General features: G+C 68.0%; 52 protein-coding genes, 2 pseudogenes and 2 riboswitches (1 of these 56 cut by a window edge). Of the genes and pseudogenes, 26 read left to right on the plus strand and 28 right to left on the minus strand.

The genetic code is table 11. The annotated features are described in order from the left end of the window. The 3 genes from ON04_RS15945 to ccsB form a co-directional block, all read left to right on the plus strand. Positions 1-504, plus strand: a 504-nt coding sequence (locus ON04_RS15945; RefSeq protein ID WP_010540954.1) for a hypothetical protein, incomplete at its 5' end; no start/stop codon positions are given. 143 nt (positions 505-647) lie between these two features. After that, entirely contained in the window at positions 648-2,309 is a 1,662-nt protein-coding gene (resB, locus tag ON04_RS07340) for a cytochrome c biogenesis protein ResB (protein WP_010540955.1), read from the plus strand. Next, positions 2,306-3,310: a c-type cytochrome biogenesis protein CcsB gene (gene ccsB, locus ON04_RS07345; protein WP_010540956.1), complete on the plus strand. Its 1,005-nt coding sequence runs from the start codon at positions 2,306-2,308 to the stop codon at positions 3,308-3,310. The genes resB and ccsB overlap by 4 nt, the downstream gene beginning before the upstream one ends. 242 nt (positions 3,311-3,552) lie before the next feature. Here ccsB and ON04_RS07350 read toward each other — a convergent pair whose 3' ends face one another. From ON04_RS07350 to ON04_RS07375, 6 genes are all read right to left on the minus strand, one after another. After that, positions 3,553-4,254, minus strand: coding sequence for a type 1 glutamine amidotransferase domain-containing protein (locus ON04_RS07350; RefSeq protein ID WP_010540957.1), 702 nt, complete (start codon positions 4,252-4,254; stop codon positions 3,553-3,555). A 21-nt stretch (positions 4,255-4,275) separates the two neighbouring features. Then, on the minus strand, positions 4,276-4,821 hold the full coding sequence (locus tag ON04_RS07355) for a hypothetical protein (protein ID WP_010540958.1): 546 nt from the start codon (positions 4,819-4,821) through the stop codon (positions 4,276-4,278). Between the two features lie 123 nt (positions 4,822-4,944). Further along, positions 4,945-5,934 (minus strand): DUF4352 domain-containing protein, encoded by a 990-nt coding sequence (locus tag ON04_RS07360; protein WP_010540959.1) that lies wholly within the window; start codon positions 5,932-5,934, stop codon positions 4,945-4,947. Between the two features lie 98 nt (positions 5,935-6,032). Next, positions 6,033-7,754: a class I adenylate-forming enzyme family protein gene (locus ON04_RS07365; protein ID WP_050815293.1), complete on the minus strand. Its 1,722-nt coding sequence runs from the start codon at positions 7,752-7,754 to the stop codon at positions 6,033-6,035. Positions 7,755-7,856: 102 nt separating this feature from the next. Then, on the minus strand, positions 7,857-8,375 hold the full coding sequence (locus ON04_RS07370) for an ElyC/SanA/YdcF family protein (RefSeq protein ID WP_010540961.1): 519 nt from the start codon (positions 8,373-8,375) through the stop codon (positions 7,857-7,859). Between the two features lie 419 nt (positions 8,376-8,794). Next, on the minus strand, positions 8,795-11,500 hold the full coding sequence (locus ON04_RS07375) for an ATP-dependent DNA ligase (protein ID WP_010540962.1): 2,706 nt from the start codon (positions 11,498-11,500) through the stop codon (positions 8,795-8,797). Between the two features lie 258 nt (positions 11,501-11,758). Between ON04_RS07375 and ON04_RS07380 the strand changes: the two genes are divergently transcribed. The 4 genes from ON04_RS07380 to ON04_RS07395 all read left to right on the plus strand — a co-directional run bounded on the left by ON04_RS07380 (position 11,759) and on the right by ON04_RS07395 (position 15,081). Then, the gene (locus ON04_RS07380) at positions 11,759-12,109 is read left to right on the plus strand and encodes a hypothetical protein (RefSeq protein WP_010540963.1); all 351 of its coding nucleotides are present in this window, start codon (positions 11,759-11,761) and stop codon (positions 12,107-12,109) included. Positions 12,110-12,146: 37 nt separating this feature from the next. Next, complete coding sequence (locus tag ON04_RS07385) at positions 12,147-12,653, plus strand: hypothetical protein (RefSeq protein WP_010540964.1); 507 nt, start codon at positions 12,147-12,149, stop codon at positions 12,651-12,653. A 132-nt stretch (positions 12,654-12,785) separates the two neighbouring features. Next, a riboswitch (TPP riboswitch) is annotated at positions 12,786-12,883 on the plus strand. Positions 12,884-12,995: 112 nt separating this feature from the next. Then, entirely contained in the window at positions 12,996-13,760 is a 765-nt protein-coding gene (locus ON04_RS07390; protein ID WP_010540965.1) for a 3-oxoacyl-ACP reductase, read from the plus strand. Between the two features lie 4 nt (positions 13,761-13,764). Further along, positions 13,765-15,081 (plus strand): LLM class flavin-dependent oxidoreductase, encoded by a 1,317-nt coding sequence (locus ON04_RS07395; RefSeq protein ID WP_010540966.1) that lies wholly within the window; start codon positions 13,765-13,767, stop codon positions 15,079-15,081. A 52-nt stretch (positions 15,082-15,133) separates the two neighbouring features. On the opposite strand, the gene ON04_RS07400 is transcribed toward ON04_RS07395, so the two are convergent. The 4 genes from ON04_RS07400 to ON04_RS07415 form a co-directional block, all read right to left on the minus strand. Next, complete coding sequence (locus ON04_RS07400) at positions 15,134-16,912, minus strand: lipase family protein (protein WP_238529260.1); 1,779 nt, start codon at positions 16,910-16,912, stop codon at positions 15,134-15,136. A gap of 768 nt (positions 16,913-17,680) precedes the next feature. Continuing rightward, entirely contained in the window at positions 17,681-19,348 is a 1,668-nt protein-coding gene (locus tag ON04_RS07405) for a DHA2 family efflux MFS transporter permease subunit (RefSeq protein WP_010540968.1), read from the minus strand. A gap of 68 nt (positions 19,349-19,416) precedes the next feature. Beyond that, on the minus strand, positions 19,417-20,382 hold the full coding sequence (locus ON04_RS07410; protein ID WP_010540969.1) for an NADP-dependent oxidoreductase: 966 nt from the start codon (positions 20,380-20,382) through the stop codon (positions 19,417-19,419). Positions 20,383-20,484: 102 nt separating this feature from the next. After that, positions 20,485-21,252: a sulfite exporter TauE/SafE family protein gene (locus tag ON04_RS07415; protein WP_238529261.1), complete on the minus strand. Its 768-nt coding sequence runs from the start codon at positions 21,250-21,252 to the stop codon at positions 20,485-20,487. A gap of 138 nt (positions 21,253-21,390) precedes the next feature. Between ON04_RS07415 and ON04_RS07420 the strand changes: the two genes are divergently transcribed. Next, positions 21,391-23,004, plus strand: a complete 1,614-nt coding sequence (locus ON04_RS07420; protein ID WP_010540971.1) for an ABC transporter substrate-binding protein — start codon at positions 21,391-21,393, stop codon at positions 23,002-23,004. Positions 23,005-23,101: 97 nt separating this feature from the next. Continuing rightward, on the plus strand, positions 23,102-24,139 hold the full coding sequence (ku, locus tag ON04_RS07425) for a non-homologous end joining protein Ku (protein WP_010540972.1): 1,038 nt from the start codon (positions 23,102-23,104) through the stop codon (positions 24,137-24,139). A 643-nt stretch (positions 24,140-24,782) separates the two neighbouring features. Here ku and ON04_RS07430 read toward each other — a convergent pair. Beyond that, entirely contained in the window at positions 24,783-25,724 is a 942-nt protein-coding gene (locus tag ON04_RS07430) for a GlxA family transcriptional regulator (RefSeq protein WP_010540974.1), read from the minus strand. A gap of 107 nt (positions 25,725-25,831) precedes the next feature. Here ON04_RS07430 and ON04_RS07435 point away from each other — a divergent pair, with 107 nt between their 5' ends. The 4 genes and pseudogenes from ON04_RS07435 to ON04_RS16180 form a co-directional block, all read left to right on the plus strand. Next, a complete protein-coding gene (locus tag ON04_RS07435) occupies positions 25,832-26,143 on the plus strand; it encodes a putative quinol monooxygenase (protein WP_010540975.1) in 312 nt (103 codons plus the stop codon). Positions 26,144-26,774: 631 nt separating this feature from the next. Continuing rightward, positions 26,775-28,100 carry an ISL3-like element ISPfr2 family transposase gene (locus ON04_RS07440; protein WP_010540976.1) on the plus strand — a complete coding sequence of 442 codons (1,326 nt, stop codon included), beginning with the start codon at positions 26,775-26,777 and terminating at the stop codon, positions 28,098-28,100. A 119-nt stretch (positions 28,101-28,219) separates the two neighbouring features. Next, complete coding sequence (locus ON04_RS07445; protein WP_010540977.1) at positions 28,220-28,963, plus strand: DUF981 domain-containing protein; 744 nt, start codon at positions 28,220-28,222, stop codon at positions 28,961-28,963. Positions 28,964-29,019: 56 nt separating this feature from the next. Further along, positions 29,020-29,211: pseudogene (locus ON04_RS16180) on the plus strand (FAD-binding protein); the annotation flags it as partial. A gap of 168 nt (positions 29,212-29,379) precedes the next feature. Here the strand turns inward: ON04_RS16180 and ON04_RS16455 are convergent. Further along, positions 29,380-29,943, minus strand: coding sequence for a hypothetical protein (locus tag ON04_RS16455; protein WP_010540978.1), 564 nt, complete (start codon positions 29,941-29,943; stop codon positions 29,380-29,382). Then, entirely contained in the window at positions 29,940-31,748 is a 1,809-nt protein-coding gene (locus ON04_RS07455; RefSeq protein ID WP_010540979.1) for an alpha/beta hydrolase, read from the minus strand. The genes ON04_RS16455 and ON04_RS07455 overlap by 4 nt, the downstream gene beginning before the upstream one ends. Before the next feature lie 102 nt (positions 31,749-31,850). Here ON04_RS07455 and ON04_RS07460 point away from each other — a divergent pair, with 102 nt between their 5' ends. Next, on the plus strand, positions 31,851-32,162 hold the full coding sequence (locus tag ON04_RS07460) for a hypothetical protein (protein WP_010540980.1): 312 nt from the start codon (positions 31,851-31,853) through the stop codon (positions 32,160-32,162). Positions 32,163-32,203: 41 nt separating this feature from the next. Here ON04_RS07460 and ON04_RS07465 read toward each other — a convergent pair whose 3' ends face one another. Together ON04_RS07465 and ON04_RS07470 are read right to left on the minus strand one after the other, a co-directional pair. Further along, positions 32,204-32,842 carry a potassium channel family protein gene (locus ON04_RS07465; RefSeq protein WP_029458001.1) on the minus strand — a complete coding sequence of 213 codons (639 nt, stop codon included), beginning with the start codon at positions 32,840-32,842 and terminating at the stop codon, positions 32,204-32,206. Between the two features lie 34 nt (positions 32,843-32,876). Next, entirely contained in the window at positions 32,877-34,265 is a 1,389-nt protein-coding gene (locus ON04_RS07470) for a TrkH family potassium uptake protein (protein ID WP_010540982.1), read from the minus strand. A 937-nt stretch (positions 34,266-35,202) separates the two neighbouring features. On the opposite strand from ON04_RS07470, the gene ON04_RS07475 reads away from it, so the two are divergent. Further along, positions 35,203-36,024 carry an ATP-binding cassette domain-containing protein gene (locus tag ON04_RS07475; RefSeq protein WP_010540983.1) on the plus strand — a complete coding sequence of 274 codons (822 nt, stop codon included), beginning with the start codon at positions 35,203-35,205 and terminating at the stop codon, positions 36,022-36,024. After that, on the plus strand, positions 36,021-38,174 hold the full coding sequence (locus ON04_RS07480) for a YhgE/Pip domain-containing protein (protein WP_010540984.1): 2,154 nt from the start codon (positions 36,021-36,023) through the stop codon (positions 38,172-38,174). The genes ON04_RS07475 and ON04_RS07480 overlap by 4 nt, the downstream gene beginning before the upstream one ends. 245 nt (positions 38,175-38,419) lie before the next feature. Here ON04_RS07480 and ON04_RS16460 read toward each other — a convergent pair whose 3' ends face one another. Then, positions 38,420-38,677 carry a hypothetical protein gene (locus tag ON04_RS16460; RefSeq protein WP_141564687.1) on the minus strand — a complete coding sequence of 86 codons (258 nt, stop codon included), beginning with the start codon at positions 38,675-38,677 and terminating at the stop codon, positions 38,420-38,422. Between the two features lie 34 nt (positions 38,678-38,711). Between ON04_RS16460 and ON04_RS07485 the strand changes: the two genes are divergently transcribed. Next, positions 38,712-39,002: a hypothetical protein gene (locus ON04_RS07485; protein WP_010540985.1), complete on the plus strand. Its 291-nt coding sequence runs from the start codon at positions 38,712-38,714 to the stop codon at positions 39,000-39,002. 94 nt (positions 39,003-39,096) lie between these two features. On the opposite strand, the gene ON04_RS07490 is transcribed toward ON04_RS07485, so the two are convergent. Beyond that, on the minus strand, positions 39,097-39,714 hold the full coding sequence (locus tag ON04_RS07490; protein ID WP_010540986.1) for a response regulator transcription factor: 618 nt from the start codon (positions 39,712-39,714) through the stop codon (positions 39,097-39,099). A 132-nt stretch (positions 39,715-39,846) separates the two neighbouring features. Between ON04_RS07490 and ON04_RS07495 the strand changes: the two genes are divergently transcribed. Further along, entirely contained in the window at positions 39,847-40,125 is a 279-nt protein-coding gene (locus ON04_RS07495) for a WhiB family transcriptional regulator (protein ID WP_010540987.1), read from the plus strand. Positions 40,126-40,188: 63 nt separating this feature from the next. On the opposite strand, the gene ON04_RS07500 is transcribed toward ON04_RS07495, so the two are convergent. Continuing rightward, positions 40,189-40,731: a Dps family protein gene (locus tag ON04_RS07500; RefSeq protein ID WP_010540988.1), complete on the minus strand. Its 543-nt coding sequence runs from the start codon at positions 40,729-40,731 to the stop codon at positions 40,189-40,191. A 158-nt stretch (positions 40,732-40,889) separates the two neighbouring features. Between ON04_RS07500 and ON04_RS07505 the strand changes: the two genes are divergently transcribed. Next, on the plus strand, positions 40,890-41,660 hold the full coding sequence (locus ON04_RS07505) for an SDR family NAD(P)-dependent oxidoreductase (RefSeq protein ID WP_010540989.1): 771 nt from the start codon (positions 40,890-40,892) through the stop codon (positions 41,658-41,660). Between the two features lie 42 nt (positions 41,661-41,702). On the opposite strand, the gene ON04_RS17275 is transcribed toward ON04_RS07505, so the two are convergent. The 4 genes and pseudogenes from ON04_RS17275 to ON04_RS07520 form a co-directional block, all read right to left on the minus strand. Then, positions 41,703-42,260, minus strand: coding sequence for a cysteine hydrolase family protein (locus ON04_RS17275; RefSeq protein WP_337998987.1), 558 nt, complete (start codon positions 42,258-42,260; stop codon positions 41,703-41,705). Positions 42,261-42,281: 21 nt separating this feature from the next. Next, positions 42,282-43,100: pseudogene (gene nadE / locus ON04_RS17280) on the minus strand (ammonia-dependent NAD(+) synthetase); the annotation flags it as partial. 49 nt (positions 43,101-43,149) lie between these two features. Beyond that, positions 43,150-43,548 (minus strand): MOSC domain-containing protein, encoded by a 399-nt coding sequence (locus ON04_RS16715; protein WP_050815294.1) that lies wholly within the window; start codon positions 43,546-43,548, stop codon positions 43,150-43,152. Between the two features lie 67 nt (positions 43,549-43,615). Continuing rightward, positions 43,616-44,122 (minus strand): MOSC N-terminal beta barrel domain-containing protein, encoded by a 507-nt coding sequence (locus ON04_RS07520; RefSeq protein WP_081477150.1) that lies wholly within the window; start codon positions 44,120-44,122, stop codon positions 43,616-43,618. A gap of 286 nt (positions 44,123-44,408) precedes the next feature. Between ON04_RS07520 and ON04_RS07525 the strand changes: the two genes are divergently transcribed. The 4 genes from ON04_RS07525 (at position 44,409) to ON04_RS07540 (ending at position 47,367) form a co-directional block, all read left to right on the plus strand. Next, complete coding sequence (locus tag ON04_RS07525; protein ID WP_010540991.1) at positions 44,409-45,437, plus strand: MsnO8 family LLM class oxidoreductase; 1,029 nt, start codon at positions 44,409-44,411, stop codon at positions 45,435-45,437. 110 nt (positions 45,438-45,547) lie between these two features. Continuing rightward, positions 45,548-45,757, plus strand: a complete 210-nt coding sequence (locus tag ON04_RS07530) for a helix-turn-helix transcriptional regulator (RefSeq protein ID WP_010540992.1) — start codon at positions 45,548-45,550, stop codon at positions 45,755-45,757. A gap of 16 nt (positions 45,758-45,773) precedes the next feature. Beyond that, the gene (locus ON04_RS07535; RefSeq protein WP_010540993.1) at positions 45,774-46,313 is read left to right on the plus strand and encodes a hypothetical protein; all 540 of its coding nucleotides are present in this window, start codon (positions 45,774-45,776) and stop codon (positions 46,311-46,313) included. Between the two features lie 67 nt (positions 46,314-46,380). Further along, positions 46,381-47,367 carry an esterase/lipase family protein gene (locus tag ON04_RS07540; RefSeq protein WP_010540994.1) on the plus strand — a complete coding sequence of 329 codons (987 nt, stop codon included), beginning with the start codon at positions 46,381-46,383 and terminating at the stop codon, positions 47,365-47,367. Positions 47,368-47,562: 195 nt separating this feature from the next. On the opposite strand, the gene ON04_RS07545 is transcribed toward ON04_RS07540, so the two are convergent. Continuing rightward, positions 47,563-48,060, minus strand: a complete 498-nt coding sequence (locus tag ON04_RS07545) for a beta-class carbonic anhydrase (protein ID WP_010540995.1) — start codon at positions 48,058-48,060, stop codon at positions 47,563-47,565. A gap of 113 nt (positions 48,061-48,173) precedes the next feature. After that, positions 48,174-48,268: riboswitch (SAM riboswitch) on the plus strand. Between the two features lie 339 nt (positions 48,269-48,607). Between ON04_RS07545 and ON04_RS07550 the strand changes: the two genes are divergently transcribed. Continuing rightward, entirely contained in the window at positions 48,608-49,108 is a 501-nt protein-coding gene (locus tag ON04_RS07550) for an OsmC family protein (RefSeq protein ID WP_010540996.1), read from the plus strand. A gap of 181 nt (positions 49,109-49,289) precedes the next feature. Continuing rightward, positions 49,290-50,681, plus strand: coding sequence for an aldehyde dehydrogenase family protein (locus ON04_RS07555; RefSeq protein ID WP_029458009.1), 1,392 nt, complete (start codon positions 49,290-49,292; stop codon positions 50,679-50,681). Between the two features lie 21 nt (positions 50,682-50,702). Here the strand turns inward: ON04_RS07555 and ON04_RS07560 are convergent, their stop codons facing one another. Beyond that, complete coding sequence (locus ON04_RS07560; protein WP_010540998.1) at positions 50,703-50,900, minus strand: hypothetical protein; 198 nt, start codon at positions 50,898-50,900, stop codon at positions 50,703-50,705. Between the two features lie 226 nt (positions 50,901-51,126). On the opposite strand from ON04_RS07560, the gene ON04_RS07565 reads away from it, so the two are divergent. Next, on the plus strand, positions 51,127-51,588 hold the full coding sequence (locus ON04_RS07565) for a hypothetical protein (RefSeq protein ID WP_010540999.1): 462 nt from the start codon (positions 51,127-51,129) through the stop codon (positions 51,586-51,588). A gap of 433 nt (positions 51,589-52,021) precedes the next feature. Here ON04_RS07565 and ON04_RS07570 read toward each other — a convergent pair whose 3' ends face one another. The 4 genes in view from ON04_RS07570 to kdpB are tightly spaced (at most 9 nt apart) and all read right to left on the minus strand, a layout consistent with a single transcriptional unit that may run on beyond the window. Further along, complete coding sequence (locus ON04_RS07570; RefSeq protein WP_010541000.1) at positions 52,022-52,750, minus strand: response regulator; 729 nt, start codon at positions 52,748-52,750, stop codon at positions 52,022-52,024. Next, positions 52,747-55,263 carry a sensor histidine kinase gene (locus ON04_RS07575; protein ID WP_010541001.1) on the minus strand — a complete coding sequence of 839 codons (2,517 nt, stop codon included), beginning with the start codon at positions 55,261-55,263 and terminating at the stop codon, positions 52,747-52,749. Before ON04_RS07575 ends, ON04_RS07570 begins: the two co-directional genes overlap by 4 nt. A 9-nt stretch (positions 55,264-55,272) precedes the next feature. Then, positions 55,273-55,926, minus strand: coding sequence for a potassium-transporting ATPase subunit C (locus ON04_RS07580; RefSeq protein ID WP_010541002.1), 654 nt, complete (start codon positions 55,924-55,926; stop codon positions 55,273-55,275). 3 nt (positions 55,927-55,929) lie between these two features. Further along, a protein-coding gene (gene kdpB, locus ON04_RS07585; protein ID WP_010541003.1) for a potassium-transporting ATPase subunit KdpB crosses the window boundary here: on the minus strand, positions 55,930-56,431 show its 3' end. It continues 1,628 nt past the right edge of the window; 502 of the gene's 2,130 nt are visible here — the last part of the coding sequence; its start codon lies beyond the right edge, outside the window; its stop codon occupies positions 55,930-55,932.

Raw genomic sequence — 56,431 nt, forward strand, 5'->3', positions numbered from 1 at the left:
GGGACGACCACCTCGATCGTTAACACCAGCACCACCTCTGTAACACCGGCCTCGGATACGTCGGCTGAGACGACCAGCTCGGACTCGCCGACACCACAGCCTCCGGCTCAGACCAGACCGGCGGCTGCGATCGTCGGCGAGGGCGCGGCGTGTGGTCCGCGGGGAGCCGTCGCGGTGTTCGTAGACGGGGCGACCGCGTACTGCGCCCGTCTCCAATACACCGACGGCGCAGCGTGGTCCCGCGATCCGGCACTGGCACCGAATCCCGCAGCCGAGGAGGCGTTCCGCCGGGCAGGCCCCCAGATCGGGGACCAGTGCATCGGCGCCGACATCGGGCGCACCAGTGTTGACACCAACGGCACCGCGATCGTCTGCGACAACTACATGTGGCGGCAGGACGTGGGCCAGGAACCGTCCCATCCCTGGGTCGACGAACAGGTGAGATGGACAGAGTGCCTGGAATCGTTCACGGCGGACGAATGCCGCGAACAACTCGGCAACTGAGCCACGCGTAATACTCCAGGGAGAGCCCCGCCACACCCCGGCCGAACCCCCACACCCTGCCAGGTTCCGCTCAGGATCATCCGACTAACCTGGATGCGACCGGCGCCGAGCAGTCGGCGCGCAGCGACCGCCAGATGGACCCCATGCCCACAATCGCCGCCGTCACCGCCTTTTTCCGCAATGCGTGGCGCACCCTCACCGCCATGCGCACGGCACTGATCCTGCTGTTCCTGCTCGCCGTGGCCGCCATCCCGGGCGCCCTGCTGCCCCAGCGCAGCCTCAACGAGGGCAACGTCAACGCGTACATCGAGGAAAACGGCTGGCTCGGCGAGGTCTACGACAAGCTCCAGCTGTTCGACGTTTTCTCCAGCTGGTGGTTTACGGCCATCTACGTGCTGCTGTTCGTCTCGCTCGTCGGCTGCCTCACGCCGCGCACGTTCGACCTGGTCAAGCAACTGCGCACGCCCCCGCCGCTCACGCCGCGCAACCTCAGCCGACTGCCGCACCACGCCGCGTACCGGACCACTGCCACTCCGGAGCAAGCCGCGGAGCAGGTGCGTCGCGAGCTCAAGGGCCGCGTCCGGCGCAACGACGGCGACGGCCGCGTCGCCGACACCATCGAATTCTCCACCGAACGCGGCTACTCCCGCGAGGTGGGCAACATCGTCTTCCACTTCGGCCTGCTGGCGCTGCTCATCATGTTTGCCGCCGGCAAATTCGTGTACGCCGAGGGCATGCGCGTGATCATCGCCAACGAGGACTCACCGGCGTTCTGCAACACCACCCCCAGCGCCTACGACTCGTTCCGTGCCGGACTGCTGGTCGACGGCACCGATCTTGAGCAGTTCTGCATCAAGGTCGAGGACTTCCGCGCCGACTACCTGCCCAACGGCCAGGCCGAGATGTTCACCTCCAACGTGCGCTACACCGACGAGGTCACGACCACTGACCCCGACACATGGCAGCAGTACAAGATGCAGGTCAATCACCCGCTGCGCGTCGGCTCCACCCGCGTGTACCTGCAGGGGCACGGCTTCGCGCCCACGTTCACGGTCACGTTCCCGAACGGCGAGACCCGCACAGACACCCAGCATTGGCAGCCCACTGAACTGCAGACATTCCTCTCGTCGGGCATCATGCGTTTCGACCCGCCGGCCGGTCTCTACCCGGACCTGGTCGAGCGGCGTACGCAGCAGATCGCCATTCAGGGGCTGTTCGCGCCGACCGCCCAGTTCGACGGCACGCTGCTCAGCTCCAGGTTTCCGCGGATGGACGACCCGGCCGTGGCCATTGACGTCCACCGCGGCGACGCCGGCCTCGACACCGGCCGCCCACAGTCGATCTTCTCGCTGGAGCCCGACCTCATCGAATCCGGTGCGCTCAAGCGTGAGGCCCGCGTCAACCTTCGGCCGGGCGAATCCACCACCCTCGCCGACGGCACATCGATCCGGTTTGACGGCGCCGAGGAATTCGTCAACCTCCAGGTGTCCGAGGATCCCACGCAGATCTGGGTGGGCGTGTCGGCGGCCGTGATGATGGCCGGGCTGGTGTTGAGCCTGATGGTGCGGCGCCGACGCATCTGGGCGCGAGTGGGTGTCGACGACGACGGCGTCACCCGCGTCGACCTGGGCGGCCTGGCAAAGACGGACCGATCAGGCTGGGGGAGCGAGTTCGACGACCTACGAAACCGGCTGGTCAAGACGTCGGCCGTCACACCCGTCTTGCCCGAACCCGCCAGCACGGACGACACTTCATCTAGTCGCGGCACCGACCCCGATGCCTCGCGGAAGGACGACACCCGGTGAACACCTTGATTCTCGCGCAGGGACTCCCTGTCAACGAGACGCTCTCCAACCTCAGTGACCTCACGTTCCGTACGGCTTTCGGACTGTACGCACTGGCCCTGCTGGCGTCGATGATCTACTACGCCGGATTCCGGGTGGCCAAGGTGGCCGAGCCGAACCGCGAGCTGGCCGGCGCGGGCGGTCCCGGGCTGACGGAGTCCACCTCGATCACCGACACCGGTGATGAGGACCGCGCCTCCGCCGGCAGTACGCGGTGGGCGCGGATCGCGCAGATGTTCATCATGCTCGCCTGGCTGTTCCAGGCGGCCGCACTGGTGCTGCGCGGAGTGGCGACGAGCCGCTTCCCGTGGGGCAACATGTACGAGTTCATCCTGGCTTCCACCCTGTTGGGAGTGGGGGCCGGACTGATCTTCCTGCGCAAGCCTGCACTGGCCGTGGCCTGGCCGTACGTCCTGGTTCCGGTGCTGGCGCTGCTGTTCTTCGGCGGGACGCACCTGTACTCCGAGGCCGCTCCCGTGGTGCCGGCGCTGCGGTCGTACTGGCTGCCGATTCACGTCTCGATCATCTCGCTGGCCTCGGGCATTCTTCTGATCGGCGGCGTCTCGTCGATCATGTATCTGATCCGTGTGTGGCAGCCGCAGGGCGCCGAGCACGGCTGGGGCGCCGCGATTGCCCGTCCGCTGCCCGCCGCCGACACCCTCGACCGGCTGGCCTACCGCACCACGGTCATCGGCTTCCCCATCTTCGGCGTGGGCATCCTGCTGGGCGCGGTCTGGGCCGAGAGTGCGTGGGGCCGCTTCTGGGGCTGGGACCCCAAGGAGACCGCCTCGTTCGTGTCCTGGGTCCTCTACGCCGGCTACCTGCACGCTCGTGCGACCTCGGGCTGGGGCGCCAAGAAGGCGGCGTGGATCAACATCGCCGGATTCTCGGTGTTGATCTTCAACCTGTTCTTCATCAACATCGTGGTCTCGGGCCTGCACTCCTACGCGGGTCTGAACTAGCCGCCGAGCCCGGCCCGTCCCGCCGGCTCGCACCGCACCAGCCCCAGCGCCGCAACAGCCGCGCCCTCCAGAGTCATCCGGACGCGATATGTCCGGGCAGGATGACTCTGGAGGGCGCGGCTGCGGTTGGCGGGGTGCGGGGCTGCGGTTGGCGGGGTGCTGGGCTGCGGTTGGCGGGGTGCGGCGGATCGCGGGTAGTGAGACGCGGCCCGCTGACTCGGACCGCGACTGACGGAGGTGCGCTACTTGGAGAAGTCGGCGACAAGTCGCTGAGCGAGATCCGTCGAGGACTGCGGGTTCTGGCCTGTGTACAGGTTGCGGTCCACAACAACGTGGGAGCCCCACGGCTCAGCGGCCGAGGAGTACTTCGCGCCCAGCTCAACCAGCTTGTCCTCGAGGAGCCAGGGTGCCTTGTCCGCCAACCCGGCCTGCTCTTCCTCGCGGTTGGAGAACGCGGTCATCTGGTAACCCGCGAACGGCGAGGACGCAGGATCCGCCGAGGCGGCCAGTACCGCGGCCGGGGCGTGGCACAGCATGGCCAGGGTTTTGCCGGAGGTCATCCGGTCGCTGAGAATCGCGCCGGAGGCCTGGTCGGTCGCCAGATCCTGGAGCGGCCCGTGCCCGCCCGGGTAGAAGACGAGGTCAAAATCTGCGTGATCGACGGTGGTCAGATCAGCGGGGGAATTCAGAACCGGCTGCAGTCGTTCGAGCGAGGCCTTGACCCTCTGGAGGGTGTCCGGGTCGCCGGCGCCTTCGGCCAGACTCGCCTGGTCAACAGTGGGCGTGCGCCCGCCGGGGGTTGCCACGGTGACGGACCAGCCGGCATCGGTGAACACCTCGTAGGGGGCCACGAACTCCTCCGCCCAGAAACCGGTCGGATGCTCGGTCCCGTCCTTGAGGGTCCAGTGGTCGGCTGCGGAAAGAATCATCAGAACGTTTGTCATTTCCGCAAGCGTACGCCTCTGTCAGAGTTGCGCGAGCAAGTCTTTCCAGACGGGCCGCCAGTAGTCGATGGCCTCGGCTGAGTCGAGTTTGGTGTGCGTCAGCCCGACTGACGACCTGCTACCGGGCTTGTCACTGATGTGCACCGCCACGCGAGTGCCGTCCGCCAGCGGGACCCGCCAATAGCGCCACTTCTCCGTGCTCGACGTGGTGCCGGGTGCGGCGATGGCCACCCCACCGAACTCCTCACGGTCCGCGACGAGATCCGACCATGCCTGCAGGGCAGCATCCTTGTCGGCCGAGATGGTCCGCGAAGTGGACAGCTGAAAGTCGCCGGTGCAGGACTGGCCCGGAACCCGTAGTCCGGTGTGCTGCCCGTACGCGATAGCCGTGCCCTGGGCCCACCACTCGCGACGCTCGACCGACTCCGGCATCTGGGCGAGCGCGAGAACGGCGATCGCGGAATGGGGCATCTCCCGCGCCCCTGCTGCGTCGAGCATCTCGACCCACTCGTCCCACGAGCGCCCGGTGGCGGAGGCGATGCCGGCGGTGTTGGAGGGCTTGACCATGCCCTCATGCTGCCGCAGAAGCGAGCGGGTGGACGCGCATTCGGGGCGTTGCGTCCGTACCCCGCCACCGTTGCGCCCGCCCGGCCACATTCGCGCCCGCGCGCCACAGGTGTCGGCGTGGAGTTACTCGACGGCGACAAACACCTCGCCGCCACCGAACGTGCCGAGATCGAGCCGCAGGAGCCCTGACTCGCCCTCGGGGACCGCCAGGTCGATGTTGCCGGTCGCGGAGGCGCCGGTGTAGAGCTCGCCCTCCAGCGGTTCGGGTGTGACGGCAGAGTGGTCGTACGAGCGGATGACGTTGCCGCCGTCGGTGACGAACGCCGCGCTGATGAAGTCAGCAAGCCCCGACTCGTCGCCGATGTAGGTAGCGGTGAGGTTCACCAGCGCGTACTGACTTCCCGCTGGCGGCGGGTCGTTGAACATGTTCGCGGCCATGACCTGATCGGTGGCATTGCGGGTGAAGCTGTTCACGACGACCTCCCATTCCTCGGTCCTGAGGGTGTCGCCGATGGCCGAAGGGTTGGCCCGGGTGCCGACGGCCCCTCCGCTCTCGCCAGCCGCGGCCTCGCTGCCGGAGCTGCTCGAGTCGCCGGAGTCCGACCTCGCGACGGTCACATTCTCATCAAATGCATTGTCGAAGGCGTCGCCCACCACGGTGACGAAGAAGGCCATTGCCATGATCGTCCCGATAATGGACACGATGACCGCGGCGATCGCAGTCCCCTTGGGCTTGCCGCTCATGAAAAGGCCGACGACGCCCAGGATGAAGCCGAAGGGCAGGAGGATCCATCCGACGATCGCGGCGCCCGGTACAACGGACATGATTGCGCCCAGGATGGCGACGACCAGGGCGACGATCCCGATGGTGTTCCGCGTCTTGACGGGCTCCTCGCCCGGGTAGGGCGCGTTTCCGTAGCCGGGAGGGCCGAACGGAGGAGGGGGTCCGCCGTACTGCGGTTGCGGGTTGGTTGGCCCACCGTACGGCGGGTGGGGGCCCGGCGCCCCGGCGAATTCGTACCGAGGTTGAGAGCCGGTTTCGTTCCCCTGTTGGTTACCTGGGTTGGACGGTTCGGAGGGTCGTGCCGTCCAGGGACCTTTAGATTCTGACATGTGTCTAAGGATCACATAATGACACGCTGATCGCATGCTTCCTGGCGGACGAGGTGGTCGCTGCATTGCTGAGCACACGTCCAGGTTTAAAGGTCCCGCTATGACCGGCCACCAGTGGAGCTGCTGGTCGTCGCCAGCGCCCGCACCTCACCCTTGGCCACCTTGCCGCCAGGCGCGGTCGGGAGCTCGTCCACCACCAGGAGCTTCTCCGGCAGGTACTCGCGGGTGACGCCTTCGGCGCGCAGCCAGTCGGTGAGCTCGGGCAGGGTGAGAGCGTCAGCGCCGGGCTCGAGCGTGACGACCACGCACAGGCGTTCACCGAACACCTCGTCCGGGACGCCGACTGCCGCGACCATCGCTACGGATGGGTGCTCCCGGACGTGGTCCTCGACCTCCACGGCGGAGATGTTCTTGCCGCCCCGGATGATGAGGTCGGCCAGCCGCCCGACCACGCGGAGGCGATCCGACTCGTCGATCTCCACCACGTCGCCCAGTAGGACCCACCCGTCGTCGGTGAACAACTCGGCATTGGCCGCGGGGTCGTTCCAGTATCCGGGAGAGGTCAGGACTCCTTTTACCGCTGGCTGACCCCGCCGGATGCCCGGGCCCGTGACCTCGCGGGGCCCGTCGAAGACGCGCACGCGCATCTCCGGGATGATGCGGCCGCCGGTCGTGAGCCGGGTCTCGTCGTCGTCGTGGATCGAGGTGGCGCTGGCAGCGCCCGTCTCGTTGGATCCGTAGAACTGCAACGACTTGGCCCCGGTGACGTCTTCGAAGCGTTTCGCCTCGGCAAACGGGACCGCCTCACCACCAGTGAACATCACTCGCAGGTCCTCGAGTCGGTCCAGTGGCGGCTGCGAGCAGTGCAGCATCATCCGGAACTGCGTGCTCACACACGCCAGGACGGTCGCGCGGTGCTCGCGCATCATGGTGATGGCGGTGGGGGCGTCGAACCGCTCCATCACCAGGGCTGGCCGGCCCAGCAGCGCGGGCAGGAAGTGGGACGTCCACAGACCGAAGCCGAACGGTGCCGGCACGAACGCTGCGACGGTCTCGTTGGGGGTCAACTCGGCGTTGCGACAGGCTAGTGCGGCGAATGCGGTCCACCGGAGTTGTGTCTGCGTGACCAGCTTGGGTCGACCGGTGGTGCCGGAGGTGCTGTTGAGCATGGAGACCTCATCGACGCCGAACGCGTGCCGGGGGTCGACGGGCACAGCGCGGGCGAGATCGATCCCGTCCGTGCCGCCAGCCTGGTCGTCCTCCCCAACGCGTCCCTTCGCGATTGTTATTCCGTCGACCAGCAGGACACTGTCGACGGCGACGCCACGGTCCCGCAGGTCGGCGAGCAGGTCTGCCACAGGTACGCCACGCATGTGCGGCGCGGTGACCAGGACCCGTGCGCCGGCCGAGGCCATGATGTGGGCGACCTCGGCGGGTCCGGAGCGCGCGCCCATCGCGGCGACCCGGACCCCGGCGCGGTAGGCGCCCACCAGTGCGACGTGGAAACCGGCCGTGTCCGGCAGGTACACCGCCACCGACTCCGGGCGCTGCTCTGAGGAAAGCTCCGGGCCGGCGCCGTTGTCGGACCGCAGCGCGCTGTACACCCGATCGGCGGCGAGGTCGTACTCGGCCCACGTGGTGGTGCCATCGGGGCTGATGTAGGCGGGCTCGTCGCCGCGGGTGCGGGCCCAGTGGCGGACCATCTCGCTCACGGAGACGCCCGTGAACGCATCGGGGGCGGTGGTGAAGTCGTCGAGGGTTACGGGCCCGGGCCCGGGATGTGCTGCGTGCCGGTTCTTCACTAGCTCATACTTACCCATGCCGCGTCGTGATGTCGATGCGGCACCATCGGCGCAGCGCGGTTTGTGCGGCGCCGTCGACGCGGCGCGGTGGGGCCATCCGCGCAATGGCGTGCTCGGATCTCAGCAGGCGGGCTTGAGGAACGCCTTGAGGTAGCCGCCGGTCTCGTGGAGGAGCGCGTGTTTTCGCGACCGGGACAGGGGTTTGGGCGTGTCGGTGACGTAGACCGGTCCGTCAAAGCACTGCTCGAAGTACATCCGGACCCTCGATACGTGCCCCCAGTAGGTCACCGCCAGAAGCGATTCGTATCCGCGGTCGCGGGCGATGCGGGTGGCGGCGGTCGTCTCGCCTTCCGTGGTACCGATGTCCGGCTCAAAGCACTCGATCTGGATGCGGCGCCCGTCGCGTGCGGTGACGGGGCTTGCCGCGCAATAGGCCGTGATCGCGGCCGAGTAGGAGTCGCGGCCTCCTGGCGTGGGCTGTGAGACCAAGATCCGGTCGGTCACGCCTTCCTCTGCCAGGTGGCGCGCGTAGACGTAGCGGTCGTCGTTCGCTCCGGCGACCACCACTATGGCGTCGACGTGGTCGGGTGAGTCGGTGCGCGGGAAGAGGACGGCGCTCGCGGCCGTCAACCCGGTCACAGTGGCGGCGACGGCGACGAGAACCGTCGCGAGAACTGCGATGCGGCGGCGTAGGGAGCGTGGTCTCTCTGCAGAGAGGTCACTGAGCGGGGCTGTGACGGGGCTGAGCCGCGCGCCGCTCGATGGATGCTGCCGCTGTCTGCCGCCGGACCGAAGCTGCCACGCGGCCGCGCTCGCCGCCCGCGGCCGATCGCAGCCCAATCCGCGGGAGTTTTGTCGTGGTGGCTGCGAAGGAACAGCGATTTTTTCGCACTGAGCACGACAAGACGGGGGCTGCGGTGGGCGACGCTGCGCGACGAGCGCCGCGGTGGGGGCGCAGGGAGTTGCGCGGGTAGCGACGAGAGGCAGCGAGCTTCGGCGGGGGCAGCGGGAGCGGCGAGTGTCTCCGGCGAGGTGCGGCTGCAGCAGCCCGAACCGGCCTACAGATCCCCGGGCAGCTTGTCGCGGCGGATGTCACGCCACGAAGCTTGGCGGAGGACGCCGTCCTCGGTGAAACCCTGGTGGCGGACCTCTACGACAAGTTTCGGCAGGACCCACTTGGCGTCGCGGCGGGCGTCGGCGGGGAGTTCGGCCATGAACGGGCTTGTTTTGCGGGTCAGCGGCTTGAGTTCGTCGAGCAGGGCGCGCGCCTGCTTGTCGGTGAAGCCCGTGCCCACGCGGCCGATGTAGGTCAGACCCTTCTCGGCGGGCAGTCCCAGCAGGAGTGAGCCCACCGCGCCGCTGCGTCCGCCTTTGCCCGGCCGCCAGCCGCCCACCACTGCGTCGGTGGTGGTGAGCAGCTTCTGCTTGAGCCACGCCTGCGAGCGCCGTCCGGACTCGTACCGCGAGTCGCGGCGTTTGGCGACGATGCCCTCCCAGCCGTACTCCTCCGCCTCGGCCAGAGCGCGGTCGCCGGGTCCGTCCAGTACCGCCGGCACGTGTACCCGCTCCACCTGCGTCAACGCCGGGGTCAGCAGGTCCAGCACCTCCCGACGACGCTCCCACGCCTGCGACTGCAACTCCACGCCGTCGACCTCCAGCACGTCGAAGACGAACAGCTCCACCTTTGGCAGCGACGAGTCCTTCCCCTCGGCTGCGGCCTGCTTGGCCAGCGACGCGAAATCTGGGACGCCGCTGGGGCCCGGGATCACGAGTTCGCCGTCGAGCACCGCCGGCCGCTCCAGGGCCTCGGCCAGCCCGGGGAACCCGTCGGCCAGCCAATCCATCGAGTTGCCGTTGCGGCTGACCAGGCGCGTCTGCCCGCCGGACCCGCCGGACCTGCCGGACCCGCCGGACCCGCTGGTCGCGACGGTCACCCGGTAGCCGTCCCACTTGCCCTCGAACGCCCACTTGTCGTCGGGGAGTTCGGTCACTGTGCCGGCGGTGGGGATCATCGGAAGCGGGGGAGCGTCGGGGCGGTCGGCGGGGTCCGAGGCGCGGTTCGCCGAGTCGGCCAAGCTGCGGGAGCGCGCGTCGTCCGAGGCGCGGGTCGCCGAGTCGACCGAACTGCGAGTGCGCTTGGCGTCCGCGTCGCGGGGCGCCGCATCGTCCGAGCCGCGCGCCCGTTTGTCGCCCGGCGGGTACGACGACTTCGGGTTCGATCGCCCGCCGTAGAAGGAATCCGGCGACTGATCCTTCATGAATTGCACGATCCACTGGTTCTTATCGGCGTTTGTGCGCACCAGCACGTATCGGCCGGAGACCTGCTCGCCATGGAGCCAGATGATGATCTCGTCGTCGCGCCATTTCTCGCACCCGTACGTGCCGCGGTCCCAGATGCTCACGGTCCCGCCGCCGTATTCGCCCTTGGGAATGGTCCCGGAGAAGGTCTCGTAGCCCAGGGGGTGGTCCTCGGTCTGCACGGCCAGGCGCCGGTCCTTCGGCTCGGTCGGCAGGTTCTTGGGAACTGCCCACGAGACCAGCACGCCCTGGTGCTCGAGGCGGAAGTCGTAGTGCAGCCGGCGGGCGTGGTGCTCCTGGATCACGAAGATCGGGTCGTCGCCGTCGGAGCGATCGGTGTCGACCTCGCCCTCGAACGGCTCCGGCGTGTTGCGGCGATCCCGCTTGCGCCGGTACTCCTCGAGGCTGGTGACCACCGCGTCGTCGGACCGAGGCGTGGCGTCGCAGTCGGCGCGCTCGGGGTCGTCATCGTCCGAAGATGATGACGACGACGATGACGCCGAGGCCTTCTTCTTCCCGCCCGACTTCTTCTTCCGCGATGCCGAACCGGTAGTCGACGCCGACTTTTTAGTGGATCCGCCCTTGCGGCGCTTGCCCTCGAGGCTCTCGAGGAGGTCGCCGTCTGCGTCGAGACGTTTCAGGACCTCGTCCCAATGCAGGTGCTTCAGGTCGCCGTCGCCGAGTTCGTCCCACGACCTCGGAGCCGCGACCCACGGCTCGGCCCGCCCGCGCAGGGAGTACGGAGCGACGGTGGTCTTGGCGCCGCTGTTCTGGCTCCAGTCGACGAACACCTTCCCGTCGCGGATGGAGCGCTTCATGGTGGCGGTGACCAAATCCGGGGTCTGCTTGGCGAGCGACTGCGCGATCTGCTTGGCCACGGCGGAGGCGCCCTTGGCGGTGACGGCCTTGTCCAGCCGGGCGTAGAGATGGATCCCCTTGGAGCCGCTGGTGACCGGGAATGATTGGAGCCCCGCCTCGTCCAGCAGGTCGCGGACGCGCAGGGCCACCTTTGCCGTGGTGTCCAGATCCACGTCCTGGCCGGGGTCCAGATCTATGACGATCCGGCGCGTCCTGCCCGGCTCGTCCCCGGAGAGGGTCCACTGCGGCACGTGCAACTCCAGCGCGGCCTGCTGGGCGAACCACGCGAGCGTGGCCGGGGAGTCGAGCACGGGGTAGGTGACGTCGCGCTTGGAATGCTCGAGCGTCACCCGCGGCACCCAGTCCGGCGCGTGGGAGGGGAGGTTCTTCTCGAAGAAGGACTTGTCGCTGGTGCCGTCGGGCCAGCGCTTGCGGGTCACCGGCCGCTGCCCCGCGTACGTGATGAGCAGGGGCGCCACGGCCTCGTAGTACTCCAGCACCTGCGCTTTAGTAGTGTCAGTGGCTTCGTAGAGCACCTTGTCGGAGTGGGTGAACCGCACGGTGCGACCGTCGACCTCGACCGAGTCTTTCTGCCCCTTGCTCGCCATGGCACCACTCTGGCATCCGGGTCGGACATTGGCGACCGGCGTGGACGGCGAGGATGATCTGCCCGCCGAGGATCCTCATCGTCGACGACGGCTTGGTCACGGGCTGAAGCGGGACCGCATGCGGTGAGGCGGCGGCGTCGTGGGCTTGCCGTAATCTATGCCTAGAACCCATTCGGCTTCGGCCAGGTGCGGGCTGCCAGCACGGGTGTTCTCGCCGAGTATCCGGACCGCGCCACTGGGAGGAGGTGCTGTTCTCCGATGGCGTCTGAGGCTTTGCCTGTTCGCTTCTTCGATCGGCCCCAGCTTGCTGCGGCCGAGCAGGCTCGCGTGCGACTCAACGAGGAGCTTCGCGAATGGTCGGTCCAGCGATCGGCACTGACCGATGACGAGCTCGGCCAGAAGCCGCACCGCCGGGTACCTCGGGGCTGGCCTGACGAGGTGCTGGCGCGGGTAGAGATAACCGCGCGGCAGGCCTGCGTGATCGATGACGAGAGTGCTGCTGCGGAGGCGTCCAGGCTGGCGTGGTCGGCGTCGGCCAAGCTCCTCGGGGCTGCGATATCGCTTGGGGTCCCGCTCGCGGTTGTCATTGCGGTGGTGGCGGGGGCATGACTTCTTCCCGCGTTCTGCTCGACGGCCGGGGGACGCCGTGCTGAGGCTCATCATTCCGCTGCTGTTCCTGGCGATTGTGGCGGGATGGTTCTGGTACACCGCGTGGCTGGTGCGGACTGCAATTGATGAACTCGCGCACCGTCGCAGGCTCATGGCGGGGCTCGATCCGCTGCAGGTGACGGCCAGGAAATCTCTCGAGGATGTGGAGGCGGCGCACGATTCCGCGCTCAGGGCCCTGTCGTTGACGGTCGAGGCCTGGTATGAGCTCCGGGAGACCCGGGCGGTGGGGACTGCGCTGGTCGAGAGGTTTCCGAGTATCGAAGCCAGAGCTGCGCGTGAGCCGGAGTTCCTCGACGTTCTCGAGGACGCCGACGCGCTACTCAACGAGGCTCGTCCTGCCGGTGCCCTCCCGATCGACGATCTCCTCCAACGCACTGCCCGGATGGATGCGCTGAATCTGCGGATCCGGAAGCTCGTTCACCGCTACGACGCGTCCGAGCGGCGAGGTCGCGGACGCTTCTTCCCTCGATCGGGCCGCACATAGCGCATGGCTGGGCTCAGGTGCTCACCCCGACGGAGATCGGCCCGCCAAAAGCGATACCTAGAGGCACTGACGGTTTGGATGCTGCAGCCCGACGACGCGGTGGATATAGGTGTGCCGACGCCCGTTATGGTGGGAGTCGGCACGGGGTGCTGCCCAACCGGGCGGCTGAGATCACACCCGTCGAACCTGATCTAGGTAGTTCTAGCGAAGGAATGTCGATACGACGCCCTCAGTGGCGTCAGCGTCTGGGCCTCGGCCGGTGGCTGCGCACGCCGCCACGCAGCCGGCGAATGCCAGGCAGATATCGCATGCCTGCGCCGGAACTGCCGGGAAGCGAGAGTCATGCGCATTGACGAGCAGATAGTCCTGGTCACCGGAGGCGCCCGCGGGCTGGGTGTGGAGATTGCCCGGGCGTTCGCGCGTGAGGGCGCCGTCGTCGTCGTCAATTACCGTCGCAGCGAGGAGGCCGCCTCCGACCTGGTCCGTGAGCTCGGCGGGGACCGCGCCGTCGCACTCCGCGCCGATGTGACCGACGACGACGAGGTGCGCGCTCTCTTCGAGGCGGCCCGCGCCCACTTCGGGCGGCCCATCACCACGGTGGTCAACAACGCGCTCGCGGATTTCGAGTTCAACGGTGATGCGCGACCCTCGCCGGAGTCGATCACCTGGGAGCATTTCGAGGGGCAGTTGCGGGGTGCGGTCAAGGGCACGCTCGCCACCACGCAGGCGGCGTTGCCCGGGATGCGCGAAGCCGGGTTCGGACGGATCGTCACGATCGGCACCAACCTGTTCCAGCACCCGGTGGTTCCGTACCACGACTACACCGCCGCCAAGGCCGCTGCGCTCTCGCTCACGCGCACCCTGGCCACTGATCTGGGGCCGGAGAACATCACGGTGAACATGGTCTCCGGCGGCCTGCTCCGCACCACCGACGCCAGCGCGGCCACGCCTGAGGAGGTCTTTGACCTCATCGCCTCCGGCACTCCGCTGCGTCGGGCGATCACCCCGCCCGAGCTCGCCGATGCCGTGTTGTTCTTCGCGTCCCCGTGGTCGCGGGCGGTGACGGGCCAGAATTTGATCGTCGACGGCGGATTGGTCAAGGGCTGAGACGATGCTGCACTTCAACGCTTTCCTGTTCGGTTGTGGCCATCATTCGGCGGCGTGGCGGCATCCGGACTCGCCGGTTGAGCGCGTGGGCGACATAGCCTTCTACGAGGAGCTCGCGCGTACCGCTGAACGTGGGTGCCTGGACGCGGTGTTCTTTGCCGACGGGCATTCGGTGCTCGACCCCGCCAGCGGCTCGTGGTGGTTCCTCGAGCCGCTGACTGCACTGGCGGCCATGGCGCGCGCGACCGAGCACGTGGGTCTGGTCACCACCATCTCCACTACCTTCTACACACCGTTCCACGCGGCCCGCTCGCTGGCGTCCCTCGACCACATCAGCTCCGGCCGGGTGGGCTGGAACGTGGTGACCTCGATGTTCGACGCGGAGGCGCGTAATCACGGCTACGAGAAGATGCCCGCTCACGCCGAGCGGTACGCGCGGGCCGACGAGTTCGTGGACGCGGCCCTCGCACTGTGGGACTCGTGGGACGCCGACGCGTTGGTGTTCGACCGCGACGGCGTGTGGGCCGACCCGGACAAGGTGCGGCCGATCCACCACCACGGTGAGCACTTCCTCGTGGACGGGCCGCTCACGGTGCCGCGGTCTCCGCAGGGGCGGCCGGTGCTGTTCCAGGCAGGGTCCTCCGAGTACGGGCGGGACCTGGCAGCGCGTCGCGCGGAGGGGATCTACGCGGTGGCGTACGACGTGGAGTCGTCGCTGGCGTACAACTCGGACATCCGCGAACGCGCGCGAGCGACCGAGCGCGGCCAGTCCGGTGCGGAGTCGATGGTGATCATGCCGGGACTCGTCACCTACGTGGGGTCCACCGAGGACGAGGCCCGCCGGAAGAAGGCCGAGCTGGACGCCCTGCTGCCGGTCGAGCAGTCGCTGGCGCAGCTATCCCTGTTCACCGAGCAGGATTGCTCCGACTGGGAGCTCGACGCACCGGTGCCCGAGTTGCCGCCGCTCGCCGAGTTCACCGGGCCGCAGGGGCGGTACGAGACGATCCTGCGGATCATCGAGAAGGACTCGCCCACCGTGCGCGAGCTACTCGGAACCCTCGCCGCCGGGGGAGGGCACTGCACCATGGTGGGCACTCCCGAGTCGATCGCCGACCAGATAGAACACTGGCACCGGGTGGGCGCGGCCGACGGGTTCAACCTCATGCCGCCCATGTACCCGCACGGGCTGGAGGAGTTTGTGGACCACGTAGTGCCCGTCCTGCAGCAGCGGGGACTATTTCGGCGGTCCTACGAGCGGCCCGAGGGCGAGGCGGGCGGTCCCGGCGGGCCGATGACGCTACGGGAACTGCTCGGGCAGTAACCGGCGAGCCCCGGCAGCAGGAGCCCGCGAGCGCTCGTCCTCCTGCCGGGGTTCAGCAGGTCGGAGTGGGTTCCGCCCCGCTCCAGCGGTCGACGGTCCACTGCACCAGCTGCGGCGTCAGCGGCGAGTCCGCGGCGACCAGCCCGGTGTGGTCGAGGCCGGGGTAGGTCCGGTAGTCGAGCGGTTCGCCCGCGGAGCACCGGGCGTTCACCCACGTCTGCTGCATGGCGGGCTTGACCAGCGGATCGGCCAGGCCCTGCGCGATGAGTACGGGGGCCGGCCACGGTCCAGTTGGCGAGTTCGCGCGCAGGGTCTCGCCGAGGTCGCCGTTGAGCGTGGCGTCGGGGAATACCTGCTCGGGAATCTGGCTGCCGCGCAGGAGAGCGGCAATGACGTCCTGCTCGTTGAAGCAGAGATCGCCGACCTTCTCCACCCCGTGGGCGGTGCCGGGGTTGAGATGGCCGGCGAGATCGAGATCGGGGTAGATGCTGTTCCACGATTGCGCGATATAGGCGGAGACCGTCTTACCGGCGAGCTCGTCCTTGCTGGCCTCGGCCAGGTCGAACAGGTCCGTGGCCGGCGCCATGCCGGCGATCCCCTTGATGGTCAGCTCGGGCGCGTAATCGCCCGCGATCTGCCCGGTCCACAGGGCCCCGTGCCCGCCCTGCGAGTGCCCCCACACCACGGTGTCGCGGCTCAGGCTCACGCTGTTGAGCTGTTGCGCGGCGCGAGAGGCATCCAGAACATTGCGCGCCTCGGCCTGTCCGACCAGGTAGGGGTGCATCTCTGACGTGCCCAGCCCCACGTAGTCCGAGGTGACGGCGGCCCAGCCGTGGTCGGTGACCATCTCGGCCAGCGCCGTCCCCGCGCCGTCTGCGAACGGGGTGGGGCTTAGCGACGGCGCGCACCGCGGAACGATGCCTGTCGTACCGTGGGCCACGCTGATCAGAGGCAACTCGTCCGCGCCCCGGCTGGCCGGAACGAGGACCGTGCCGCTCGCCGCGGTGATCGTGCCGTCGGGCCGGGTGGTGGTGTAGAGAATGCGCCAGGCCTCGGCGCCGTCGGGAACACCGGTGGTGAGGGTCTCGGCCCGGAGCAATACCCCGGGCTCGCCAGGTAGCGGTTCTACGGCCGTGTAGAAGTCGTCCGGTGCCGCGCGCTCGTCGCCGCGTAAGAGAACCGCGCTGCCGACGGCGAAGACGACGACGACGAGCAACGCCGCCGCAGAGAGAAGCGTCCGGCCCCAGCTGCGCACTCCGCTCGATCCAGCGCGGGATTCGGCGTGGGCATCGGCGCGGTTGCCGCGTGCGTGCACCAGCGGGCTGAGGAGTCCACGGAGCCCGACAAACACCAGCCAGGCACCGAACCCGAATCGGATCGACTGAATGGCCAGGACCGGCCAGACCAGGCACAACAGTCCGAAGAGGATCGCGGCGACACCACTGAGGGCCCCCGCCACACGGCGATCGGACCCGCTGCCCCGACTCGCTACGAGCGTGTGGACCCCGTGCACGATCAGCGCGGCGACCATCACCCACAGCAGGGTGCGGATGCTCGCCGAGTGCCAGGCCAGCACCACGACGCCGGCCGAGATAGATGCCAGCCCGGAGACCACACGGGTCCACCGCCGTGAGTGGCCTCCGCCCCCGTCGACCAGTGCCAGGGTCGCTACCCCGACGACGACGAGACCAGCGCCTGCCACCCAGACGATCTGCGGGACGGTCAGGTGGGCGAGGATCAACGCGACCCCGAGCGCGATCGCCGCGAGCGTCAGGATCAACCGCATGACCCATCTCATCCGGCCGGACCGGTCAGTGACCAACTCGCTCATCGTCATCCCTTCAGGACGGCCTGCTCCGGCTCGCGAGAACACGGGGACGCGGGACCAGCGGGGTTCGTCAATCGCTCTGTCGGTGCACCATATCGCTTCCGTCTCGACCTGAGTTGCCCATGCTCACGCTGGTCCGCCAACTCTGCGCAACCCGCGTCGAAGGTTCCCCGTCAGAGGTCGTGATGAAAACTGGCGTTTCCACCGCAAACTCACGATTTCAGCGTAAACATACTCGGCATGGGTGCTAAGTACCGTCTTCTATTCGCGATTCTGCTAGGCGCCGGGTTGGTGGGGTGTGGCTCGAGCGAGACCCCGGCGCCGCAATCGGCCACCGCTTCAACAAGCGAGCGGTCGACGAGTAGCGAGGCTTCGACAGTCACCGTTACTTCAACGGTCGCGGCGCCGGTCAACGAGGAGGTTCCTGCCGCGGTCGAGGCGCCCTCCATAGTCGACTGTCAGATGGGACTCGGGCCGGTAGAGACATACTGGTCGGACGGAAGCGTGACCGGGTACTCCGATTACTGCCAAGCGGTTCACGACCGCACTTTGCAAGGTGAGGCTGCGGCCAACTCACCGCAGTGCGACGGAACGGTCTGCAGGTATCCGTCCGGTGCCACGATGCGCGATCCAAATGCGACCCCCGACGATCGGTGTACCAACCAGATCAATTACGCGAACGATCCTCGATCCAATGCGGAAATCAATTCGATCGGCGCGGAAACTGGTCAATGCCCGGAACCTATCTCGTAAGCGCACTTCAGCGCCGTTCTAAACCGAAGTAGCTCCAGCTTCAGCGTTGACACTCATATCCTCCTGCCCAACCCCACCCCGCCGCGCCGCCACCCACACGGCCCCGGCAGCGAGCAGACCCAGCACCAGGAATCCGGTGGTGCTGTAGAGGGTCCAGCGGGTGGCGTCTGCGAAGCCACTAGCAAGGACATTCACCACGGCATCCGGCGCACCCTGCGCGCGTAGGCCCGAAATGACTCCGCCAGCCGAGCTGCGGGTGGCGTCGGCGAACTGGGCTGCCGGCCCGGTCACCGACGCGAAACTTTGAGCCAGTCCCAGGGATAGGACCGAGCCTGCGATCGCGGCGCCGATCGCCGCGCCCACCTGCCGGACGGTGCTCTGGGTGGCGGAGCCCTGCCCGGAGGAGGACACCGGGATGTCGTGAAGGACGGTGCTGGTCAGTTGTGCGGAGGCGAGCCCCAGGCCGACGCCGTAGATCACCAGGATCGCGCCGATCAGCACGGGCGAGGTGCCGGAGTGGATGGTCAGCGCCAGGATCAGCACGCCCACGACCTCCAGAGCCACGCCCACCAGGACGGTGCCGGCGGCGCCGATGAGCGCGGCCAGATGGCGGGCCAGGGCGCCGGCGACAAAAGCTCCGAGTGCCATGGTGGCCAGGACGAAGCCGGTTGCCATGGTGCCCAGCCCCACGGCGTTGATGAGGAACAGCGGCAGCACAAAGATGAGGCCGAACTCGCCGATTGCGATCATCATGGCCGCGATGTTGCCCAGGCTGAAGGTGGGGATGAAGAACAGGTTCAGGTCCAGCAGCGCGGAGCGGCGAACGCGTTCGCGGTGACGTTCCCAGAACCCGAACAACACGAGCGCCACCGCGGCCACGCCCAGCAGAATCGGCACGATCGAGACGGGCATGTCCTGCGACCAGGTCAGACCAAACAGGTGCAGGTCGGCCAGCGGCTTCCACCAGCCGAGGGTCGAGCCCTCGATGATCGCAAAGACCAGCAGGCCGAAGCCGATAAAGCTCAGCAGGAGGCCGTCGACGTCGTATCCCTTACGCCCGGACGGCGCAGTGGTCTCGGGTACGGCGATGAGCGCGGCGACCACCAGTGCGACGCCGATCGGCACGTTGACCAGGAAGATCCACTCCCACGCGAACGTGCTGGTCAGCCACCCGCCCAACAATGGACCGAGGGCGGCGGCGCCGGAGATCACCGCGCCCCACACGCCGAACGCGGCGGCTCGGTCCTTTCCGCGGAACGTGTCGTTGACCGTGGACAGCGTGGTGGGCAGGATGCAGGCGCCGCCGACGCCCTGCAGGACGCGGGCGCTGATGAGGGCGGTGGCGTCGCCGGCGGTGGCGGCCCAGATGCTGCCGGCCACGAACAGCGCGATGCCCGCGATGAACAGCCGCCGTCGGCCGAGGCGGTCGCCCAGGCTGCCGGCGGTGAGCAGTAGGGCGGCCAAGACCACCGAGTACAGGGAGTTGACCCATTGGGCGTCGGTGAGATCGAGGTCCAGGTCGTCGATGATGGTCGGCATGGAAACGGCGACGATGGTGCCGTCCATGACGATCATCGCCAGGCCCACCGCCAGTACGATCAGGGCCCACCACTTGCTCGGTCGCGGGCGCGAGTGCGGCTCGGCGGGGGAGCGTTGGTCTGTGGTGGTGGGCTGCTCACTCGTCATTCTTGAGACCTTAACGAGGTGGGTTGTGCGCGGTCATCAATCGAATGGTTGAGATCCTCGCCGCAACGTCACCGGGTGAAGTCGATAACCAACCGTCCGCGCGTGCCGCCGGCTTCGAGTCGCTCGTGTGCTCGCCCCGCGTCGTCGGGCGAATAGCTGTCTGCCACACGCAGTGTGACCACGCCATCTTCCGCCAGCTGGCGCAGCTCGTCGAGTTTGTCCTGCTCCTCGGCCATATCCATCACGCTCACGGCATGGACCTTGACGTCGTGTTTGCCGTCGCCCTGGTACCAACGCACGGTGGCCACCGACCCACCGGTCTTGACCGCGGGCAGGACTGCGGCGTCTTGCACGGATCCGTCGAAGAGGCCGTCGACACCGTCGGGGTAGAGCTCCAGAATGCGGTCGGCAACGCCGTCTCCGCGCCTGACGATCTGATCTGCGCCGAGCGAGCGCACAAGGTCTTCGTCTGACTCGGACGCATCGGCCACCACCACGAGGCCGTCGTGCTTGGCCAGCTGCAGCACATATCCGCCGGTCGATCCGGCCGCTCCGGTGACCGCGAGAGTCTGCCCGGGCTTAAGATCGAGCAGGTCGAGAGCGCGGCGAGCGGTCAGGCCGTTCATCGGGAGCGTTGACGCGGCGATGGCGTCGGTATCGCGGGGTGTGGCGACGATTGACCGCGCAGGCAAGACAATGTCCTCGCGGTATGCGCCGTGCTCGTCGCGGGGGACCACGATGCCCATTACCTTGTCGCCGACCGACAGGGAGGTGTCTGCGTCCTCGCCGATCTCGACGAGTGTTCCGGCGATATCCATGCCCGGAATATCTGCGGCTCCGCGGGGAGTTCCGGTCTTCGAACGGGAACCGTTGCGGGTGTAGGTGTCCGTGGGGTTGATGGTCGCGGCCTCGACCCGCACGCGAACTCCGGTCGGTGCGAGTTCTTGTTTGGGGACCTGAACGACCTGCAGCGCCTCGGGGCCACCGTAGGTCGTTACGCCGACGGCGCGGACTAGTTCAGACGAGTCGCTCATTGATTCTCATTCCCGCAGAACCGGCAGAAATGCGCCGCTCTGCTTGATTGGTGACGCGATTGACTACTCGTTCGCAGGGTAACCGCGCCCGCACCCGGGCCGTCAGAACACCCCGGTGACGTGGGCGAGCCCGCGCGCCAGAGTGGTGAGTGCGCCGGCGGTGACGACGACGACGGCGATCGTACGGCCCGTCCCTGCGTTGACCCGCCGGGAGATCGGGCCGCCGAGTGCGATCCCGACGGGCACCATGGCCAGGACGAGCGCGATCACGATCAGTGGCGGCAAATCGCTGATCGGCGCCGCCCCCAGACCAACCTTGCTCACCACGGACACCGCGCCCATCGTCAGGAAGATCGGCTGCAGCGTGGCGGCAAAAGAACGCTGGCCCCAGTTGGTGGCCTGCGCGTAGACGAGCATCGCGGGCGAGGCCACGCCCACCGCGGTGTTGAGGAATCCACCTGCCGTGCCTGCGACCGCAGCCGGGAGGCGACCGCTGACGGGCGGAATGTGCACGAGGGCTGTGGTGGCGAGGGTGGCCAGGAGGACAGCGCCGATCACCACCTCGAGCCAGTTCCGGTCCACCGCACCCACCAGTAGAGCGCCGAGGACCGACCCCACCACGATCAGGGGCGCGAGCCCGCGGTACCGACGCCAGTCGATGTCCCGACGGAGGGTGACGGCAATGAGCGCGGCGGAGACCACCGTCGTGAGGTTGGTCAGCAGCACGCCGGTGACCGGCCCGAGGAGCAACACGAGCGTGGGGGAGACCACCAGCCCGACGCCCATCCCGCTGACCCGTTGCAGCACTGAGCCCAGGATGACGGACGCGGCCGCGATGAGCAGAAGGTGGAGACCGAAGTCTGCGGGCATGCCCGTCAGCATTCCAGGTGCCTTTGGTGAAAGCGTCAGCTGGCCGGACTAGGCGATAACGCAGACGATCCACGTGAGCACCCTTTACGTTTGAAGAGTCACCATGACGTCGGTACTCATCCCCCTGTCTGGAGCATCATGAAACTCATCACCACGGCAGTTCTCACCGCAGCTGCGCTGACCCTGACGGCGTGCGGCGGCGGGACCGATGACGCCTCGGAAGGCGCTGATTCGGTGTCCGCCACGGGCAATCAGGGTCGCACTCCGGACGAGTCGGGGGAGTGCACCGAGGACAAGGCGGGCGGGACCATCACGATGGGCGAGTTCGTGATGCTGCCCTCGTTCGCACCGGGCCAGGGCCACTATGGACTTCGTGGAGGGGCCCAGTCTGCTGCTGTGTACGACCGGCTGATGCGCTGGAACCCCGAGGCCGGGGAATACGAGCCCCAGCTCGCCGAGTCCCTGGAGCCGAACGACGATCACTCGGTCTGGACCCTCAAGCTCCGCGACGATGTCCGCTTCTCTAACGGTGACCCGCTTACGGCGGACGATGTGGTGTTCACGATGAACCTCCACAAGGACCCGGCGACCAAATCCTTGGCATTGACCGATGTCGAACAGATCGAGTCGATGCGCGTGGTCGATCCGCAGACCGTGGAATTCACTCTTGATGAACCGTGGGTCGGTTTCCCGTTCGCGCTGGCGCGATCGGCGGGCGAGGTGATCCCCGAGAAGGCGTACTCGCAGGCGACGCCTGAGGAGTGGGCCGCGAATCCAATCGGAGCGGGAGCGTTCGTCCTGGACAGGAGTATTCCTAACCAGGAGGTCGTCCTGACTCCGAACCCGGACTATTACGGCGGCCCGGTGTGCCCGACGCTACGGTTCGTCGCTATCCCGGGTTCGCAGGGCACGCTCGAGGCGTTCCAGAACGGCGAGGTCGAGGTGGGGTTCCTGCGCGGGGCGGAGTTCGTCAACGCGGCATGGGACGCCGACGAGCAGGGTTTCTACGAAGCTGTGAGTTCGGGCCGGGCAATGGTCATGAACAACGGCAAGGCGGGATACGACGGCATCTTTACCGACGTGCGGGCGCGCCAGGCCGTGGCGTACGCGCTGGATACCGAGCTCATGGACGAGCGGCTGACGGGCGGGCTCGGTCAACCGACGTCGGCGCTGCTGGCGGAGTCGTCGCGCTTCTATGACGGACAGCAGGGCCTCGAGTTCGATCCCGAGCAGGCCAAGGCGCTCGTCGACGAGCTCAAGGAGGACACGGACTGGAACGGCGACATCACCCTGCTCGCCAATACCAGTCCCGAGAATGTCGAGACGGGCGTCATCACCAAGGCGCTCCTCGATGCGGTGGGCTTCAACGTGACTCTGGAGAACGTGCCCTCGTCCCAGCAGGCCGCGAGGTTGTTCACCGGTGACTTTGAGATCATCGTGGGCGGGATGAATCCCTCGGACGGCGACGCGTCGGCGAGCTTCCTGGCCAACATGGTGCCCGACGGGTCGACCAACGTCAGTGGCGTGGACAATCCCGAGCTCGCGGCCGCGGCCAGGGAACTCAAGTCTGCTCCCACCCTCGAAGAGCAGAGGGCCGCCAACACCCGGGTCCAGGAAGTGTTCAACCGAGTCGTGCCGTTCGCGGTGTTCGCCAATGCGGAGCAGTACGTGGTGGTGGACGAGTCGGTGAAGGGCGTGACCCCGACCGTGGCGTCCACGATGCTCTTCGACGATGCGTACCTCGAGCAGTGAGGTGACCTCGGCCCCGCTCTCCCGCTGACCCGCCCAGCCGCCGGTCTCCTGACTCGTCCGGCTGCCGAGCCCGCCCGTCTGACGCATACTCATTCCCATGCGATCCATCTGGAAGGGCGAGGTTTCCTTTGGCCTGGTGAACGTGCCGGTCAAGGTGTACGCGGCGACGGAGGACCACGATCTGCACGCGCACCAGGTCGACAAGTCCGACGGCGTGCGCATTCGCTACAAGAAGGTGCGCGACGACAACGGCGAGGAAGTGGAGTTCGCCGACATCGCCAAGGCGTACGAGACCGACGACGGCGAGACAGTCATCCTCACTAAGGACGATCTGGCCAGCCTGCCGGTGGAGCAGAATCACGAGATCGAGGTCACGGAGTTCGTCCCGGCCGACCAGGTGGATCCGGTGGCCTTTGACAACGCGTACTTCTTGGAACCGGCGTCCCGCTCGAATCGGGCCTACGTGCTGATGCGCGAGGCGCTGGAGTCCACGGATCGGCTGGCGATCTGCACGTTCACGCTGCGCAGCCGCACCCGCCTGTGCGCGCTGCGGGTGTACAAGGATGTCCTCATGCTGCAGACGCTCCTGTGGCCTGACGAGATCCGCCCCGCGATCCTGGACGGTCTGGATAAGGAGGCCAAGGTCCGGCCGCAGGAGGTCAAGATGGCGGCGTCGCTCATCGAGACGATGGCGGCGGACTTCGAGCCGGAGAAGTACCAGGACGACTACCAGGAGCAGCTCCGCGAACTCATCGAGGCCAAGGCGTCCGGTGGCGAGGCGTTCACCGTGGAGGAGCGCGAGTCCTCGGACGACGACGGTGACGACGAAGTCGCCGACCTCCTGGCAGCCCTGCGCGCGAGCGTGAAGGACCGCGGCGGTGACGCGGACGCCAGCGACGATGACGACCAGGACGACAACGACGACGACGACACCTCGAGCTCCAAGAAGAAGTCGCCGGCAAAGAAGAGCGCCAAGTCCTCTACCAAAAAGACTCCCGCCAAGAAGCAGGGGGCAAAGAAGGCGCCGGCCAAAAAGGCGCCGGCTAAAAAGGCAGCGGCAAAGAAGTCCACAGCCTCCAAGTCGACCGCAAAGAAGGCTCCTGCAAAGAAGGCGGCGGCCAAGAAGTCGGCCTGACCGCACCCGCCCGCCGCAGTCCCTCCCACACAGCCCCTCCCACACAGCCCCTCCCACACAGCCCCTCCCACCCCGCAGTCGCCGGAGCGCGCTCACCTCGCAGCCGCGCCGTCCAAAGTCATTCGGCCGCGATATATCAGGGCCAGATGACCTTGAGCGGCGCGGCTGCGGGGAGGGAGGCGGTGACGCGGCTGCGGGGAGGTAGGCGGCGGCGCGGCTGCGCGAGGGGGCGGGGCCTGCCAAGAAACCGGCTCTTCCCAGATGAGGGTGTAGGTCGGCCGGGCGCGTCGGTCCGCAGATAGACGTCGAGATCTCCCGACGACGGAGGTTCCTACGCCATCCATCCGAGAGACCTCGACGTGTCCGACGCTACCCCGCCGGCCGGCTTCGGCCGCCCTGACCTGACCGCCTTCGCGTCTTATCCCAATCGACTCTGATCGGGTCTGCTGATCCTCTCGACGAGAACGCAGCGACATCACAGCCACCCAACCCCGACCGTCCGGGAAGCCGGGACACGTCACATGGCCTGTGCTGCGGGCGTGTCGATTGGGTCGTCCAGGGGCGACGCAGGAGCGTCGACGCGACGTGCTGAGAGGTGGTTCCAGTCGAGCACTAGCACACCGGCTACAGGCATGGCGATAGGTCAGGAACGGCGTCGCTCCCTACGCAGGAGGGAGCGCAGAGTCTCGGCGTTCGCGTAGCCGACCCGTAGCGCGATATCGGCGGAGGTGAGGTCCGTGGTTGCTGAGAGGTGCCGAGCTCGTTCGATGCGAAGCCGTTGGACGAAGCCGAGCGGAGTGAGGTTGAGCGCCGCACGGACTCGTCGTTCGAGGGTGCGCCGGCTGGTGCCGAGCGACTGCGCGACGAAGGCGACGTTCAACGGTTCGTCCAGGCGGGCGCGCACGAAGCGTTCGAACTCGACCACGATCGGGTCCTCGTGCCGGAGATGTTCGTAGGCGACGAAGGCCGCCTGCGACGGGCGCTCGTCGATGATGAGGAGCTTGGCGACATGTTGGGCCAGGTCGGGGCTGATCGATCGCACGAGTGAGAGCGCGAGGTCGATGTGGGCGAACGCGGCGCCGGCGGTGACGAGGTTCCCGTCGACCACGACCATGGTGTCGAGATCGAGGGCGACGGTCGGATAGCGCTTCAGGAACTCCGGCCCCAGGAACCAGCTGGTCGTCGCCCGCCGATGATGCATCCGTCCGGTCTCGGCGACAGCGAACACGCCGGTGCACGCCGCGGCGATCCGGGTGGTCGCCTCGTCGAGGCGCCCGAGCGAGGCGATGACCGAACGAGCATCTCGGCTCTGGAGGGCGTCGTTGGTAGCGGCGGCCGTAAGGGTTCCAAGCGCAGGGACGACGACCACGTCGAACTCTGCGGACTCCGACAGCGGGTGGTCCACCGACAGGGTCATCGATGCCGTCGTGGTCACTCGCCGTTTCGGTCCGAGGATGGCGAGTTTGATCGGGTCGATCCGCGGGTCGACATCGCCGCGGGCTCCGTCGGCCACCCGCACGATGTCGATGATCGACGCGATAGCCGAACCGAAGCAGCCGTCGATCGCGATCAGTCCGATACGCATGACGTAAACAATAGCATTACTGCCGTATACGCCACTTCCCACCGGCCCTCGCTCGTCATACGCTGAACTCGTCCCACGAAGAACCCCGATTTCAAGGAGAGTCCCTCATGTCCACACCCGCATCACTTCCGTATGCCTTCGTCGCCAAGATCGTCGCGGCCGATGGACAGCACGACGCGCTCGCCGATCTGCTCGCCGGCGCTGTCGCACTCGCCAACGAAGAAGCAGGAACGATTGTCTGGTTCGCGGTCAGGACCCACGCCGACACCTTCTGGATCTTCGATGCATTCCCCGACGAGGCCGCTCGCGACGCCCACGCCAACGGCGCCATCGTCGCAGCCCTGATGGCCAACCAGCACCTCCTCGGCGCAGCACCCGAGATCCTGGCGGCCGACGTCCTCGCGTCCAAGCTCCCGTAGTCCGCCAACGCACGAGACGATCGCGCCCCGCCGAGCCGTCGCCAGGTCGCGACGCAACGCCATGCTGCGTTGCCGAGCGGTGCGAGGCCTATCGGCACACGGACAGGCTGCCGGCCGCGAGCGCTCAGCCGGCGAGGGGTCCGTCGCAGAGGAGAGCGACGTCGGTGTCGGGCAGAGCCGTGAGGCCAGCGCATCGCGCGACCACCAGAACCGAACCGCCCCTGTCCTGCGTTTACGCAGGTCAGGGGCTGTTCGCCGGAGCCGCCTGTCGGAATCGAACCGACGACCTAATCACGTCGGCTTTGCGTCTATCGCTTGATGCGCCCACTGGGCGAACGAGCCGCTGACCTGCGCAAACGCCGAGCGTGGGGGCGCCGCCATCCGGTGGAGACCGACGACGACCGACCAGTACCGACCGTTTCACCGGAGCTTGCGGCGGCGTCGAAGCCGAGCAAGCTCCATTCCTTTAGCTCACCGCGCCCTCCTCCTCGCCGGTCCCGTCGTCGTCGAAGACGTTTCAGGGGTCTTCTCAGATGACGGTGTAGGTCGGCCGGGCGCGTCGGTCCGCAGATAGACGTCGAGATCTCCCGACGACGGAGGTTCCTACGCCATCCATCCGAAAGACCTCGACGTGTCCGACGCTACCCCGCCGGCCGGCTTCGGCCGCCCTGACCTGACCGCCTTCGCTCGACTCGACGGCCTCGGTCTGAGCGTGACCGGACAACGACTTGAACCGGATCGTGCGGTCCTCGCGTGCCGCGTGGTGGAACCAGATCAGTGGTGCCGACGGTGCGGCAGCGAAGGCGCTGCTCGTGACACCGTGATCCGGCGGTTGGCCCACGAGCCGCTGGGCTGGCGACCGACCGTGCTGGAAGTTGTAGTGCGCCGCTACCGCTGTGCCGACTGCGGACACGTGTGGCGCCAAGACACCAGCGCCGCGGCGGAGCCACGCGCGAAGCTCTCGCGCACCGGGCTGCGGTGGGCGCTGGAAGGGATCGTGGTCGCACACCTCACCGTCGCCCGTGTCGCCGAGGGACTCGGGGTCGCGTGGGACACCGCCAACAACGCGGTCCTGGCTGAAGGCAAGCGGCTGCTGATCAACGACCCCACGCGGTTTGAGGGCGTGAAGGTCATTGGCGTCGATGAGCACGTCTGGCGCCACACCAGGCGTGGCGACAAGTACGTCACCGTGATCATCGACCTCACCCCTGTCCGCGATGGCGCCGGCCCAGCAAGGCTGCTGGACATGGTCGAGGGCCGGTCGAAGGCGGCGTTCAAGACCTGGCTCGCCGACCGCGACGACGCCTTCCGTGACGCGGTCGAGGTGGTCGCGATGGACGGCTTCACCGGGTTCAAGACCGCCGCTGCAGAGGAGATCCCGGACGCGGTCACGGTGATGGATCCCTTCCACGTCGTGCGCCTGGCCGGTGACGCCCTCGACAGGTGCCGGCGCCGGGTCCAACTCGCGATCCACGGGCACCGTGGGTTCAGGGACGACCCGCTCTACAAGTCGCGGCGCACGCTGCACACCGGCGCGGACCTGCTCACCGACAAGCAGAGCGACAGGCTACGCGCGCTGTTCGTTGATGACGCTCACGTCGAGGTCGAGGCGGCCTGGGGTGTCTACCAGCGCATGATCGCCGCCTATCGCCACGAGGACCGGCAACGTGGCCGCGAGCTCATGGAGAAGCTGATCACCGACCTCAGCGCCGGCGTCCCCAAGGTGCTCACCGAGCTCACCACCCTGGGCCGGACCCTGAAGAAGCGAGCCGCTGACGTGCTCGCCTACTTCGAACGACCCGGCACCAGCAACGGGCCGACCGAGGCGCTCAACGGACGGCTCGAACACCTGCGCGGCTCCGCACTCGGGTTCCGCAACCTGACCAACTACATCGCCCGAAGCCTGCTCGAGACCGGCGGCTTCAGACCCCAACTCCTACACCCCCGATTGGGATGAGCCAAGAAACCTGCCCGAAGTCGCTGTCTTCCTCGCCCGCGCAATTCCTTTTGCTTTTTGCGGTGCTTAGCCGGATAGTCGGCATTAGCTAGCTATTGGTAGTTACTGAAAGGACTGTTATGGAAACCCAGGATTCGATCGGCGATTTCTTCCGAGGTGTGGAGACACCCGGCATGATCGACTGGACCACGATGCCGACGTACAACACGGTGATGGCGCTGGCGGTTGGTGCAGGCCTGGTGGGTCTAGTGCTCTTCTTCCGGGCGGTGCGTGCGGACGCCTCGGACGTCAGCGTCACCGGCTGGGCCCTCAACTTCGGTTCCCTCGGTCTGATCCTGACCACTATGGGTCTCCACATGTCCTTGACTTGGCCGCTCGCCGCCGGCGGATTTGCGTTCGACAACATCATCTTCGGCGAGCCGAGCCTCGCGTTTGGTGTGCTCCTGCTGGCCGCGGCGGTGTATCTGTGGTCGAAGCGCGAGGTTGGTGTGACAGCACGTGGGGTGGCGAAGGACTCGCAACCCATGACGATCTTCGTGGTGGGGCTCGGCCTGGCGATGCTCGCCATCGGCCTCGCGGGTGTTGTCTACCAGCTGTTCGCGGCACCGCCGCAGGAGCCGATCTCCGGATTCTTCGGTCAGTGGGCGATTCTCGAGGCGATCTTCATCTCCGCGCTTTACGCAGCAATTGGGGTAGGAGCACTTCTCACACCGTTCGCAACTAAACGGATCTCTCGAGGTCTGGAAGGCGGCGTCGTTGTCAGCATCATCGGCTGGTGCTGGGCGATCACAGGCACCATCTGGGTGCTCTTCGGTGCGCTGAACTTCTATTCGCACATCGGGCTTGTCGTTAACACGATGTGAGGCAACTCCGGTGAGTTCGCGCCGCGGACCACCGTTCAGAACACCCCGGCCACATCCCGACCGTCGGGCCGTTCGCGGCGATTGATCTGCGCGGCCGCACCGGCGGATTCACTCTCGGTGAGTTGAAGACTTCCGTTGACTCCGAGGTACTGCGCGTGTCCGGTGAGCCGATCCCCGGGCTCTTCGCCGCGGGCCGCTGCACGTCCGGTATCTGCGCGGGCGGGTATGTGAGCGGAGCCAGCCTCGGCGCTCCCAGAAGGAGTCGCCGGCAAAGGGTCAGCCTGACCGCCCCCAGCACGCATCCCTCCCGGCAGCCGCGCCTTCCAAGGTCATCCGGCCCTGATATATCGCGGCCGAATGACTCTGAGCGGCGCGGCTGCAGGGCGGCGGCTGCGGGGAGGGGCAGGGCCCCAGGCTCAGCTTCTGTGGGCCTCGCGGTCGAATCCCTCGTGGCAGCTGGTGCGGCCGCCGTAGCTGGCGCCGCCGCGGCCGGTCTCGGTGGCGCCGATCGACGAGATGGTGATCATGTCGCCGAAGTCGTTGATGAAGTCGGCCATGGCGTGCCCGCTGTCGAGGGGGAGCTCGCTGCGCGTGGTGAAGCCGTGTTCGGCCAACACAGTCTGGATCTGCTGCCGGGACTCCGCGGTGAGGTAGTGGCCGGCGGCGGTGTACATGGGGCCGCTGTACTCGCCCTGCGTCTCGTGGCCGGTGCAGGCGATGGTGTAGGGCTCCCGGCGCTGCCTCCACTGATCGGCGGGAATGACGTCAAACAGAACGGGTTCGAGGTCGGCGATGGCCGCGTCCATCGCTTCGGTGGCTTCGGCGATGGTGGGGCGTTGCTGCTGCACGCCGGACTGTTCGATAGTCACGGTGGGGGCCTCCCGCTTGTCGTTGATCAGTTCCGCGGATGCGGCGGCCGCCATCAGGACCAGGGCGGCTGCGCCGAGAACCCACACGGTGCTCGGGGTCTTGCGTGTCATCGTCTCCCCAGATCGGGTCGGCCCGCCGCGATGGCGGCGAGGTTGTACTGCGACGTGGTCATGGCATTGGGAAAGGCGCTGTGTGCACCCACATCGTGGTGGTCGGGGTTCTGGCTGCGCATGTGGTGGTTCAATCCGTCCACGTCGTAGCGTTGTTCGATCTCGCCATCGGGATACGAGACCACCGCACTCTCGGTGGACAGCGGCGTCATGCCCCAGGAGGAGGGCCTCTCGCCGAGCCCGAGCGGGGTGTACTCGCCCACGTCGCCGATCACGCCGGAGACGGGATCGCCGGGGTTCTCCATGAAGTACGCGCGGGAGGGATCCAGTCCCATGGAGTCGAGGTCCAGTGCGGACCCGTTGGCGGGGTCCCGCTCGTGGAGGGGAACGCCCGGGCTGCCGTAGAGCACCAGGTTGTCGACAGGGGTGCCGCCGGAGCTGTTGAGCAGCTGCGCGGCGATCCCGGCGGTGGTGGAGCCGTAGGAGTGCCCGAACAGGGAGAGGTTGAGGTCGGCGCCGCCGTTGGTGGCCTGGATGCCGTGCATGGTGGTGGACAGCGACCGGGCCCCCTCCTCGGCTGCGCCGGTGCCGGCCACGCGGAAGTCCCAGTTCGGCAGTGCGTCCTGGGGTGCCTGGTAGCCGATAAAGGCGACAGCAGCAGTTTTCTGGTCCGGGTCGATGCGCTCGGCGGTCTCCTTCAAGGCCCGGGCCTCGTCGGCCATCGAGCCGAAGCTGTCGTACACATTGGTCGTGTACCCGGGCGTGGTCACGGTGACGTTGTGTGCGGTGTCCGGGTTGCCCACGGCGTAGACGGCCTGGAGCTGGGGCGTGGAGTCGTTGTACTCGATGAGGAACGAGTCGGTCGACCGCAGCTTGTCTTCCAGTCGCGTGAGGGTGTCCCGCTCGCGGACGGCTGCCTCGAGAGCATTGATCAGCGACTGGCGTTCTGCGCGCAGGTGGCCGTAGCCGGGGGCCGCGCCGGGGGAGGGGAGCTCATCCCATCTATGCGTGCGATCGAAAGCCTCGAGTTGCGCCTGAGCGTCCGCGACGGCCGCTGTGGCGGGGCCGCGGTCCGCGGCCAGCGCCGCGCGATTGAGCTCGTTGCGGGCGGCGGTGTCGATGCCGGCGAGGTTGCGGATCTGCTCGCCGCGCTCACGCCGGACGTGGTCCTTCTCGTCGTCGGACAGGCTCTCCCACCACATGTTCACGCGCATCGGGTCGGTCCCGGCGGCGGGGGGTTCGGCCACGCTCATCTGGGAGCGGACGGCTTCGTCCACGGTGGCCGCGCCGCCGTCGTGGATGCGGCCGTCCACGATTCCGGTGAGGCCGGCGGCGGCGTCGTCCTCCACGATCTGGCCTTTGGCGATAATCTCCCGGACGGATTGTTCGAGGTTGGTCCGGGCGTTGCGCCGGACGTAGAGGTGTTCCCGGGTGACGGTGGTGCCCGGCTTGAGGTCCACGACTTCGCCGGAGCCGAGGATGAGGAACGAGTACTTGCTGGCCAGTTCCTCGATGCCGATGATGTCCTGGTGCAGGGCGTGGACGGCGTCGGCGACTCCGGCGGCCAGTCGGCGCAGGGCGGTGGCGTCGGCGGCGAGGTCGGTCACGCGGTCACCGAGGGCGCTGATGGCGTGGGTGGCGGCTTGTTCGCCGTGGGATCCAGACCAGGACGCGGACCAGTCGCCGCCGCGCCGGAGGTCGTCCTCGACCCACTGGAGTGCGGTGACGCGCTGGTTCATGGCATCGGCCAGGAGGTCGGCGTCGTCTGACCGCCAGTGCTTGATCTGTGTGTACGACAACGCCATCCCGGTGACCCACCCTCCTCAACGGGGGTGACGCTAGCATCGCGGTGATCGCCGTGGTGGGCCCATCTGAGGCGGATGCGAGGCGGGCGGCAAGGGGGAGAAATGACGCAGGAACCGTTGAACATCGATCCTGGCCAGGTGCGCGTTCACGGCGGGATCCTGTCGGACGCGGCGCGGGAGGCAGACCGGTCGTTGGCGGCGTCGCGCGAGGCCGCGGCGGCGGCACGGGCGGGGTTCCCGGGGGCGGCCGCGGGGCCGTTCGAGGCGATGCTCGTCGCGTTGGAGGCCTCCGACACGGCGCTGGTGGAGGCGATCGACCGCGCCGGGTCCACCGTGGGCGAGGCGGCGTACACCTACGAGGTCTGCGAGGAGCGCAACACGGAAGTGCTGCGGAACTCGTGGGTGGAGTTCTGACCCCAGAGCCCCAGACCGAGCCCTAAACCGAGCCCACCCCCTCACGCCAGGTCCGCGAACCTCTCGGCGTCCCGCACCTTCCCGGACACGATGATCGTGTCGCCCGGCTCCACCATCGTCTCCGCCGTGGCGTAGGTGAACCCCTCACCCTGGCGTTTGATGGCCACCACGGTGACGCCGTAGTCGCTGCGGATGCTGCTCTGGCCGAGGGTTTTGCCCAGCGCGAAGGCCGGGGGAGTGGTCTTGACCATGGCGAAGCCGTCGTCGAACTCGATGTAGTCGATCATCCGCCCGCCCACCAGGTGGGCCACGCGTTTGCCCATGTCGTGCTCGGGCCGCACCACATGGTGGACGCCGATCTGGGTGAGGATCTTGGCGTGCGAGTTGCTGGTGGCTTTGGCCCAGATGGTGGGCACGCCCAGGTTGATCAGGGCGGAGGCGGTGAGCAGGCTGGCCTCGAGGTCGGAGCCCATGCCCACCACGGCCCGATCGAATTCGTGGACCGAGAGTTGCCGCAGGGATTCCTCGTCGGTGGTGTCGGCCACCACGGCGTGGGTGAGCCGGGTGGAGACCTTCTGCACCACGGAGTCGCTGGCGTCGATGCCTAAGACCTCGGCGCCCTGGGCCATGAGTTCCAGGGCGAGGGAGCGTCCGAAGCGGCCGAGTCCGAGCACTGCCACCACGTGCGGGGCGGTGCGTTTGTGGGCGGGGCGTTTAGCCAATGAGCGGCCTTTCTGTGGGGAGGTCATAGCGCCGGATGCGCTGGCGCGCCGCGAGGGCGGTGACCATGGTGATGGGTCCGATCCGCCCGAGGTACATGAGCAGTATGAGTACCCACTGTCCCCAGTGGGGGAGTTGTGCGGTGATGCCGGTGGAGAGGCCGGCGGTGGCGAACGCGGAGGTGACCTCGAAGAGCAGTTCGTTGAGCCCGAAGGGGGTGCCGGCAATCAGGACGATGGTGGAGGAAATGACGAGCCCCACGCCGATCAGGACGATCGCCAGCGCCTGGCGTTGGACGCGGGTGTCGATGCGGCGGTCGAGGATCCTCACGGACTTCTCACCGCGCACCTCGGCCAGGATGATGAACAGCAGCACCGCGAACGTGGTGACCTTGATCCCGCCGGCGGTGCCGCCGCTGCCGCCGCCGATGAACATGAGCACATCGGTCACGAGCAGGGTGGCCTCGTCCATCTGGGCGTAGTCGACGCTGTTGAACCCGGCGGTGCGCGGCATGATGCCCTGGAACGCGGCGACCAGCAGTTTGTCGGCCACGCCGAAGCCTTGCAGCGTGTGCCGCCATTCCAGCGCCAGTACGGAAGAAAAGCCGGTGACGATCAACCCGGCGGTGGTGCCGACGACCAGGCGGGTGTGCAGACTCCACCGCCGCCATCCTCGGCCCCGGGCGGCGGGCCGGAGGCGTCGTCCCACTTCAAAGAGCACGGGGAAGCCGATCCCGCCCAGGACCACCGCGGTCATGAGGGGGACGCAGATCCAGGGGTCGGTGGCAAAGCCGACCATGTTGTTGCTGTACAGCGCGAACCCGGCGTTGTTGAACGCGGACACGGCGTGAAAGACGCCCAGCCACACCGCGCGCGGCAGCGGTTCGTCGTACCCCACCGCGAACCGCGCCGTCAGGGCGACGGCAATCAACGCCTCGATGCCCAGGCTCAGGCGCACCACGCCCAGCACCACGTCGCGGACGTTGCCGATGTCGGAGGTGCGTGCCTCTGCGGTGGTGTTCATGCGGGCTTTGAGGCCGATGCGGTTGGCGAGCAGCAGCCCCACCAAGCTGGCGAGGGTCATGATGCCCAGGCCGCCCACCTGGATCAGCGCCACGATCACGCCGTGTCCGAAGCCGGACCAGTGGACGGGGGTGTCCTCCACGATCAGGCCGGTCAGGCTCACGGCGGAGGTGGCGGTGAACAGCGCGGAGGTGACGGTGGTGCTCTGCCCGGGTGCCGCGGCGGCGGGCAGGAGCAGGAGGGCGGTGCCCACGATGATTGCGGCGGCAAAGCTCAGCGCCACGACCCGGACCGGGGTGAGCGTCAGCCGGTCGAGGAGGCGGCGGGGTGCGGCCGAGGGCACGCGCCCGTTCAGTGTCACGAGCAGTCACTGTAGACCTGGCTCGCGGCTTATGGGTATACCGCGGGGAACGACGACGACAATGCCGCCGCCACCGGGGCCGGCGGGTGGGGCATTGCAGGGGATCTGGGGGCATTTTTGAGTTGACAGTTGTGTAGTTGCTCGGTCCGGGTTACTGTCAGAACGGTCGGTGGCGAAACCTGATACCCCCCTCAAGTTGTCGCCGACGTGCCGCGATGTGCGTACGTATGCAGACCATCCCCCTGGTCGCGACCAGCACATTGCGCGACAGAGTCGCCGGCGGCCGCGTGATCCCCCTTCCGCGGCCCCGGCGATTCGCCATTCCTGCCGCTTGTTGCTGCAATCACCGGCGATAGACGTCGAGCCGCGAACCATGCTCTTGGTTGACAGTTTGATCATCGAGAATGAGGGATCTCCCGACAGGGAGCGCTATTGCAGACCAAGAGAAGACGGTCCTGGTGGTGACCTCCGCGTCCACCGATGAAAAGCCGCTCACCGCGGCCGGTCTGACGCACTGCGTGCACTGACATCGGGGGAGCAACCGTCGCGGTCTCTGAGTTGGAGCCATGCTGCGGCGCTGCCGTTCCCATTCGCGCCTGCGACCCTTTTCATCTAACCCGCGCCAGCAGCCTGCCGCTCTGTCGATCCCCCGATCTCACGTCACCGCAGCGAACATTGCAGGTCGTCGACGGAGTCGTCTCTGTCCGGCTCACCGTGAATGCGCCGGTCCTCTCAGGATGCGACCATTTTTTCCAGGTGGGCGCGCACGAACCCCTGGCCCAGTTGAACGGAAGTCCTCGTCGTCGTTGAGCGTGCTCCATTCGGATGGTGGCCGTCCACCGACCCCGCGTGGGGAATCTGGCGCCCGGAGTCCTAAAGTAGAGTGCAGTCCGTTTTTCGATCTGGACTTACGTACCAACTACCCGGGATCAACATCATGACCACTGCCCCCGAGAGCCACGAGCCCTCCGGCTCGCAGAACATTACGGACGCCGACCGCGCTACCGACCACACCAACGCTGATCCCGCCGACGTCGACCACAGCGAGACTAACCGCGGTGAAACGGGCCGTGCCGAATCAGAGCATCCCGCGCCGGCGATTCGCGCCGTCGGCCTCGGGCTGGTGGGCGACCACGGCCGGGTCTTTGGCCCACTGGACCTGGAGATCTCGCGCGGCGGCCTCACCGTCCTGCGCGGACACCCCGGGAACGGTCGGACGTGCCTTCTGCTGAGCCTGGCCGGCCGCATGGCGCCGAGCGAAGGGGAGCTGGAGGTGCTCGGCCGCACCGGCACCCGCGAGATCTTCACGCAGTCCGCGATCGCCGGGTTCTCCGGCATCGACACCCTGGACCCGGCCGTCACGGTGCGCACGGTCGTGGCCGAGCAACGCGCCTGGATGAGCCCGTGGTGGAAACTGCGTAGCCGCACGGGCCCCGCCGAACTGCGCGAGGTGCTTGGCCCGGTCTACGGCGACCTGCGACTTCCCGACCCCGCCAGCTACGTAGGCGACCTCACGGAACTCGACCGCATGCTCGTCCGCGTGGCCCTGGCCCGCTACGAGGGCACGCCGATCCTGGTGGTGGACGACATCGAACAGGTCCGCGTCCTCGAGGACCGCGCCCGGTTCCTGGGCCGCCTGGCCGAGATCGCCCACGCCGACGGGACCACCATCATCCTGTCCTCCGTCGACGACCTGCCCGCCGGCTCGCCCGCCCACCACCTGGTCACGGTCCCCGCCACCAAGGAAGGCCTCGAATGATCTCCGGACTGTCCATCGGCAGTGAGCTCAAGCGCTTTGGCCGCGGACGGCTGCCGCGCGTGGCGATTGTGGTGCTGGTGCTCATGCCGCTGCTCTACAGCGCCCTGTACCTCACCGCCTTCTGGGACCCGTTCGGCAAGACCTCCGAGCTGCCGGTCGCCCTGGTCAACGACGACGCCGGCACCCGCGTCGACGGCGAGCCGCTGCGCGCAGGCGACCTCGTGGTGGACGAGCTCGCGCAGAACGATGAGCTCGACTGGCGGGTCGTCGACGGCGCCGAGGCCGACGCCGGCCTGGCCGAGCACAAGTACCACTTTGTGGTGCGGCTGACGCCGGACTTCAGCGCGTCCGTGGCCTCACCCACCGGCCAGGATCCCCGGCAGGCAGCGATCACCGTCACCTACGACCAGTCCGGCAACTACCTGTCCAGCCTCATCGGCCGCAGCGCCACTGCCGAACTCCACAACGCCGTGGGATCGGCCATCTCGGCCCAGGCGGTCGACAAGGTGCTGGTGGGGGTTCAGGACGCCGGCGCCGGACTACGCGAGGCCGCCGATGGTGCCGCCCAGCTCGACGACGGCGCAGGGAAGCTCGACGACGGCATCACCGAGCTCGCCGGGAAGTCCACGGAACTCGACGAGGGCGCCCGCGCTCTCGGCGACGGCGCCGCCACCCTGGCCGCCGGCAACCACGAGTTGGCCACCAAGATTCACCAGGCCCGCTCGGGCGTGGACCAGCTCGCCGGCGGCATCGGCGCCGCCGCCGACGGAGCCGGGGAGTTGAGCGACGGCGTCCAGCGCCTCAGCGGGGGAGTGCAGCAGCTCGGAGACGGGGCCGCGCAGGTCAGCGGGGGAGTCGACCAGCTCACCGGCACGCTTGATCAGCTCTCGCAGGCGCAGAACGCGGCTGTGACCCCGCTGCGGCAGGCCGCCGCGCAGATGCGGCAGCTCGAGGTCACCACGGGCGTGGGGGCGTCGGGTTCTGCGGGCTCTGCTGGGTCGGCGGGTCCCGCCGGTGTTCCCATGTCGGTGCAGCTGGAGACGCTGGCCGACCAACTCGAGACCCAGGGGCTGGGGGCCGGGTCGTCGCAACTGGCGGACCTCCACCGACTGCGCGACGGCGCCCGCCAGCTGTCCTCGGCGCTCAACGACTCGTCGGGCGAACTGCTCTCCGGCGTGACCGCGCTGGGGGCCGGCGCCGCACAACTCAACGACGGGCTCCAGCGCCTGGATGGCGGCGCGGCCACCCTGGTCGACGGCGTGCGGCAACTCGACGACGGCGCAGCTCGACTCGACGACGGAGCGGCAACTCTGGCCGCCGGCACCGGGACACTGACCGACGGCACCGGCCGACTGGTCGAGGGCACCGGGAAACTCGCCGACGGCTCACACACCCTCGTCGACGGCACCGGGCGACTGTCGACCGCGTTGGCCGACGGCGCTGACGAGGTCCCGCAGTGGAACGACGACCACCGCGATCAGATGGCCCGGACCATCGGCGACCCGATCACCCTGACCTCGATGTACGACAACCCGGCGCAGACCTTCGGCTACGGGTTCGCGCCCTTCTTTGTGCCCCTGGCGCTGTTTGTTGGCGGCATCATGATCTGGCTGCTGCTCAAGCCGCTGCAGCCGCGCGCCGTGGGCACCCGCCTGCATCCGCTGCGGGTGGTGATGGCTTCCCTGCAACCGGCACTGCTGATTGCGACCGGACAGGCCGTGGTGATTCTGGCGGTGCTGCGGTTCGGCCTGGGCATGACGCCGGTGCACCCGCTGGGGGCGCTGGGCATTATGGCGCTGTCCGCGGTGGCGTTTGTGGCGGTGATCCAGATGCTCAACATCGTGTTTGGCCCCTCTGTCGGCAGAGTGCTGTCGATGGCGCTGCTCATGCTCCAGCTGACCTCCGCCGACGGCATCTACCCGACCGCGGTCGAACCCGCGTTCTTCCGCTGGATCCACCCGCTCAACCCCATGAGCTACACAGTCGAAGGTCTGCGGCAGACCATCATGGGCGGGGCGGGCTCGCAGATTGCGATACCGGTGCTGGTGCTCTGTCTGGTGACCGCCGGCGCGATCGGCATCAGCACCTGGGCGGCACACCGCAACCGCGTGTGGACGCTGGAGCGACTGCACCCGCCGGTGGCGGTGTAGCCCGCGCGGCAGGTCGCCCGGGTCATCGCGAAGAGCATTTCGCGCGCATCCGCCGAGAAGCAGGTGCGCGAAACGCTCTTCGCGACGGCGGCCCGGGTCCGGTTACGCGGACCTTCGCCTTTGCAGGCCGGACCCGGCGCCGCTCGGCGCTGGAGGTCTGTGCGCAGGGCATGATTGTCGGGATGTCTCGCCCACCTGAGCACTGAAGAAGGGCCCGCGATGAGCGCACCTACCCGCCACAACTTTCACAACTCGCGGTGGAAGGCAGTCGGCCTCGCCTTGTCCTCGCTAATTCTATTGGCAGGCTGCAGCGGCGAATCGAACACTGACGCCCCGGCGGACGGGAGTGACTCCAGCTCGAGAACGTCTACGCGCACCTCGACGACCTCGACGACCTCGACAAGCGCGACCACGACTCCAGCGGCGAAGGCGGAAATTCGGGAAAGTGCCACCCCTTCCGGGGCCGGCCCTGCGGCGGTCGGTCCGACGCTCGTCGAGTGCATCTACGGCGGGGGAGCCTGGACCGATAACGGATGGATGAGCGACGGTTCGTACGGTTACCACCCGCAGTGTGCAGCTCTGCGCAATGAGCAGTTGGCCCGGTACCCGTATGTGTGCCCGCAGACTGACCACCATGTGGCGGACCTATCCGAATGCGCCTATCCGACGGGCATCCCCATCCCTCCAGTCGAACAGGAACCTTCCGCGGTGGATGAGCCGGCGGAGTCAGCGGAGTCCATTGAGCCACCCATCGAACCGGAAGTCGGCACCGAGACCGGAACTGACCTGTGCGAATCCGACAACACCTCCGCGGTGTGTCAGAAGTAGCGGCCAGCCACGGGCGCGCCGCAGCCGGGTGTGAACGCTGGAGCGGCTGTACCCGCCCGCCGGCGACGAGTGCGCGTTGCTCTCTCACCTTGGCCTACCGGTCCGGCTTGAGACCGTTCTCGATACCCCACGCCACGGCCTGAGCGCGGGTGGTCACGCCCATCTTTCGATAAGCCGACCGCACGTAGGTCTTGACGGTGTTGGGGGAGAGGTAGCACTGGTCGGCGATCTGCTCGTTGGACAGGCCCTGCACGATGAGTCCCAGAATCTCGGACTCCCGGGGTGACAGCCCGGCCTCTTTCGCCGGCCACTGGTCGGGGCCCATGTAGGAAAGGCCCGTTCCGGTGAGCGTCACGCGGTTCCCCGCGGCGATCTGCTCTATGCCGTCCACCAGTTCGGCCGCGGTCAGCGACTTCGACAGGAACCCCTGCGCCCCTGATTCGAGGCTGTCGGTGACCGCGGCGGGGTCGGAGGTGAACGAGTAGACGGCTACGGCCCCGACGGTCGGATCCTGCAGGAGCGTCGTCATGCCGACACTCGCACCCAGGGGTGAGGCGAAGGAGTCGTAGAGGGCCACGTCCACCGTGGCCTCCCCGCTGGTGACCGTGTCGTTCTCCACCATCTCGATCCGGTCCGAGTAGGGGGCCAGGAAGGTGTTCACTCCGGCGACGACGACGAGGTAGTCGTTGACCACCGTGACCCTGATTGGCATCCGCAGACTCTAGCAACAGGCGAGGGCGCGGTCACACCGGCGATCACACCCCTAGGGGTGAGGCGCCCGTGCGCGAGACGTGGGACGATCGGGTGTTCCACATCCTTCTGATCATCTGCCACAGGAGATCGAGTGCCACGATTTCGTACCCTCACACCCACCTCAGAGTTCTGGGAATGGAGGGACGACGGCGCGTGCATCGGACACGAGGACCTCTTCTACAGCGCAGAAGATGAACCCAAGGGCGAGCGTCGGCGTAAAGAGCAGGCGGCCGTAGCGGTCTGCGAGACCTGCCCAGTACGCGAGGTGTGCCGCAGGTTCGCCATCGAGGCGGAGGAACTGTACGGAGTCTGGGGCGGGATGACCGAGATGGACCGGCACAGGTTGGCGGGACGGCAGCGGACCGGTTGAGACGCGCGCGGGCCGCACCCTCGACGAGGGGTGCGGCCCGAGTGCTTGTTGGGTGAGACCCGATCAGGCAGTCGCGGAGCCGGCGGCGCCCTTCTCGGAGGAGTCGTCCGCGGTGGGCAGGCTGCCCGAGGAGTTCTCGAGGTGGGCGCGCACGAACCACTGGAACTTCTCGAGCTCGGCGGTCTGGCCGATGAGGATGTCCTCGGTCACCGGGTCCACCTTGCCTGCCATGGTGATGGCCTTGCGGTGGTCGGAGATCATCCCGTCGTAGACCTTGTCCAGGGCGCCGAGGTGCGCCAGGGCGGTGTCGCGGCCCAGGGAGTAGTCATCCCACGAGCGGTGATCGGCATTGGCGCCCATCGTTCCGACCGGCGATCCGCCCAGGGTGGCGATGCGCTCGGCCAGGACGTCTGCGAACCCGCGGACCAGCTCGACCTGCGGGTCCAGCATCTCGTGGACGGCGATGAAGTTCGGGCCCACCACGTTCCAGTGCACGTGCTTGAGGGTCAGGTGCAGGTCGTTGCACGCCGTCAGGCGCTTCTGCAGCGTCTTCGCGAGCGGGGTGGAATCTTCGACGGACAATCCGGGAACAGTAAATTTCGTCATGGCTTCGACGGTAACCGCGTCAGCGAAGTGATGCGACCGCTGACGGCGACGGCACGTCGGTCCTGTCGGGTCATCTGGCCGCCAAACACATGGCTTACTGATAGACAGGGCCAGTCGGCCAACGACACCCCCTCTACAACCTCAGGAGATATATCCATATGGACACGAGTACCAGGCTTGCCGGTAAAACCGCCGTGATCACCGGCGGAGGCCAAGGTGTGGGACGCGGAATCGCCCTGGCTCTGGCGGCCAGCGGTGCCTCCGTATTTCTGGTCGGGCGCACGCAAAGCAAGCTCGATACCGTGGTCGGCGAGATCCGCGACACCGGCGCGACGGCAGCAGCAATGGAGGTGGACATCACCTCTGACGGCGCGGCCGAGCGCATCATCGAGGCGGCATGCAACGAGTTCGGCGGTGTCGACATCCTGGTCAACAACGCGAACTCGTCGGCCCCCGTGCCACTGGTCGACTCGGAGGAGTCGTTCTTCCTCAGCTCCTTCAAAACGGGACCGCTGGCGGGACTGTCACTCATGAAGGCAGCGCGACCCCGCATGGCCGAGCGCGGCGGCGGCGTGATCATCAACATGGCCAGCTCGACGGCCGTGCGGTGGGACGCCACCGGCTACGGGGTGTACGCCGCGATCAAGGAGGCACAGCGGTCGCTCGCCCGGACCGCGGCGCACGAATGGGCGGAACACGGGATCCGCGTGCTTTCTGTGGCACCTCACGCGCACTCGCCCGGGCTGGACTGGTGGATGGAAAATTACCCCGAGAAGGCGGAGAGCTTCATCAATTCCATCCCCGCGAAGCGGATCGGCGACCCCGTCACCGACATCGGCATGCCCGTCGCTTGGATGTGCTCCGATGAGGCGTCCTACCTCACCGGCGCCACGATCCCGCTCGACGGCGGGCAGGCACGCTGGTCCTGACCACGTTCCGATCTTCAACCAAGGCAATCGCCCACGCGCCATCTAGTGGTCGGGCCACGAGCCGGTTCGAAGCAGCTCCATGCTCGCCTGCTGGTCTATGACCGGCTGGCGCATCTGATCGACGCAAAAATCCAACAGCGCCTCCGACAGGGCCGAGTTGTCGGAGGCGATGGCTCCGCGCGCGATCGCGACGTGCAGGTTCTCGGCGAACCCGTCGATCGCAGTCTGCGAGACGCAGCTGTGCGTCGACACCCCGCACAACAGCAGGTGATCCACGCCCAGTTGCTCGAGCTGGGCCGTGAGGTCGGTGTCAAAGAAGGCACTGTCGCGGGTCTTGGTCACCTCCACGTGCTCGCCGGTGACCAGCTCGTCGAGGAACTGCGCCTGCTCCGTGCCGGGGAAGGCGAAGCCCTGGTCGTCCTCGCACATGTTGAGCGTCCACGTGGACTTGTCCCGGGCGTGTTCGGTACGCACCAGCACCACCGGGCGGCCAGCCTCGTGGGCCGTGCGGATGAGTTCGTTGACCCGCTCCACCAGGTCCTCGCGCTCCCGTGCCAGGTCGGGGAACTCGAAGTACGAGTTTTGCATGTCGATCACCACCAACGCGACCTGCTCGCCCGGGCGCCACCACGTGTCGGAGACCTCGACCGGGGTGGTGCGCTTGTGCCGGTTGCGGTGCCAGACGGACTCGATCGTCTCTGCAACCTGCTCGGGCACGTCGCGGCCCTCGAGGTAGTCGTCGATGTCGTCGTAGCGTAGGCCCAGCTCGTCCTCGTCGGTTTGCCCCGCCTTGTCGTCGAGTAGGTCGGCGGTGGGCACCTTGTCCCACAGCTGCCGCGGCGCTCCGAGGTGACGCAACAGTGCGCGTCCCTGGCGCTTGTTCAGGCTCGACAGCGGCAAGACGTCGGCGGCGCCGTCGCCGAACTTGGTGAAGAACCCGGTGACGTTCTCGGCGGCGTGGTCCGCGCCGATCACCAGCAGTCCCCGGTCCCCGGCGAGCGCGTACTGGGCGACCATCCGGTGCCGCGCCTTGGCGTTGCCCTTGGTGAAGTCGGAGAGCTCGGCGCCCGTGGCCGCACTGATCTCCCCGTTGAGCGCATCGACCCCCGGAGCCACGTTGACGGTGACTGTCTCGTCGGCGTCGACGAACTCCACCGCGGCAGCCGCGTCGGCCTCGTCGTGTTGGACCCGGTAGGGCAGGCGCATACCCACGAACACCGCGTCACGCCCGTCGGCGCGCACGCGTTCCACCGCGAGCTGGGCCAGCCGGCCGGCGAGAGTGGAGTCGACCCCGCCGGAGATCCCCAGCACGTAACCCTTCGCACCGCTGGTCCTGAGGTAGTCGACGAGGAAGCGCACGCGTCGTTCGACCTCGGCGGCCGGGTCGACGTGGGGCCTGACCCCGAGTGCGTTGATGATCGTCCGTTGTAACTCACGCATGAATCCATTGTGGGAAAACTGCGCGTTCGTGCCACCGCAGCGGTGGCGTTTATGGAGCGTCGGAGGCGGCGGTCCCGGCGACCGGCTCGGCTTCCTGCAGATCGACCGGATCGCCCTCGTTGATCGTGCCGGGGGTGACCACGCGGAGGTAGACGCCCAGCTCCATCCCCGTGTTGGTGGCCAGCGCCTTGAGGATTGCCCGGTCGTGTGGCAGTTCAGCCTGAGGCAGGCCCACCATGATGCACCGTGCGATGGGCATCACCACATCGCACACCACCTCGCCGATATGCACCTGGCGGCCCACCCAGTCGAGTTCCGGGCAGCCGCCGATGTCAGGGTCGGTGTTCACGATGATGTTCTTGCGGAACCGTCGAGAATCGATCGCCGAGTCCGGTGCCGCACGACGGACAGTGTCCAGGGAGGCGGTGGTGAGCAGAGACAGCGGCATCGCGTCGAAGTACGTGCCACCTGGAGTTGTCCGGAATGTTGCCCGGTGGGGTGGCAAACCGGGACAGTTAGGCCAGCACGTCCTCGGGCAGGGCGGAGAAGTCGGGAAACGGGTCATCCGGGCCCAGGTCGTGCTGCGCGAGCATCTCTGTCTTGCTGGCTCGCGCTCGGCGGTAGTGCTCGTGGTCGTCACGCGGCATACGCGGCCACACTGTGACATCCCGGCCGACCGCTTCGGACAGAGCGGCGTGAATGTTGTCGTCGTCGCTTCGCCGCACTGACCCGTCTGGGAAGGTGATCTCGACCGGCGGCGTCGACGGCCCGTCCGGCTCTTCGAGGTATCGGGCGTGGAACTGCATCAGGGCGGTGATCCGCTTGGCGCCGCGGATCTCCCGCGCGGTCTCATCGCGCAGTCCCCAGCCTCGGTCGCCCGGCACGCCCCAACTCGTGGTGATCTCCGCTGTGGGCAGACGATCGCCCTGCATCGACTTGACGGGGTACCGCCACAGTTCGCCGACCCGGCCCACGCGCATGCTGCACTCACCTTGTCCGCCGGGCACCGTCGTCCCGGGCATGGTTCGCACCGTAACAAGTAATTGACACCTGTTAGGCCAGATCAGCGATCCTGTTTCGCGGGTGATTCACCTGTCCCGCTGGGGGTCGGCCCCACTCCCGCAGGTGGTGACCGCGTTACCTGAAATCGCGCGGCCTTTGCGGCTTGTGCTGCCCGAATGGTCCCGACACGCAGCGTGAGTCGGGTGTGTGCGTACCTGCGCCCAGCGCAAGTCAAGGAGGCGCGCTCGACGACGGCTCTCCGTACGGTGGGCTGCAGAGACGGCACCGCAGCAGAGGGGATCACACGTGAGGCTTTCGATTGTCGACCTGGGGACCGTGGCTCCCGGCACCACGGAGAAGGAAGCCCTGGCCGATTCCCTTGAGGGTGCCCGGCATGCGGAGGCGGCCGGGTTCCATCGTGTGTGGTTTGCCGAGCATCATCTGAGCCGGTCGGGGGCCTCGCATCATCCGGAGTTGCTGATCGCGGCGGCTGCTATGCAAACCTCCGAGATCCGCCTGGGCTCGGGCGCGGTGCTGATGAACCACTACAGCCCGTTCAAGGTCGCCGAGATGTTCAAGCAACTCGAGGCAATGGCGCCCGGGCGGATCGACCTGGGGATGGGGCGGGCCACCGCCGGGCGGGTGCTGGATCTGGCGCTGCAGCAGAACCGTGAGCATCCCGCGCAGGTCGATCACCAGCAGCAGGTGCTGGAAACGCTGGCGTGGCTGTACGGCACGTTCCCTGAGGACCACCCGTTCGCCGGGCATCAGCTGATGGCGAGCGTTCCGGAGATCCCGCAGACGTGGCTGCTGGGCTCGAGCCCGAACGGATCTAACCTGGCCGCTGGGCTGGGCATCGGCTACACGTTTGCCGGGTTCATCAACCCTCGTGGCGCGGCGCCGGCGCTGCAGCATTACCGGGAGTCGTTCCAGCCGCAGAACTTCGGACTGGAGAGCCCCCGCGCGATCCTCGCGGTCAACGTGACCGTGGGCGACACCACTGCCGAGGGGCTGCACCTGGCCAACTCGCCGAAGGGGTTCTACTCGCGACTGGGCCGAGCCGGGCGAGCTGCGGGCCAGGTGACGGTGCCGTCGGCGGCGGACGGGGCCCGCGAGATGACCAATGCCGAGCGGGACGAGCCCACGTCGATCGTCGACGGGCAGTGGCCGCGCTTTGTGGCCGGCGGGCCCGACGACGTGCGGGCGACGCTGGAGCAGATGCTCGACGAATCCGGAGCCGACGAGCTGATGGTCCAGGACATGATCGCGGACCCGGTCGCCCGGCGGCACTCCCACGCCCTGTTGGCCGAGATGTTCGGGCTGACGCCGCGGTGAGATGACAAGAATCCTTGACGTTTTGGTGTCAAGGATGCTTGACTTTATGCATCGGGCACCACAGTCCGACGAGCAACATCCAGCAGGACAGGCCGTAAGGAGGGGAGCGCGTGTCCACAACCGACGGCACCGCATCCCCGCTCAAGGCGGCCCGCAAACTGCGTGGCCTCACGCAAGCCGAGCTCGCCCGCGAGGTCGAGGTATCGCGACAGACCGTCGTCGCCATGGAACGCGGCGACTACGCGCCCAGCGTCTACCTGGCGCTGCGCACCGCCCGCGCGCTCGAGACCACGGTGGAAAAGCTCTTCCCGCTGGAGTGAGAAGGAAAGGACCATCATGAACACCGCAGCGTCACACGATCGGTTCACAGCTCTGGCGGACATTGTCAGCGGCTTTGATGATCCGTCCATGGGAGACGAGCGCGAACGCGAGGTGATCCTGCGCGCCTACACCTTCGCGATGCAGCTGGGCCTGTACCTCTCGCTGGTCCTGGCCATCTGGCTTTCGGTGGTGGGCGCCGGGCAGTGGTCGCTGCTGCCCGTGCTGTTCGCCGGACTCTCCTCGTGGGCGGCCATCTGGTACTGCTCCCGGGCAGGCGTCGACCTGATGGCCCTCACCCGGCGGGTCCGCCCCAGGAGGCGCCGCGTGGTGACCGCACTGATGACGCTCCTCGTGGCCGCCTGGGGGATCGCACTGGGCGCACACGTGCTGACCGGGTCGCCGCTCTGGGACACCGGAATCGAACTCGGCAGCACGGAGCTGTCCGGCTCCACCCTGGCAGGAGTGGTGGTGGGAGCGATCGCGGGCGTCGTCGTCGTAGTCGTCCTGTCCGCGTATATCCGGCGCCGCACCGAGAGGCTCGACGACGACGAGTGACAGGTGCCCGGCAGAGTTCTCGGCGCGATTCCTGCGCGGAGGGCATCGCACGCGACATGATGGCCCCATGGGATTTCTGCGCACCGCCCGCCACCTTCTCGCTGCCGGCGCGGCCGGATACGCGCTCGCGACGCTGCTGCCCGCGCTGAGAGACGCCCGGCTGGCCAAGGCCATCGACCCGGGCAGTCGGGAGCCGTTGCCCGTGCCGTACACCTTCCTCAGCGGGGCGCTGCGCGAGATCATCACGCCCGGTTCGACGTTGCTGGGGGCGAACAACTGGGAGTGCCGCCCGTCGCCGGAAAAGCCCAGGCCGGTGATCCTGCTCCACGGCACGGCCGGCAGCGGGGCCACCAACTGGGCGACGTACGGCCCGCTCCTGAACAACGAGGGGTTCTGCGTCTTCAGCCTCACCTACGGGGCCCGGCCCGGGGCGACGTGGCCGGTCAGCGAACTCGGCGGGCTCGCCGACATCGAGAAGGTGTCGATGCCGGAGGTGGGCAGGTTCATCGACCGCGTGCTGGAGGCGACCGGCGCGGAGCAGGTCGATCTGGTGGGGCATTCGCAGGGGTCGATGGTCGCGGGACTGGTCGCCAAGTTCGAGCGGCCGGGGCTGGTGCACACGGTGGTGTCGATTTCGCCGCTGTGGAAGGGCAGTGGGGGAGACTTCTCGCTCCGGGCCCTCGGCGCACTGCCCGGTGGGCGCGGTCAGGCCGAGCGCCTGATCCCGCCGTACCTCGAGCAGGTCTCCCCGGGCTCGCGGTTACTACAAAAGTTGTGGACCGGATTCACGCCGTACGCTCCGGGCGTTCGCTACACCAATATCGCCTCGCGCTACGACGGCGCCATCTGGCCGTTCGACTCCGGTCTGGTGCCGGGGGAGGACGTGACGAACATTCTCGTGCAGGACGGGTGCAGCAAGGACTATTCCGATCACGTCGCGATGGCCTCGTCGCCGCGCGTGGCGGATTTTGTGCTGTCCGCGCTCGACCCGGACACGCCACGGGTTCCCCGGTGCGTGGCTATTGCGCCCATCCACGGACCGTTTGGGATGTGAGAGGGGTGCGGTTCGTCGTCCGCGGTCCAGTTCCGGATGCGGCAGAACGTGGATGGCGGTAACATCGCAAGTGGCCGTCAGGTGTCGAAGTCCTTGGCGGCGTCAACGTATGCGGGTGGAGCGGGATGGTCCGACTGCGCGCGCCAATAGTCCGGCCTTACTCGGAGGGCCGAGTGAGGGTGGCTCGCCTACTGATCAGGCGGGGGTGATCTCGCTCAGCCCGCCGTCGGCGACGTTGTAGACGAACCCCCGGACCGCGGTTTCGTGGAGGAGGAACGGGTCGGACTGGACCCGGGCGATCGATTGCCGCACGTCCGCTTCCGGATCGGGGAACGACTCCGGCGCCCATCGCGGCCGCATGCCGGTGTCCGACTGAATCTGGTCCTTGAAGTCGTCGTCTCGGAAGGTGAGCATCCCGCAGTCGGTGTGGTGGATCAGCACTATCTCCTCGGTGCCAAGGAGTCGCTGGCTGATGGCCAGGGATCGCAGGACGTCGTCGGTGACCACCCCTCCCGCGTTGCGGATGACGTGAGCATCTCCCTCGGTCAGTCCGAGAAGTCCGTACGGATTCAGGCGGGCATCCATGCAGGCCACCACGGCAATCTTCCGACCGGGAGGCATGGGCAGATCGCCCTTGTCGAAGTCGGCCGCGTAGGCGCGGGCGCTCTGGAGCAGTTCATCGGTGACGGACATGTCCACAACCTAGTGCTTAGAACCTCGAGCCGCCAGGGTCCCCGGGCGGGCACTCAGCAGTCGGTGGAGGTGGCTTCCCCGCGGAGGCTGCCATCGGCTACTGTGGTCCTCGCCAGCTATCCAGAGCAGTCGAGAAACCTGGTTCGACGACACTGCAGCAACCCCCCGCGCGAGCGGGTGAGGGTGCTCCCGCCAGGAACGATGGGTGAGTGTTCCACGTGCTTTCCGGTAAACCGACTATCGCGCTGCTGACAACGCGCGCGCACATCGACCTGTGCCGCGTTTCCGCGTCCACGGGGCGAATGCTCATCGGCCGGTAACCCACCGGCCCGCCGCGGACGGGTAGTCGACACTTCCCGCGCGAAATCCTGCGCGCCCTGATCTCTACGGGCGCCCCACCCGCTCAATCGCGAGCGCGTCCGATCATGTCCGGGCGCGATCTCGCGCGTGCCAGGTGGGCTCGGATCCGCCGTCGTGTGTTCCTCCCGTCCGGGGTGGCTCCCAGCCGACCGCGACACTTTCCCAAAACGAAACGAGCACTCCTGCCATGACCATCACCGACACCACCACGGCCACCGCTGATCAGGCCGCCGGGCAGCACGCCCTCCGGGTGCACACCCGTGCGGCCCTCGTGCCGGGTACGGCAACCCAGGTGCGCATCGACGCCCGCGATCATCAGTTTGTGGTCGACGAGCCCGCCGACCTCGGCGGCAACGACGCCGGGGCCAACCCGGTTGAACACCTTCTCGCCGCGCTCGGTTCGTGCCAGGTGATCACCTATCAGGTGTGGGCTCAGAAGTTGGGCCTCACGCTGGACAACGTGGAGATCGACCTGGCCGGTGACATTGACCTGCGCGGATTCTTCGGCCTCGACCCGGACGTGCGCGCGGGTTTCCAGACCATTACCGCGACAATCCGGATCACCGGCCCGGAGGAGCAGGCCCGCTACGACGAGCTGATCGCCACGGTCGAGAAGCACTGCCCGGTGGGCGACACGCTCGTCGCCGGGGTGCCGGTGCACGTGGCCGTGGACGTCGCCGCGCGCTGATCGGTCGCACGCGCTGGTTATAGGAACCCGCACCGCGCCCGTCGCCGCCTGCACCTCCGTGCGGGCGGCGACGGTAGTGGGCAAGATTGCGGACTGGCAGAGTTACCTAACACCCGTCAAAATGTGATGCTAATCTCCGCAAAGGCCGCCCGCTGATGACGTAAACCCCTCCGCCGCCGACCTGCTGCAACGCCAGCAGGCTGCCCAGACCGCCGTCGCCCCTCCCTCCGCCGACGGGCGTCGCGCTCGCCTCCAGTCCGTGATCGACCTGCTGGTTCGTCATCATGACGAGTTCGCGGACGCGCTGGACGCCGACTTCGGCGGACGCCATCGCGGCTACTCGCTCATGACCGACATCCTGGGCTCGCTGGGCCCCCTCAAGCACGCCCGCGACAACCTCGAGACCTGGATGCAGGCAGACGAGCGGCCCGCCTATTCGCCGTACGACCAGATGGGCGCCCGCGCCGAGATCCGGTACGAGCCCAAGGGATCGGTGGCGGTCCTGGGTACCTGGAATGCTCCGCTGTTCACCCTGTTCGCGCCGCTGGGCGGGGTCCTGGCCGCCGGCAACCGCGCGGTGCTCAAGCCGTCCGAGATCACTGCCCGCACCGCCGAGCTCCTCCAGCGGCTGGCCGCGGCCGAACTCGACCCGGACGTGGTCGCAGTGATCACTGGCGGCCCCGATGTGGCGGAGGAGCTCACGCTACTGCCGTTCGACCACATCGTCGTCACCGGTAGCGCCCCTGTCGGTCGGGCGGTCATGGCCAACGCCGCCCGCAACCTCGTGCCCGTCACCCTGGAGCTGGGCGGCAAGTCGCCCGTCATCCTGGGCCGCACGGCCGACCTGACCGACGCCGCCACCAAGGTCGCGGTGGCCAAGGGCACCAACGGCGGCCAGATCTGCGTCAGCCCCGACACCGTCTACGTGCCGCGCGAGCACTGCGACGCGTTTTCTGACGCCGTGTCGGAGGCGTTCCGCGCGATGTACCCGGCCGCCGGCAGCAACGACGACGTGATCGCGGCCGTCAACGAGCGCCACCTTGACCGGGTCGACGGCTACGTCCGCGATGCCGTCGAGCGCGGCGCCCGCGTGGTGACCGCGCCGGCCGAGGACCCGTCCACCGCTGACCGGCGCCGCCCACTTCGCATCGTGATGGACCCGCCGGCCGACGCAGCCATCCGCGGCGAGGAAATCTTTGGCGCCGCCATGGTGGTGCAGCCCTACGACACGATCGACGAGGTGGTGACCGCCGTCGCCGCCGGCCCCACCCCGCTCGCGTTGTACTACTTCGGTAACGACGACGACGAGCGCGAAGACGTCCTGGCCCGCACCCGCTCGGGAGGCGTGACGATCAACAACGTCATGATGCACCCCGGCATGAACGACGCCCCCTTCGGCGGACTCGGCGACTCCGGCATGGGCCACTACAACGGTCGAGAAGGGTTCCTCGAGTTCAGCCACGCCCGCACGGTCTTTCACGCACCCGACGCGGACCCGCGGGGGGAGTGGGGCATGCTGCCGCCGTACGGCGAGCACTTCACCGACATGATGGCGGCGCAGATCACGCCGTGAGCGCGCCCAAGCGAAACCGCGCTACGCGTCGATAGTCGGTTCCGCGCCGACTTCGTCGTCGCCATCAGGCACGTCAATCAGCTGATCGGCAACGTCGGCGGGGTCGGCCTCGATAGTGGCGTCTTCGATGCTGGCCTCGGGCTCGTACTCCTCCGGTGCGGTGAGCGAATCCGGTCCTGGGATGTATTCGTCCGGGTCGGGGCGGTCCTCGATGGTCATCGCGCACTCCTCTCTTGCGGGGCCGTCAGCAGCCCGCGGGCTCCGACCCCACCTTTAGCACCTCCCAGCGGGCGGCGCTAGTGGCCGGGGAACGGACGACGCGGCCGCGCGTCGAATTCTCCAGCGGGTTGCAGGCCGGGCTGAAGCTGCGTTGACCCGCCTTCTCGTCGCGTAGCGGGATAGCGTCACAGCAGACCCAGTCGCGACCAACCGGAGGCCACCGCTGATGACCACGACAGACCCGATGAATGCCCGACGTTTGATGATGCGGGTCGGGACCGCAGTTGCCGCATCCGCCCTGGGAGCGATCTGCGTGGTGGGGGCCGCTCCCGCCGGTGCGCAGCCGGCCGCCCCGCCGATCCCGCGAGGGATGCCGATGGTGGTCAGCGATGTCCTGGGGCCGGGTGATGTCGGGTTCTGGGACCCCGCGGTCAGCGGTACGCGCGTGTGGACGCCGGTTGCGCCCGGGGTCGAGGTGGCGTGCGCGACGGGTTTCACCCCGGTCATCTCCTGCTCGACACTCGACATGCGGGATCTCACCTCGCCGCAGCGGTCGTTGCAGTTCGTCGACCTGCCCACCTTCAGCGGTCCGCCATTGCGTATGTGGTTCGACTACCCCCGCTGGGGAGACGGCTCCACTGCCGAAGTGAACGACCGCATCATTGCCAGGTTGATGCAGCGACGCTGACCAGGCGGGTTGCTTTGGCTGGTGTGGACTGCGGTCGTCGTCGTCGTTCTTGTTCTGGGGGCGGCGGGGGAGTGGATCACCTACGGGCTCGGGTGGCGATAACCCTCCAAGTGAAACTCTCTGGCGGCATCAGCTTTGTGGGGTGGTCCGACGGGCAGACGCACGCGGAGCAGCGGTTCTCGACATGCCTGAGCGGTCGGGGTGGACGTAGACGGTCGGCGTGGACATAGAGCCATCGCATCTGGCCGGAGGTTCGCTGCCCGTGTGACCTGCGCTGCGGGAATGGTCCCGACACGCAGCGTAGGCGGGGTGTGACCGTGCATTCTGGCAGCGCGAGGCGTGGAGGCAGCGTATGCGGAGGGACTTGTGCTGGCAGCTGGCCAGGTGCGAAGTCAGAGCCGGCCAGGTGCGGAGTCTGAGCCCGAGGCCACTTTCACCTCTCGGGGGGCAAAGTTTCTTCCCCGTCGTTCTCCCGCGCCGCTCTCGCCACGAACCGGTACCCGCGCCCCGGTTCGGTGATCAGGTGTCGCGGTGCGGCGGAGTCGTCCTCGAGCTTGCGACGCAACTGCGCCATGTAGACCCGCAGGTAATGGGTCTCCTTCTGGTAGCCCTCACCCCACACCGCGCGCAGGATCTCCTGCTGCGTGACCAGTCGGCCGGGATTGCGGACGAGCATCTCCAACACGCCCCATTCGGTGGGTGTCAGGCGAACGGGCTGGCCGTGGCGGGTGACCGTGGAGGTGCGCAGATCGATGGAGAAGCCGGGCGTCTCGATCACCGCCGGGCCCGTTGGCGCGGGAGCCTGCACTCGGCGCAGCGCGGCGCGGACCCGGGCAAAGAACTCGTCCATCGCGAACGGTTTGGTCACGTAGTCGCTCGCACCGGCGTCCAGGGCCTCCACCTTGTCCGACGAGTCAGTGCGCGCAGACAGCACGAGCACCGGCGCCCGCGACCAGCCCTGCAGACCATGCAGCACCTGGACGCCGTCCATGTCCGGCAGGCCCAGGTCCAGGATGATGAGATCGGGATCAGCGTCGGCCGCGCGGGTCAGGGCGTCGGCAGCGGTCGCGGCGGTCACCACCGTCATCCCGCGGGCCCGCAGGTTGATTCGAAGGGCGCGCAGCAGCTGCGGGTCGTCGTCCACCACCAACACGGTCGTCATCGCACCGCACTCTCCGCCAGGGTCGCCTCGCACGCCGGCAGGTCCACCTCCACGGTGGTGCCACCGCCCGGCGTCTCGTCAATCGACACGGTCCCGCCCATCGCCTCCACGAACCCCCGCACCACGGACAGGCCCAGACCGATCCCGGAGGAGGCGTTGGAATCGCCCTCCCGGTGGAACGCGCGCAGGACCGTCTCGCGCGACCCCTCGGGGATCCCCTGGCCCCGGTCGGCCACGGCGATCAGCGTGCGCGCATGCCCCTCCACCCGCACCGTCCGGGCGGTCAGCCGGATCTGTGATTCGGGCGCGTGGCGCAGTGCGTTGTCCAGCAGGTTGCCCAACGCCCTTTCCACCAGTCCCTCGTCGGCCCAGACGGTGGCCCCCGCGGTGTCCACGGTGACGCGCTCGCGGTCGGATGCACGGCCCACCGTCGCCGCCAGTAGCGCGGTCACGGCCGTCTCCTCCACATCCACCTCGCGCGGCACCGGGTGCACGGCGCCGGCCGCCAACCGCGAGGAGTCCAGCAGGTTGTCCACCAGCGAGACCAGATGGTCCACGGACTCGTCGATGGTGACCAGCAGCTCGGCGGTGTCCTCGGGACCGAAGTCCACGTCGGTGGCCCGCAGGGAGGACACCGAGAGCTTGACCGCGGCCAGTGGGGTCCGCAGGTCGTGGCCCACGGCGCTGAGCAGTGACCGGCGCAAGCGGTCGGTCTCGGCCATGGCCTGGGCCCCGGCCGCGATCCGCGCCAACTCGCCGTGGCGCACCAGCGACGATGCGTGGCCCGCCACCACGTCCAGGATCTCCCTGTCGTGACCCGTCAGCTCGGGGCCCGCCAGGAGCAGGTGGTCGCCGGCGGCCGTGGTCACCGCAGTGGTGGCGTCCTCGGCACGGATCGGGGCGCCCGCCCCCGCGCTCGCGAGGACCGCCCCGCCCGCGTCGACCAGTGCCGCGCCGTCCTGTGTGTAGACGTTGCGCACCTTCTCCAGCAGGTCGTCAAGCCGGTGCGTCCGCAGCGCCGAGCGGGCGAACAGAGTGAGTAGTTCGGCATCGCGTGCGGACCGGGAGGCCTCGCGGTGCCGCCGCGCCGACAGGTCCACCAGCAGCGAGACCGCGATCGCCACCGCCACCATCGCCAGCAACGAGACCATGTTGTTGGGGTCGGCCACCGTCAGGCTGCCGACCGGGGGAGTGAGGAAGAAATTCAGGGCCAGCGCAGAGATCAGCGCGCACACCGATGCCGGCCACACCCCGCCCAGTAGGGAGACCGCCAGCACGCCGACCAAAAAGAACCAGCCGTGCGCCGTCACATCCCACCGCTGGTCCACCAGTTGGGTGACCCCCAGGATCGAGGCGGGGACGGCCACGGCACCCACCCACGCCAGCACCCGGCGGGCGGCCGGCCGAGGCACCGGCAGTGGGCGCGCGTCCGAGGATTCGGCGTGAGTGACCATGTGCACGTCGATCGGCCCGGACTGCTGGAGCACCGACGAGCCGATGCCCTCATCGAACAAGCGCCTCCACCGGCTGCGGCGCGAGGTGCCCAGGACCAGCTGCGTGGCGTTGACTCCGCGGGCGAACTCCACCAGCGTGGTGCGCACGTCGTCGCCGGCCACCACGTGGACACTCGCCCCGCAGCTCGCGGCGACCTCGCGCACCTGGGGCAGGTGGTTGCGGGACGTGGCCAGCCCGTCCCCGCGCAGGACGTGCACCACCACCAGATCAGCCGAGGAGCGGGAGGCGATCCGGCTCGCGCGGCGCACCAGCATCGTGGACTCCGGGCCCCCGGTCACCGCCACCACCACGCGTTCGCGGGCCTCCCAGGTGTCGGTGATCTGCTCGGCGTGCCGGTAACGGGACAGGGCCTCGTCCACCCGGTCGGCCAGCCAGAGCAGTGCGAGCTCCCGCAGGGCGGTGAGGTTGCCCACCCGGAAATAGTTGCCCAGCGCGGGGTCCACCTGCTCGGCCCGGTACACCTGCCCGGCGCTGAGACGGCTGCGCAGCTGCTCGGGGCTCACGTCGATCAGTTCGATCTCGTCCGCCGCCCGCACCACCGCGTCCGGGACCGTCTCCTGTTGCTCGGTGCCCGTGATGCGCGAGACCACGTCGTTGAGGCTCTCCAGGTGCTGGATATTGAGCGTGGAGTGCACGTCGATCCCGGCATCGAGCAGGGCGGCGATGTCCTGCCAGCGCTTGACATGCTCGGCGCCCGGCACGTTGGTGTGGGCCAGCTCGTCCACCAGGGCGATCTCGGGGTCGCGGGCGAGGACCGCCGGCAGATCCATCTCACCCATCACGGTGCCGCGGTAGGTGAGCTCGCGGCGCGGGACCTGCTCGAGGCCCTCGAGGGCTGCCGCGGTCCCGGTGCGCCCGTGCGTCTCCACCAGGCCCACCACCACGTCGTGACCATCGTCCTGCAGCTGCTGGGCCCGGCGCAGCATCTCGGTGGTCTTACCCACACCCGGCGCCGACCCCAGGTAGATCAGCAGGCGTCCCCGCGCAGAGCCCGTCATAAGATGAACCTACTCCCGCGCATCGCACGCAGGTGCGGTGAGCCCCAGCGCCACGTTGAGCTCGGTCACCCGTACCCGGGGCTCGCCCAGGAAACCCCACTGCCGGCCGTCGGTGTGAGCCTCGACCAGCTCGCTGACCTGCTGCTCGTCCATACCTGTGGCGCGCGCGACCCGGGGGATCTGGAGCGCGGCGTACTCCGGCGAGATGTGTGGGTCCAGCCCGGAGCCGGAGCCGGTGACCGCGTCCACGGGCACCTGGTCAGGCGTGACGCCCTCGCGCTCGGCGATCACCCGGCGGCGCAGCTGCACCCAGTCGGCCAGGTCCGGATTGGACGGGCCCCGGTTGGACGGCAGCCCGCCGGACGGGTCCCCGGGGGCCATGGCGGCCGCAGTGGGGTCGGCTTCATCCCCGCTGCCGGCGACGCGGGAGTGGAAGTAGACGTCCGGCGCGCCGGGGCCGACCTGCGGGTCGGTGGCCTGGAGCGCCGAGCCCACCGCGCAGCCGGCGGAGTCGTGGACGATCGACCCCTCTGCCGAGTCGGCGTCCAGGCGGGACACCGCCCACACGGCGCCCGGATAGACCAGGCCGCACAGGACGGTGAAGACGGCGACGGCGATCAGCGCAGGCCGCAGTTGACGGAGAAACATCTGGAGAGTGGTCATGATTCACGCGATCCCGGGCAGGTGGCGGATGAGGAGGTCGATGAGCCAGATCCCGGCGAAGGGGGCCGCGATGCCGCCCACGCCGTAGATCAGGAGGTTGCGCCGCAGGAGAGACGCGGCCGAGCCGGCCCGGTACCGGATGCCCCGCAGAGCGAGCGGCACCAGCAGGACGATCACTAGTGCGTTGAAGATCACCGCGGACAGGATGGCCGACTCCGGGCTGGCCAGCCGCATCACGTTGAGCACCTCGAGCTGCGGGAACACCCCCACGAACAGGGCGGGCAGGATGGCGAAGTACTTGGCCAGGTCGTTGGCCAGCGAGAAGGTGGTGAGCGCGCCGCGCGTGATGAGCAGCTGCTTGCCGATGCCCACGATCGCGATGAGCTTGGTGGGGTCCGAGTCGAGGTCGATCATGTTGCCGGCCTCTTTGGCGGCCGTGGTGCCGGTGTTCATGGCCACGCCCACGTCGGCCTGCGCGAGGGCGGGGGCGTCATTGGTGCCGTCG

This window comes from Dietzia alimentaria 72, from assembly GCF_000226215.1.
Classification (GTDB): domain Bacteria; phylum Actinomycetota; class Actinomycetes; order Mycobacteriales; family Mycobacteriaceae; genus Dietzia; species Dietzia alimentaria.

What these genes read in the sequence shown, in the direction of transcription:
- resB (WP_010540955.1), top strand. Translation starts at nt 648, where the DNA reads ATGCCCACAATCGCCGCCGTCACCGCCTTTTTCCGCAATGCGTGGCGC.
- ON04_RS07350 (WP_010540957.1), bottom strand. Translation starts at nt 4,254, where the DNA reads ATGACAAACGTTCTGATGATTCTTTCCGCAGCCGACCACTGGACCCTC.
- ON04_RS07355 (WP_010540958.1), bottom strand. Translation starts at nt 4,821, where the DNA reads ATGGTCAAGCCCTCCAACACCGCCGGCATCGCCTCCGCCACCGGGCGC.
- ON04_RS07360 (WP_010540959.1), bottom strand. Translation starts at nt 5,934, where the DNA reads ATGTCAGAATCTAAAGGTCCCTGGACGGCACGACCCTCCGAACCGTCC.
- ON04_RS07365 (WP_050815293.1), bottom strand. Translation starts at nt 7,754, where the DNA reads ATGGGTAAGTATGAGCTAGTGAAGAACCGGCACGCAGCACATCCCGGG.
- ON04_RS07375 (WP_010540962.1), bottom strand. Translation starts at nt 11,500, where the DNA reads ATGGCGAGCAAGGGGCAGAAAGACTCGGTCGAGGTCGACGGTCGCACC.
- ON04_RS07380 (WP_010540963.1), top strand. Translation starts at nt 11,759, where the DNA reads ATGGCGTCTGAGGCTTTGCCTGTTCGCTTCTTCGATCGGCCCCAGCTT.
- ON04_RS07390 (WP_010540965.1), top strand. Translation starts at nt 12,996, where the DNA reads ATGCGCATTGACGAGCAGATAGTCCTGGTCACCGGAGGCGCCCGCGGG.
- ON04_RS07395 (WP_010540966.1), top strand. Translation starts at nt 13,765, where the DNA reads ATGCTGCACTTCAACGCTTTCCTGTTCGGTTGTGGCCATCATTCGGCG.
- ON04_RS07400 (WP_238529260.1), bottom strand. Translation starts at nt 16,912, where the DNA reads ATGAGCGAGTTGGTCACTGACCGGTCCGGCCGGATGAGATGGGTCATG.
- ON04_RS07405 (WP_010540968.1), bottom strand. Translation starts at nt 19,348, where the DNA reads ATGACGAGTGAGCAGCCCACCACCACAGACCAACGCTCCCCCGCCGAG.
- ON04_RS07410 (WP_010540969.1), bottom strand. Translation starts at nt 20,382, where the DNA reads ATGAGCGACTCGTCTGAACTAGTCCGCGCCGTCGGCGTAACGACCTAC.
- ON04_RS07415 (WP_238529261.1), bottom strand. Translation starts at nt 21,252, where the DNA reads ATGCCCGCAGACTTCGGTCTCCACCTTCTGCTCATCGCGGCCGCGTCC.
- ON04_RS07420 (WP_010540971.1), top strand. Translation starts at nt 21,391, where the DNA reads ATGAAACTCATCACCACGGCAGTTCTCACCGCAGCTGCGCTGACCCTG.
- ku (WP_010540972.1), top strand. Translation starts at nt 23,102, where the DNA reads ATGCGATCCATCTGGAAGGGCGAGGTTTCCTTTGGCCTGGTGAACGTG.
- ON04_RS07430 (WP_010540974.1), bottom strand. Translation starts at nt 25,724, where the DNA reads ATGCGTATCGGACTGATCGCGATCGACGGCTGCTTCGGTTCGGCTATC.
- ON04_RS07435 (WP_010540975.1), top strand. Translation starts at nt 25,832, where the DNA reads ATGTCCACACCCGCATCACTTCCGTATGCCTTCGTCGCCAAGATCGTC.
- ON04_RS07445 (WP_010540977.1), top strand. Translation starts at nt 28,220, where the DNA reads ATGGAAACCCAGGATTCGATCGGCGATTTCTTCCGAGGTGTGGAGACA.
- ON04_RS16455 (WP_010540978.1), bottom strand. Translation starts at nt 29,943, where the DNA reads ATGACACGCAAGACCCCGAGCACCGTGTGGGTTCTCGGCGCAGCCGCC.
- ON04_RS07455 (WP_010540979.1), bottom strand. Translation starts at nt 31,748, where the DNA reads ATGGCGTTGTCGTACACACAGATCAAGCACTGGCGGTCAGACGACGCC.
- ON04_RS07460 (WP_010540980.1), top strand. Translation starts at nt 31,851, where the DNA reads ATGACGCAGGAACCGTTGAACATCGATCCTGGCCAGGTGCGCGTTCAC.
- ON04_RS07475 (WP_010540983.1), top strand. Translation starts at nt 35,203, where the DNA reads ATGACCACTGCCCCCGAGAGCCACGAGCCCTCCGGCTCGCAGAACATT.
- ON04_RS07480 (WP_010540984.1), top strand. Translation starts at nt 36,021, where the DNA reads ATGATCTCCGGACTGTCCATCGGCAGTGAGCTCAAGCGCTTTGGCCGC.
- ON04_RS16460 (WP_141564687.1), bottom strand. Translation starts at nt 38,677, where the DNA reads ATGCACTCGACGAGCGTCGGACCGACCGCCGCAGGGCCGGCCCCGGAA.
- ON04_RS07485 (WP_010540985.1), top strand. Translation starts at nt 38,712, where the DNA reads ATGAGCGACGGTTCGTACGGTTACCACCCGCAGTGTGCAGCTCTGCGC.
- ON04_RS07490 (WP_010540986.1), bottom strand. Translation starts at nt 39,714, where the DNA reads ATGCCAATCAGGGTCACGGTGGTCAACGACTACCTCGTCGTCGTCGCC.
- ON04_RS07500 (WP_010540988.1), bottom strand. Translation starts at nt 40,731, where the DNA reads ATGACGAAATTTACTGTTCCCGGATTGTCCGTCGAAGATTCCACCCCG.
- ON04_RS07505 (WP_010540989.1), top strand. Translation starts at nt 40,890, where the DNA reads ATGGACACGAGTACCAGGCTTGCCGGTAAAACCGCCGTGATCACCGGC.
- ON04_RS16715 (WP_050815294.1), bottom strand. Translation starts at nt 43,548, where the DNA reads ATGCCGCTGTCTCTGCTCACCACCGCCTCCCTGGACACTGTCCGTCGT.
- ON04_RS07520 (WP_081477150.1), bottom strand. Translation starts at nt 44,122, where the DNA reads ATGCCCGGGACGACGGTGCCCGGCGGACAAGGTGAGTGCAGCATGCGC.
- ON04_RS07535 (WP_010540993.1), top strand. Translation starts at nt 45,774, where the DNA reads ATGAACACCGCAGCGTCACACGATCGGTTCACAGCTCTGGCGGACATT.
- ON04_RS07540 (WP_010540994.1), top strand. Translation starts at nt 46,381, where the DNA reads ATGGGATTTCTGCGCACCGCCCGCCACCTTCTCGCTGCCGGCGCGGCC.
- ON04_RS07545 (WP_010540995.1), bottom strand. Translation starts at nt 48,060, where the DNA reads ATGTCCGTCACCGATGAACTGCTCCAGAGCGCCCGCGCCTACGCGGCC.
- ON04_RS07550 (WP_010540996.1), top strand. Translation starts at nt 48,608, where the DNA reads ATGACCATCACCGACACCACCACGGCCACCGCTGATCAGGCCGCCGGG.
- ON04_RS07560 (WP_010540998.1), bottom strand. Translation starts at nt 50,900, where the DNA reads ATGACCATCGAGGACCGCCCCGACCCGGACGAATACATCCCAGGACCG.
- ON04_RS07565 (WP_010540999.1), top strand. Translation starts at nt 51,127, where the DNA reads ATGACCACGACAGACCCGATGAATGCCCGACGTTTGATGATGCGGGTC.
- ON04_RS07570 (WP_010541000.1), bottom strand. Translation starts at nt 52,750, where the DNA reads ATGACGACCGTGTTGGTGGTGGACGACGACCCGCAGCTGCTGCGCGCC.
- ON04_RS07575 (WP_010541001.1), bottom strand. Translation starts at nt 55,263, where the DNA reads ATGACGGGCTCTGCGCGGGGACGCCTGCTGATCTACCTGGGGTCGGCG.
- ON04_RS07580 (WP_010541002.1), bottom strand. Translation starts at nt 55,926, where the DNA reads ATGACCACTCTCCAGATGTTTCTCCGTCAACTGCGGCCTGCGCTGATC.